The organism is Agrobacterium sp. ES01, from assembly GCF_050320885.1.
GTDB lineage: Bacteria > Pseudomonadota > Alphaproteobacteria > Rhizobiales > Rhizobiaceae > Allorhizobium.
Genome location: NZ_JBNQTH010000004.1, coordinates 1 through 57047 on the forward strand (window position 1 = coordinate 1; position 57047 = coordinate 57047).

Here is a 57047-nt window from a genome sequence, read left to right on the forward strand (position 1 = left end):
AAAAAGCGGCCATCTTGCTGTCCAAACATTATTCCGCGGGGTGGAGCAGCCCGGTAGCTCGTCAGGCTCATAACCTGAAGGCCGCAGGTTCAAATCCTGCCCCCGCAACCAAAATCCAAAACACAAATTCAATCATCATATCAAATACAAGATATGAAAATAAATCCCGGCGCTCAAAACGCCCGGGCGATCAATCCGTCTGCAAACGCGGAAGACGCAGTTGCTCTCCAGTTTTCAGGAGAGACTTGTGTTGCCGATCTGGGCGGGAATTGTGATTTCGACACGCAGACCGCCCGATGTCCTGTTCTTGGCTGTTGCCACTCCGCCATGCCATTCGGCCGCCCGGCGCGTAATCGCCAAGCCGAGGCCGTATCCCGCGCCGGTGGAAGCGGTTGAACGTTGAGAGAAGGGTTGAAAGATCGCCTCGAGTTCCGGCTCTGGCACTCCGTTTCCATCGTCTTCAATCGTTAGCAGAAGTGTATGCCCTTCGACCTTTGAGGTGACCAGGACAGTTGTCCCTTCTGCCGTGTGTGTGATGGCGTTGCGGATGACGTTTTCGAGTGCACGATAAATGAGATCGCCGTTGACGCTGGCCACAAAGCTATCGACGCCCAGGTAATCGACCTTCGTGTGACGCGCATGCCCCTCAAAGCCGGCATCTTCGACGATCTCCCGCACCAGATCGATGACATCCAGCGTCTGCCGCTCAAAGCGTGGGGTGCCCCGCTCAGACAGCCTTGCCAGTGTCAATATTTCGCCGACCAATTTGTCGAGACGTTCGACTTCGCGCTCCATCCGCTCGATCATTGCTGTGACCCGCGCGGGGTTTTGCTGCAGGATGCCAATCGCTGCCTGCAGCCTCGACAATGGTGAGCGAAGTTCATGGGAAATGTCGTGGAATAGCTGTTGCTGGCGGATATGAAGCTCCTGAAGCCGTGTCGCGGTGATATCGAGGTCATGCGCAAGAGAGGTTATCTCATCGCGCTTGCTGCCAATCGTATGGGCAATGCGCACATCGAGTTGGCCCTTTGCCAGCGACCTCAGGCCATAGCGAAGCTGCTCCACGGGTGTGATGTAATACCGGGCAAGCCAGTAAGCGGCCGCTGCGGCGGCGATGAGCGCTGCCAACCAGGGAACCGTTCTCGGCCAGGTCCTGGAAATCATGCTCCGGACCGAGCCGTCAATTTGCATGCGGTAGCAATTCCCATCGGACACGGTGCTCCTGGCACGTTCATTGGCATCTGACAGTGCACAATCGATCGCCGGGCCAAGGAGGGTGATGCGGATGGCAATGTCGCGGCCGGTTCGTCGCATGGCGGCGATCATTTCCGTTGCGGCACTTGCGCCATTCGCTTGAAGGAGCTGCACCGCCGTGTCCAGAGCCAGGGCCTGCTCCCGTTGGGCGACCTCTTCTTCAAAGGGCGACTGAAACAATAAGCTGATCGCAAAGAGCAGCGCTATCGACCCAGCCATGGCCAGCCATACGACAATGAAGAACTTCCAGAACAGCCGATGCATACTAGCCTTCCAGCAGCTGATATCCGCGCCCCCGGACGGCCTGTATCCAGGGCTGACCGTCTGCGCGTGCGCCAAGTTTTTGGCGAATACTGCTGATATGAACATCAATTCGCCGGTCGAATGCGGTCAAAGGCTTGCCGAATGCGCGAAGCGAAATCTCCTCCTTGGAGACGAGCTGGCCGGCAGATCGGGCAAGTACCTCCAGAAGACTGAACTCGGTTCCCGTCAGTTCGAGCGGTGTGCTTCGCCACTCAGCCTCACGCCTGGAAGGATAAAGGGATAGCGCGCCGGTCTTGATCTCTTCTACGGTGCCGTCCCGTCCTGTTCGTCCAGAACGGCGTAGTATCGCGCGGATGCGCGCCGCCAACTCGCCTGGCGAGCAGGGTTTGGACACATAGTCGTCCGCACCCAGATTGAGGCCGGATATGCGATCGATATCGTCTCCGCGGGCCGTCAACATGAGTATGGGTATATCCCCGACCTGCCGGATCCTTCGCAGCACTTCAATGCCATTCATCCGTGGCATCATGATATCCAGGACGATCAGGTCGGTGGAAGAGGACATTGTTTCCGCAACACCCACCCTGCCATCGGTTGTGGCTTCGACGGTAAACCCTTCTTCCGTCAGGTATTCTGACAGCAAATTGGTGAGTTCGACGTCGTCATCGATTAAAAGCACCTTGGTCATATCATGCATCCGTCGGGTCGTTGCGCGCAGCTTTACGGCTTGCGGGCGACGAATACAGCGCTTTTACACAACTTAACACGTTCTTGACCGACATTAACATGGGGATCTCTATAGTGCGGCCAACAGTTCCAGGCAGCAGAAAATCATGCGCTCCATCTCTATCAGGCTCCTTCCGCTGATCGCCGCGGCGACCTTTCTTGCCAGTTGCACGAGCCTTGGCCAGTTGAAGCCGTCGACTTCCGCGATTGCCGCCCATTGGCACGCAACTTTGCCGCATGGTGGGCGTTCGACCGACCTTCTGGCATGGTGGGCGAGCTTCCAAGATACATCGCTGGACGCATTGCTGGATTTGGCAGAACGTCAAAATCCGACTGTACAGGAAGCTATCGCCAATATCGATCAGGCCCGCGCCACGCTGGCTTCAACCCGGTCCGGGCTTTTCCCTTCGCTCGACGGCTCGACATCGGCTAAGCGCGCCGGCAATCATGGTGATGATGCCAACGAGACTGCGGCTCAGACTACCAAAAATGGTGCGCTCGATTCCGAATGGGAACTCGACCTGTTCGGCAAGATCAAAATGCAGACGCTGGCTGCTTCGTCGCGAGCTGAGGGCAAGGTCTGGTCGTGGCATGACGCCCGGATTACGATTGCCGGTGAAGTGGGTGATTATTATGTTCAGTATCGCGCCTGCCGTCAGCTTGCACGGCTCTATCGCGACGCGCTTGCCTCACAAAGAGAAACGATCCGTGTCACAGAAAAATCGACACAATCTGGTCTGACGTCGACGGCGGATCTGGCTCTTGCCCGTGCGAGCGCAGCGACCTCGTCATCAAATCTTACTTCCCAGCAGGGCGATTGCGAGATCATCGTCAAATCGCTGGCCCAGTTAACAGGGGGAGACGAACCTGTCGTCAGAAAACTGCTGGCGCAGGGTCGTAGCCGGATACCCCAACCGACTGCTTTGCGTATAACTTCGGTTCCTGCAGCGGTCTTGCGCCAGAGACCGGATGTCAATGCGCTGGAGGCTGAAGTGGCTGCCACAATTGCTGACGTCGGTGCAGCAAAAGCCGATTTGTATCCGAGCCTCAGTCTGAGCGGCTCAATCTCGATCAGTGAAGCGACCTTGACGGGACGATCTGCGCCATGGTCGTTCGGCCCAGCTCTGTCGATTCCCCTGTTTGATGGTGGGGCCAAAAGGGCGGCTGTCAGAAGTGCTGTGGCTGACTACGATGTGGCTGTCGCGAATTACAAGTCCGGCGTCTTATCCGCCATTGCGGAAGTCGAGATGGCTCTTGTCCGTGTCAATACGGCGTTACGGCGGATTTCAGATGCCAAAACGGCAGCTGAAAATTATCAAAGTTATTTTAACTCTGTTGATCAAAACTGGAAGTCCGGCGGTGCGAGCATCCTTGATCGCGAGGAAGCACGTCGGTCGGCTCAGTCCGCCGCGATTACACTCATCGAAATCAGACGCGACGCGGTTCGTTACTGGATCGCCCTTTACAAGTCTCTGGGAGGTGGATGGTCTGCCTCGGCCGGATCTCAAAAGCCTCTAACGGAATAAAATGATGCGAAAACTTGTCCTCATTCCCGTCGCAATGGCCCTCGCCTTGTCGCCCTATTTTGCGCAAAGCATTCCTGCATGGAGCCAAGAGACGCAGGAGACGATGGCGAAAGCCGCGGCTTTGACCGTGAATGTCGCAAAGCCTGAGGTGTTGGTATGGCCGGTAAGGATCCCGGCGAGCGGTCGTCTTGCCGCCTGGCATGAGGCAACACTTGCCGCTGAAGTGAGCGGCATGAAAATCATTGAAGTCAATGCAGAGGTCGGCAGTACCGTCAAAAAAGGTGATCTGCTGGTCAAGTTTGCGGCTGAGAGCGCTCAGGCTGCATTGGAACAGCAACAGGCAGCCGTCGAGAAGGCTGAAGCCGATCTCGATCAGGCCACCGCGGATGCCGATCGTGCCCGTGGGCTAACGGATTCGGGTGCGTTGTCAAAACAGCAAACGACCGAATATCTGATTACTGAGCGCAAGGCCAAAGCGACACTGTTTTCGGAGAAGGCGGCGCTTGAAGCGGCACAACTAACCCTCAACCAAACCAAGGTTTACGCCGTTGACGACGGGGTTATTTCCTCGCGTACGGCCTCGCTTGGCGACGTTGTTACTGCCGGTGAAGAGCTTTTCAAATTGATCCGCCAAAACCGGATTGAATGGAAGGCCGAGCTGCCGATCAAGCGGCTGTTTGATGTCAAGGAGGGGACCAGAGCACTCATCCCGACGCCTATTGGCGATGTGCACGGCGAGGTGAGATTGGTCGCGCCGACGGCGTCGACTGACAATGGTCGCGTGATAGTCTATGTGAGCCTGCATCCTGAAGTTGATATGCCTCAGCCGAAAACCGGTATGCTGGTCAGTGGCTATTTTGAACTTGACCAGACGGATGCGCTGACAGTGCCCGCCGCGGCTGTGACCCTCAAGGATGGCTTTTCTTATGTTTTTGTTTTGAACCCGAACGACCAGACGTCTGTGATGCGCAAGCGGGTAGAGATTGGTCGGCGGCAGGATGACCGGGTGGAAATTATGTCCGGTGTAGAGAATAGCGATCAGGTCGTGATGTCAGGCGGTGCATTTCTGGCGGATGGTTCAACCGTCCGTGTGGAAGCACTCGGCGCATCGGCGGAGAAGGAAGAGGCGAAATGAATTTCTCTTCCTGGTCTATCAAGAATCCCGTCCCGCCCATTCTGCTTTTTGCCTTGATGACAGGCTGTGGGCTGTGGGCGTTTAATCGTCTCGATGTTCAAAATTTCCCTGATATGGATCTGCCTACCATCACGATCAGTGCATCGCTGGATGGTGCGGCGGCGTCGCAGCTGGAAACGGAGGTGGCCCGTAAGATCGAAGATGAGCTGACAGGCCTCGATCAGCTGGATTCCGTCACGACGACCATTACCGACGGCTCAGTCAGCATCTCTGTCGCGTTCGAAGTGGGCAAAGATACGCAAACCGCGCTGGACGAAGTGAAGAGTGCTGTCGACGAAGCGGAAGGTGATCTTCCACAGGATATGGATGCGCCGACTGTCAAAAAGGAATCCTTGAACGGCTCGCCATTGATTACGTTTGTGGTGAGTTCGGACAAGCTGGATGACGCCGAACTGTCGTGGTTCATCGATAACGATATGTCAAAAGCACTGATGTCGGTCGAAGGCGTTGGACAGGTCGGTCGTCTGGGTGGCGTTGACCGTGAGATCAGGGTCGAGCTCAATCCCAACCTGCTCGATGGTTTGGGACTGACTGCAAACGATGTCAACAGTCAGTTGGAGGCCGTGCAATCAGACCTGTCAGGCGGTAAAGGGCGTATTGGTGGCGAAAGCCAGTCGGTTCGCACTCTGGCGGCCGCAGACAGCGCCGAGCAGCTTGCCGGCATGCCGATCCCCTTACCCAAGGGAAGTTGGGTTCGGCTGGACGAACTGGGCACTGTGACAGACACTCATAGCGACCTCAGCTCCCTTGCCTATCTCAATGGCAAGCCCGTGATTGCGGCCCAAATCAAGCGTTCCAAAGGGTATTCCGATATCGCAGTCACGGAAGACGTCCGCGCGGCAATGAAGACATTTGCTGCGGATAATCCCAGTGTGAAGATAGAGGAAGCCTACAACACGATCGTTCCGACCGAGCAGAATTATGAATCCTCCATGAGTATGATCTACGAGGGTGCAATCATCGCGATTCTGGTGGTCTGGCTGTTTCTGCGCAATTGGCGCGCAACGCTTCTGGCAGCCGTTGCCCTTCCGCTGTCAATCATACCGACATTCCTGGCCATGTACTATTTTGGCTACACGTTGAACACAGTTACTCTGTTGGCGCTGTCTTTGGTGGTCGGCATCCTCGTCGACGATGCGATTGTGGAAATTGAAAATATCGAACGCCATCTCGAAATGGGGAAAGCCCCTTTCGACGCGGCAATGGAAGCGGCAGACGAAATCGGCTTAGCGGTGATTGCCACGACATTCACCCTGGTTGCCGTGTTCCTGCCAACAGCCTTCATGGGCGGTGTCGTTGGCATCATCTTCAAGCAGTTCGGCATCACGGCGTCCGTGGCTGTTCTGGCCTCGCTGCTGGTCGCACGGCTAGTCACACCGATGATGGCTGCTTATCTTCTGAAACCAAACAAGGCGAAGAAAGACGAGGACGGCCGTATCATGCGGACCTATCTCTGGCTGGTTAAGGGCGCGCTTCGGCGTCGCTGGATACCGGTGCTGGGTACGGCTGCGTTCCTCGGCTTTACATTGGTGCTTCTGAGCCAAATGTCGACAGGGTTTTTCCCGGCATCTGACGACGGACAAACGCAAGTGTCCCTCACCACGCCGCCCGGATCAACGATTGCAACAACGGACACCGTTGCCAAGAAAGCGTCCGAGATCATTGCAAAAGTGGATCACGTTACCTCTGTCTTTCAGGCGACGGGTTCGGCCACGACGGGCGCCGGTCCTAACGGTGGCTCATCGACGTCGAGCACCAACAGCGCCACAATTGTTGTCAATCTGACACCGATCGATGAACGCGATGTCAAACAATCTGAGATCGAAGGTGATTTACGCAAGGCGCTTGAAGTCTTGCCCGGAGCGCGTGTTGAAACAGGCACGGGCGGCAATGGCACGGAGCTCACGCTCACTTTGTCCGGCGATGATTCCAGCCTTCTTGAAAAGGCAGCCGCCAGTCTCGAGGCAGATTTGCGGACGTTGAAGGGCATTGGCAATGTGACATCGTCGGCGGCGGTTCAGTCGCCAGAGATCGTCATTACCCCGGACTTGGCAGAGGCCGCGTCCTTGGGCGTGACATCGAAGGCTATTGCCGAGGCGGTGCGCGTTGCCACGGCAGGGGCCTACGATGCGGCGCTGTCTCAGCTCAATTTGCCTGAGCGCCAGGTCGATATTCGGGTCATGCTTGACACCTCCAGCCGGCAATCCCTTGATGCCATTTCGCTTATTCCGGTTGAAGGGGCCGATGGCAATGTGTCGCTCGGTTCAATCGCCGACATTTCAATGGGGGCCAGCCCAAGTCAAATCGACCGGCTTGATCGATCACGCAATGTGTCGTTGACTGTTGAGCTGAATGGTCGCAGCCTGTCGGAAGTCACGACGGAGGCAGAAGCCTTACCAGCTTACAAGAACCTGCCGCAGGGCGTGAAATTTGTCGAGCAGGGCGAATTGAAGCGGCAATCCGAGCTGTTCAGCAGTTTCGCCACAGCAATGGCGATTGGCATCTTCTGTATTTACGCGGTTCTTGTCATCCTGTTCCATGATTTCCTTCAACCTGTCACGATCCTGATGGCTTTGCCTCTCGCGCTCGGCGGTGCCTTATTGCCGCTCGTCCTGACGGGGACAAGCTTCTCGATGCCTGCCGTAATCGGTCTCCTCCTGTTGATGGGGATCGTTTCCAAAAACTCTATCCTGCTCGTGGAATATGCGATCGAAGCACGCAGAGATGGGATGTCTCGCTATGATGCCCTGGTCGATGCATGCCACAAGCGTGCGCGCCCGATCATCATGACCACCATCGCCATGGCTGGCGGCATGACACCGGCTGCCCTCAGTCTCGTCGAAGGTGACCCGAGCTTCCGTCAGCCGATGGGTATAGTGGTTATCGGTGGCTTGATCACCTCAACCTTCCTCAGCCTGCTGGTGATCCCGGTCGTGTTCACATTTCTGGATGATCTTCTGATCTGGATTAAAGCGCGCATGGGAATGGCAGTAACGGATCGCGCGGTTTGAACGCATTGACCCAGCACCGAGGGCTTGGTTAGCAAACATCTGCGTCCGCCATGCCGTTTCCAGCTTCGACGCACCGCTTCAGCAGCAAGTAGTGCGTCGAAGGCGTTAAAGCGCCAATTCGCTTACGGGGTCGAACACGTGGACAGCCGTTTCGTCGAATGCCAGCCTGTATTCAGATCCCGTTTCAATCTCAGCGTTCGGCGGCAGACATGCGGTGATGGTCTGGTTTCCTGCGAGCGCGGAGGTTACGAGCTCGGGGCCGGTCAATTCGACCAGCTCGACGCGGACCTTCAATGACCCAACAACTTCTTGCTGACCTGCCACCCTGAAACTTTCCGGCCGAATGCCGATCTTGACGGTCTGTCCCTTTTTGACGGTTGCTTGCAGGCGTGAGGGGATGGCAATCGTTTCATCGCAACCGGGAAAAGTGAACCTGTCCCCTTCGACTTTGGCGTCAAGAATATTCATTGGCGGCGAACCGACAAAACCTGCGACGTAGAGCGTTGCGGGGCGATTGTAGATGTCTTGCGGCGTGCCGAGTTGCTCAATCTTGCCGTCGCGCATGACGGCAATTCGGGTCGCCAGGGTCATCGCTTCGATCTGGTCATGCGTCACGTAGACAACGGTTGTCTGAAGTTTCTGATGCAAGCGCTTCAGTTCCACACGCATTTCTGTGCGCAATTTGGCGTCAAGGTTGGAAAGCGGTTCGTCGAACAAGAAGATTTGCGGGTCGCGTACCACCGCGCGACCGATGGCGACCCGCTGGCGCTGGCCACCCGATAGTTCCGACGGCCTCCGATCCAGCAGATTCTCGATCTGCAGGAGACGGGCCGCGTCCAGCACCGCTTTCTCACGTGCCTCTTTCGACACTTTGCGCATTTCGAGCCCGAAGCCGATGTTTCTGGCGACCGACATGTTGGGATAGAGCGCGTAGGACTGGAACACCATGGCGATGTCCCGGTTTTTCGGATGAACGCCCAGTACCGATCGCCCACCAATCAGGATATCGCCGCCGGTGGGTTCCGCCAATCCGGCTATGATGTTGAGCAAAGTGGATTTGCCGCATCCTGATGCGCCCAGAAGGACGAGAAACTCGCCATCATCCAGCGAAATATCGATGGCCTTGAGTGTGTCTACGCTTCCGTAGCTCTTGCGAATGGATTGGATGTCAAGAGCGCTCATCAGATGGCCTCACGTTCGTAAAGGGCCTCAAGCCCGGTATAGCGCCTCGGCGCGGTCGATATTGCATGGGAAGCAACGCGCGATCCAGCACTGAGGCACGCGTCCAGCGGTTGGCCGGCGCAAAGTGCGGCAAGGAATGCAGCGTTGAAGACATCGCCGGCGCCGATGGTATCGACGACTGTGACCTTGGGTGTGGGAGCAGAATAGATCCTTCCGTCTCCTGTGATGGCGATCGCATCGTCCGGGCCGCGTTTAACCACCAGAATGCCATCGGTGCACATATGGGCTTTCAACTTTTGAGCCGCTTCAATGGGATCCGGGCAATCGGCAAGTTCGGTGGCTTCCACTTCATTCAGCAAAGCGCAATGGCATCGCTCAAGCCAACTGGTTGCTGCCCGTCGATTGCTTTCGGTCCAGCCGTCCAGGGGCCAGCCGGTATCGAGTGCAACGTCAATGCCATGCGCATCCGCCCAGTCGAAGAAGGCGTCATATTCGTTGCGCAGTTGGTCGGTCAGGAATGAGCCGCATAGAAGTGCACAACCGCCCTTCAGACTTTCGATGTCCAGCATCGCTTTGACCTGGGAGAAACTGAACAATGGCAGGTGACCGCGCGTGGTGAAGAAGGTTCGCTCGTCATTCGGATGGGTGATCCCGACACTTAAAGTGGTTCCCACCTTTTCCGTTGGCCAAGCTCTGCTGCGCTCGGCAAAAGCATCGCGCAACCACAGACCGAACTGGTCATCGCCGACATTGGCGGCAATCTGGTAATCGATGCCAAGACCAGTCCATGCCAGTGCGGTGTTGCCAGCCGAGCCGCCCACACGCAATTCGTCATGATCGACGATAATCTCCGTCCCGGCTGCAGGCCAAGGAGCGGCAGGGCCGAGAATGAGGTCGATATTGACGTTGCCGATGACTGCAAGAGGACGCATTCCGGTTATTCGCTCCGCGTGATCTTGGTGGAGCGGATCGGCGTTCCCACGTCGGCGACCCTGCCTGCGGCAAAGCTGACCATGAATCGCTGGGCGACCGGCAGAATTGCGAATATTGCCGCCATGCCGCTTGCTGCTGCCAAGGAGATGGTCACGACATTCGGGACTGGCTTTTCGCCCGAGGCATCGAACACGACAACTGGAGATCCCGCCTCCTGTGCTGATGTCGCCATCCCGGCGACAAGTGCGGATGTTTCGTCGTTGGCGCGGAAGAGGACCACGCCGACGTTTTCGCCGAGCATCTCCATCGGACCATGGCGTAATTGACCGCCTTCGAGTGAGAAGCAAGGCAGGCGCGAGAGTTCTGTTAGACCAAGTGCAATTGCTTCAGCGACGCCCTGAAGGCGGCGGCCAGATGTGACGATTGTTGCGACCTTTGCCATTGCCTGTAGCGCAATTTCAATGTTGGGGTCCTGGGGTTGCTTGAGGACCGCCAGTGCTGGCGCGGCATCCATTCCCAAAGCGGACAGCACCGCGAGATGCAAGGCAAATGTAACCGTCAGGCTGCGGGTTGCGGCAAAGGCATGTTCAGTGCCACCGGCACCGATCAGGCTGGGGGCGAGGCGCGCAAGCGAAGAGCCGCCTTCCAGCGTCAGACCAAAAACATCCGTCTGAGCGCTTGCCTCACCGAACCAGCGCAAGACTTCGGCACTTTCGCCGGATTGAGAGGTCATCAACACCGTACGGTCTGACACCGTTAGTGGCTGACCAAGCTGTTCGGACAGCGGCAGGGCAAGCGCATCGATACCGAGGTTGCGATAAAGAGGTTCGACTGCGCGACTGACGGCGTGGGACCCACCCATTCCCAGAAGAAGCAGCCTGCCTGTGCGCTTAAGCGAGGTGGCAATATCGTGCGCGAGGGGCGTTGCTCTCTCAAATGAGGCGAGGGCGTCCGCATGCTGGCGGGCCATCTCGGCTTCAATCGCAATCAGCCCGGACGGACGCGTTGTTGTAGAAGTCATTGTCATCCTTTGACGCCACCATTTGTCAGCCCGGATATCAGGGCACGCTGCATCACGAGACCAATCACCATCGGTGGGAGTGCTGCCAGCACACCTGCGGCTGCGATCAAGCCATAATCGGAGACCCTGCCGCCTGCGAGGTCCGCAATGGCGACTGTCAGGGTCTTGGCACGCTGATCGGAGGTGAACAGCAATGCGTAGAAAAATTCATCCCAAGCGAGCAGGAAGGCGAAGAGCGCCGCTGTCGCCATGATCGGGGCTGCGAGTGGCAGAGTGATCATTCTGAGTATCTGATCCAGCCGCGCGCCTTCCATCATGGCGGCATTCTCGATTTCACGCGGAATGGAATCGAAGCCTGATTTCATCAGCCAGGTGGTGAAGGGGGCCAGAATGGTCAGATAGACCAGTGTCAGGCCGGAGATCGAGTTGAGCATGCCAAGCGCTGCCAGTCCCATATAGAGCGGAACGGCAAGGGCCACGGGCGGTAGCATGTAAGTTGCTATCACCGCATAGAGCGACCAGGTGATCGATGGGGTACGCGAGACGGCCCATGCGGCGGGAATTGCCATGGCGAGTGCTGCCAGAGTTGCCATCGATGCGACCTTGATACTGTTGAACAGCGATGCGACGAAGGCTTCACCCGCACTGTTTTCTACTCTCGACAACAGCAATTGATAACGTGACAGGTCGATCGTATCCGGCCACCAGATGAGCGGCTTGGATGTGAGGTTGGCCGCCGGCGAGATGCTCATGATAAAGAGCCAGAGTATCGGCGCCAGAATGAGCGCAGCCAGGAGAATGGCGCAGCCATAGATAAAGACGGTGAAAAACGGGCTCCTGCGTTCCATCTCAGGTCATCTCCGAGCTTTTACGGATCAACACCGCGTAAACGACTGCCAGTACGGTCACCAGCAGCGTGACAATCAGGGCAAGAGAGGCTCCTGAGCCGGCGCGCTGGAAAGAAAATGCTTCCTGATAGACGAGGATAGAGAGTGTCCGTGTGCTGTTGGCAGGACCGCCGCGGGTCATGACCCAGATGATGTCGAACACCTTGAAGGCCTCAATGGTTCGCAGCACGAGTGCGACCATCAAGGGGCCGACGAGATAAGGCAGAATGACGAAGCGGAAGCGGGAAAATGCACCGGCACCATCCACCATGGATGCCGAGGTGATATCGCGTGGCACGGCCTGAAGGGCGGCCAAGGCGATCAGCGCAACAAGCGGGAAGTTCTTCCAGCAATCGGCGATGATTAACGCCGTCAAAGCCGTTGCCGGCTCGCCCAGCCAGGAACGATAGGCATCCATCAGGCCAATCTGGGTCAGTGCGGCGTTCAGCGCACCATATTCAGGATTGTAGATCAGTCGCCACAGCGAGGCGTTGACCACGGTCGGCAAGGCCCAGGGCAGGATCATCATGGCGCGCAAAACCGTGCGGCCACGAAATTGCTGGTTCAGCAACAAAGCGGCCAATACACCGAGAACCATTTCCGCGGCCACCGATATGACCGCAAACATTGTGGTGGTTGTCAGAGTTTTCTGAAAACTCGAACTTCCGAGCAGTTTGGCGTAGTTGGCAAGACCAACGAAGTTGCCTTGAGTTCCGACCAGCTTGGTGTCGGTGAAGGAGAGCCGGATCGTATCGGCCATGGGCCAACCGATGACGGCGACCATCACGGCCAGCAACGGCAACATCAGCAGCCACGCTCGTGTTTTTAACCATGTGCCGGACATGTGGGTGTACCTGATCGATATAAGAACGGGATGGATAGAGTGGCCGCAATCTCTGCGGCATGGCAAGGCGGGCGGTCCCGGGTCTGGAACCACCCGCCTTGTTCGGGAGGATCAGAGGCCGCTGTTTTCGGCCGCTGTGTTCAGGGCATCTTCTGGTGTTTCCTGTCCAAGCAGCGATTCCTGGATCGCCTGCTGGAGGGCAACGGAGAGCTCCTGATACTTCGGCGTTGTCGGGCGCGGATACATGGCTGCGAGACCAACCTTTGCCGCCGAGATCAGCTCTTCCTGACCTTCGGTGACTGCCGGGTCGTCATAGGACGAGGCCCAGATTGGCAGGCTGAGTTTGGCGTAAGCGTTCTGCGTTTCCTGCGAGGTCATGGAAACGATGTATTTCCAGGCCTCGTCGGGATGCTTGCTTGTGCTGGTGATGCCGAGACCCATTGAGCCGTTGACGGCCGAGACGGTGCTTTTGCCTTCGACGCCCGGTGCGGGAACGATACCGACTTTGCCGGCAACCTTGCTTTCCTTCGGATCATTGGCGAGGCCGTACATGTAGGTCCAGTTCAGCGCGAAGGCTGCTTCGCCATTCTGGAAGACGCGGCGGACGTCTTCTTCCAGGAATTCCTTGGAATTGGTGTTGGTCAGTCCGGAATTATAGCTGTTGACCATGTATTTCAAAGCATCAAGGCCGCCGCCTGTCTGGAAGTCGGGCTTGCCATCTTTCAGGAAGTCGCCGCCGTAGGCGCTCACCAGCGTGGTGTAATCGCAGATCGCAGCTTCGGCCTGCGCCCAGCTCCATACGATCGGAGCGTCGACAAGGCCCTTGTCCTTGATCAGCTTGGCCTGTTCGGAAAGTTCTGCCCAGGTTTTGGGAGGCGTGGCAATGCCTGCCTTTTCGAGAATTTCCTTGTTGTAGAACAGGTATTTGGTGTCGAGGATCCACGGCATGCCGTATTTCTTGCCGTCATAATCGACCGTCGTCCATGCACCTGGAAGAACGCCGTCGTTCATTTCCGGGGTAATGCGGTCGGATACATCGAGCAGAACATTGTTGGCGGCATATTCGGCCGGCCAGATCACATCAAACAGAACGACGTCGTAACCCCCGCCGGATCCCTGGGCCAGAACCGTCTTGTCGTGCAGGCCTTCATAGGGAACGAATTCCAGATTGACCTTCACATCCGGATTTTCCTTCTGGAACTGGTCCGTCATCGCCCGAACGTCTGCTTCGCTATAGGCTGCCTGAGCCATAAACAGAGCGTTGAGCGTGGTTTCTGCGTAGGCATGCGTGGCGAGCGACGATCCGATGATCGTTGCGCCGAGAAGGATGTTGCGCGTTGTCTTTAGCATTCTTGCCTCCAGTAATTGGCTTTGCGCCGTTCAACGGTGCCGCCCGAAAGCGGAGCCGATTTTCACCTAGCCTGCAGCGTCTAGCCGCGGGCGCCTCTTGTTGATCGGAGCATTCACACGGTGGCTCTTTGAAGATTCCGCCGTGTTGTTCCCCAGGACTCTTGTGGCCCTTTAATTAAGTCAATTGATTTGACTTAATGTTTGTTCGATAATTGAAAGATGTCAATAGGGCAGTTTGAAATGAATGACGTTCGTCCGATTCGCGCCCAAAGTGGCACCAACCAGGAAGGCGCAAGCGCCCATAACCGAAGGGTCATCATGGATGCGCTTCGGCGCAATGGCGCCTTGTCTCGTGCGGAACTGGCGCGTGCAACGCAACTGACGAAGCAGACCATTTCCAACATTATCGAAGAGCTTGAGCACGACGGTCTGGTGAGTTCCCAGGCAGTCGTCCGCAAGGGGCGCGGCCAACCTTCGACGCCTTATGTCCTTGTTCCAGAAGGTGCGTTTGCCATTGGCGTGCAGATTGACCGGCATGTAGTACGCGCAATTGCGGTCGATCTTGTTGGCACCGTTCTGGTGCGTGTGGAAGCCAACCTTCCGCCAGACGGCCCGGCAAAAGGTGTCGCTGTCGTTCTCGACCTCATCGAGAAAGCACGCGGGGATCTGCTGTCGATACATCCACAATCCCACCGCAGACTTGTAGGCCTCGGTGTTGCCATGCCCGGCCCCTTCGGTCTGGAATCAGATGTGGATGATCCCTGGATGATGGCGGCATGGCAGGCATTTCCATTGCTGGAAACGCTGGCTGCGGGAACGGGCCTTGATGTGGGTTTGCAAAATGATGCGGCGGCGACTGCAACAGCTGAGAGAATGGTCGGTGCTGCTCATGACATCGATCACGCCATTTGCATCCTGCTTGGTTATGGTTTGGGGGCCGGTCTTATTCTGCATGGCGAGCTCTATAGTGGTGCCAACGGCAATGCCGGTGAAATCGGGATGATGCTGACAAGACCATCGGGTGATGAGAACGAGGCAGGCTTGCCGCTCGAACATCATGCGTCGCTTGCCTCTCTTTGTCGGGCGCTTGATCTCGATCCCGGAGATCCGGACCTTTATGCGCATATCGAGCGTGCGACGGTCGAATTCGCACCAGCCATGGCAAAATGGATGCGTCGAGCCGCAGATGAATTGCGCTGGAATGTGCAGCTTCTGGAGTCTGTTTTCGACCCGCAGACTGTAATTCTTTGTGGTGGCGCGCCAGAGATTTTCATGCGCCGGTTGATCGAGGCCATCCTGCCGCTCCTGCCATCGCTGGCGGTGCGCAAAACCAGGACGTTGCCTCGGCTGCAATTGGGTATGTGCGACCCGTGGTCTGTGGCAATTGGCGCTGCGGCGGAACCGATCGGCCGTGCGTTCGATCCGCGGTTCTCGGCGATACTGAAAATGCCCGGTGCAGGAATGCCTGCTGCTTAACCGTCCAGCTTTCATCGACCTCCAAATACTCGGTTCGTCGGCCAAGCAAGTTCCCTTGCATTGATAATAGCGAAGCAGGGGAGCGGAAAAGATTGCTTTATCCTAAGCAGGCGTTTCTCTTACTAATCGCGAGTGCGATAGAGGAGGCCTTGATGTCGGATTTGATCTCGTGGGGCGAGCCCAGGCCACGGCCTAGCCGTTACGACGTATTGTTCGAGCCGGTGAAAATCGGTCCTGTCACGGCGCGCAACCGCTTCTATCAGGTGCCGCATTGTAATGGCATGGGCTATCGCGATCCCACGGCTCTTGCCCATATGCGCGGCGTCAAGGCGGAAGGTGGCTGGGCGGTGGTCTGCACCGAGCAGGTCGAGTTTCATCACACGTCCGAGATTACCCCCTTCATCGAGCTACGCTTATGGGACGACCGGGATATTCCGGCCCTTACGCGAATGGTCGATAAAATCCACGAGGGTGGCGCCCTGGCCGGGATCGAGCTTGCCTATAATGGCATGAACGGGCCAAACCTCTATTCCCGGGAAGTGCCGATGGGGCCGGCGCATTTGCCTGTCGCAACCTTTTCCTATGATCCGGTGCAGGCACGGCGGATGGATCTGCAAGATATCCGCAATGTGCGCAAATGGCACTTGGAGGCGGTGAAGCGAGCCAAGCGTTGCGGCTTCGACCTGATCTATGTCTATGCCGCACACGCGCTCGGCTTTCTGCATCATTTCCTGTCGCGTCGCTACAATACCCGTACCGACGAATACGGTGGCTCGATCGAAAACCGCGTTAGGCTGTTGCGGGAGATTACGGAGGAAACCAAGGCTGCCGTTGGCGACACCTGCGCCGTTCCTATCCGTATCTCGACCGATGAATTGCTGGGAGAGGGTGGCCTCTACAAGGAAGAGGTCGAGGACATGATCGGCATCATGGCTGATCTTCCGGATCTCTGGGATGTGACTTTGGCGGGGTGGGAAAACGATAGCCGCACCTCCCGCTTTGCCGAGGAGGGCGCGCAGGAACCCTTCATCATGGGTGTGAAGCGGCTGACCAACAAACCGGTTGTTGGCGTTGGCAGGTATACCTCCGTCGATCGCATGGTGAGCTTGGTCAACAAGGGCATTCTCGACATGATCGGCGCGGCGCGGCCATCAATCGCGGATCCGTTCTTGCCGAAGAAAATCGAAGAAGGTCGCTTCGACGACATCCGCGAATGCATAGGCTGCAACATCTGCGTTTCGGGTGACTTCACCCAATCGCCCATCCGCTGCACACAAAATCCGACCATGGCCGAGGAATGGCGCAAGGGTTGGCATCCCGAAAAGGTGCGCAAGGCTCAAAGTCAAAAACCGGTGCTGATTATCGGTGGCGGTCCTGCGGGACTGGAGGCGGCACAGACATTGGGCAAGCGCGGCTATGCGGTCACACTTGCCGAGGCGAGCAAGGAACTGGGTGGCCGGGTTCTTCAGGAAGCCAGACTGCCGGGTCTTTCAGCCTGGGTTCGTGTCGCCGATTATCGCAAGCTGCAGCTCAATCAGTTACCCAATGTCGAGACCTATTTCGACAGTCGACTGACTGCAGATGATGTGCTGGATTTCGGCATTCCCCGCATTGCCATTGCAACCGGGGCGACCTGGCGGCGGGACGGTGTCGGGCATCATCACACATTGCCGATTGGCATTTCGCCAGATGCTGATGTGCTCTGTCCGAGCGACGTGATGACGGGCCGTATGCCAACAGGTCAGCGGGTGATCGTATGGGATGACGACCACTATTATATGGGTGGCGTGATGGCTGAACTGATGGCCGAAAAAGGCTACCAGACGACCTATATCACGCCCGCGTCGGAGGCATCCACATGGACCCGCAACACGATGGAGCAGCATTTCATTCAGAAACGTCTTCTGGAAAAGGGCGTGACTGTCAGAAGCTTTACAGCGCTTGACGAGATCAATGCGGGCGAAGTTGTGCTTTCGTGCACATTCACGGGACGACAGGAACGGATGGGCGCTGATGCTGTCATTCTGGTGACGGCCAGACTGCCGAATGAGCAACTTTTCCTCGATCTCAAGGCGAGGGAGAGTGAGTGGGTCGATCGCGGTATCGAGAGCGTGGTCGCGATCGGGGATGCCCTGGCTCCGGCGACCATTGCCCATGCGACGTATGCCGGCCGTCGATACGCCGAAGAACTGGATGGCGTGCCGCTTGAAGACGGGGCCTTGCCGTTCAAACGGGAGATCACCGAGCTCTTGCCTCTCGACTGAGGGCTGCGGCTATGATCGCGCGGCCTGCCGCATTGAAGAGAGACTTTTGAAACCATGACAGACGCCTATTCGATCCTCGACCGTCTTGTCGCATTCCCTTCGGTCAGCCGCGACGGCAATATTGAGCTGATCCGATATGTGCAAGGTTTGCTGGCCAGCGCCGGCATCAAGGCCCGGCTCTATCCGGCGGCATCCGGCGATCGGGCATCGCTGTTTGCAACTGTTGGTCCGGAAGGGCCGGGCGGTGTCGTCCTGTCGGGGCATACGGATGTCGTGCCGGTGGATGGTCAAGCCTGGTCGAGCGATCCGTTTTGCATGATCGAGCGAGACGGCAGGCTCTACGGACGCGGCACCACCGACATGAAGGGCTTTGTCGCCTGCGCCATCGAAGCCATGCTTCAGGTAAAGTCCAAGCCACTTCAGAGACCGCTCCATCTCGCGCTGTCCTATGATGAGGAGATTGGCTGCATCGGTGTGCGTCCCATGCTTGCCGATCTGGCCAAGGTTGGATTGGAGCCCGACTGGGTGTTGATTGGCGAGCCGACCTCGATGCAGGTGGCCTCAGGCCACAAGGGCAAGCTTGCTGCGCGTGCATCCTGTTGCGGGGTTGCCGCCCATTCGGCACTCGCACCCACGGGGTTCAATGCCATTCACCTGGCGGCTGATTTTCTCGGGGAACTTCGAAGCCTGCAGGCGGAGCTTTCGGGGCAGGGCGCACGAGACAATGATTACGATATTCCCTACACCACCGTTCATGCCGGAGTAATACAGGGTGGTACTGCGCTCAATATCGTGCCGGAACGCTGCGATCTCGACTTCGAAATTCGCAACATCGCATCGGATGATCCAAAGCTGTTTCTGGATCGGCTGTTTGAAAAGGCCGACCGACTTTCCAATACCGCGCGGACGCGCTTTGCGACTGCCGGGATATCCATTCACGTGTTGAATGAATATCCAGGTCTGGCGACCTCTTCGACGGACCAAACAATGTCTCGCGTGCTCAATCTCGCCGGCAGCAATCACTGCATCAAGGTCGCCTTCGGCACAGAGGGAGGGCTGTTTTCGTCTGCCCTTTCCGTTCCCGCATTTGTCTGCGGTCCGGGGAGCATGGAGCAGGGACATAAGGCAGATGAATTTGTCGAGACAAGTCAGATTGAAGCCTGCCGCTCCATGCTGGGGCATGTCGGCGACAGCCTCTCGTCATAGCTGTTTTGAATCGGAAAAGCTGAGGCAAAATTTCTGAAAGAAATAATTTCCTAAAGCCGCTGATGCTGCCAACAATCGGTCAAGAGCAGATCGCCAAAGAAGACTTTCGTTTCCGGCCACGGGATCGGACGTCGTTGGCGATGCAGTCAAGGTGCTGTTGGCGGTGTTGCCGCCCCATCATCCATGCCGGCTCAGCTCGGTCTTACGGCATTTCCCCAATGTCGAAACGTCAGAAGAGGAACCCGAAATGTCGGTTGAGAAAGTCGAGGTTGTCATTGTTGGCGCGGGTCAGGCCGGGCTGGCAATGAGTGCTCATCTTGTAAAGGTCGGTATTCCTCACCTCGTGCTGGAGCGGCAACGCATCGCCGAGCGCTGGCGGTCGGAACGGTGGGATTCTCTGGTCGCCAACGGTCCGGCATGGCATGACCGTTTTCCGGATCTGGAGTTTGAAGGCTTCGGCCCCGACAGCTTTGTGCCCAAGGAAGATATCGCCAACTATTTCGTGGCCTATGCCGAAAAGATCCGTGCTCCCGTGCGCTGCGGCGTAGAGGTTAAACGGGTTCAGCGCAAAGCCGACGGTCCCGGTTTCAGAGTGGAAACCGCCACCGGGACGATCGAAGCAAATTACGTCGTTGCGGCAACCGGCCCTTTTCAACGCCCCCTCATGCCGTCGATCATTCCGGATGAGGCCGGGTTTAAGCAGATACATTCCTCTTCCTATCGCAATCCGAAGCAGTTGGCGGATGGTGCGGTTCTGGTCGTCGGAGCCGGATCGTCAGGTGTACAGATCGCTGATGAATTGCGCGCGTCCGGGCGGCAGGTCTATCTCTCTGTCGGTCCGCACGATCGTCCACCGAGGAGCTATCGGGGCCGGGATTTTGTCTGGTGGCTCGGTGTTCTCAACAAGTGGGATGCGGAGGCAATGCCTGGTTCAGAGCACACGACAATTGCAGTCAGTGGTGCGAATGGCGGCGAGACCATCGATTTTCGTCGGTTGGCGGCTGGCGGCATTACGCTTCTGGGGCGAACCGAAGCTTACAAGGATGGAATACTCACCTTCGCAACCGATCTCGCCGGCAATCTTGAGCGCGGTGATGCCAATTACCTGTCGCTACTCGACGAAGCCGATGCCTATGTAGAGCGCAACGGACTTGATCTGCCGGAGGAACCTGAGGCGCGTAAAGTCGAGCCCGTTCCGGCCTGCGTCAGCGATCCGGTTCTCGAACTTGACATGGCCAAGGCCGGCATCACCACGATCATTTGGGCCACCGGGTTTGCTCTTGATTTCAGCTGGCTGCAGATCGATGCTTTCGATGAGAACGGCCGACCGAAGCATAACCGTGGCGTGTCTGTAGAGCCGGGTGTCTATTTCCTCGGTTTGCCGTGGCAGACCCGTCGCGGCTCCTCCTTTATCTGGGGTGTCTGGTATGATGCCAAATATCTGGCGGATCATATCTCCAAACAACGCAGCTATCTGGCCTATGAACCCAGCCCGCAACGAACCACCGAAGACGCCTGAACGACATCGACTGATGTTGTTCATTCACTCGGCAAACAAGATCAAACGCACGGAGAGCCCTATGGCGCACAAGCGCATCCGCCAGTTCAATACCAAGGATACCTATCCGGATCAGCAACTGGACAATGATCTGTGCCAGGTCGTGGTCGCGCGGGGCACGATGGTCTTCGTGCGCGGCCAGATCGGTCAGAATCTCGATACTGCGGAAAATGTCGGTATTGGCGATGTGACGGCTCAGGCCGAGCAGGCAATGGCGAATATCAAGATGCTGCTCGAAGAGGCGGGCTCCGAGCTCGCGCATATTACGAAGATCGTGATCTACATCGTCGACCCGCGGTATCGCGAACAGGTTTATCGCGTTGTTGGCAAATGGCTGAAGGGCGTGTTTCCTGTGTCGACCGGTATCGTGGTCTCCGCGCTCGCCCGTCCAGAATGGCTGGTCGAGATCGACGTGACAGCCGTTATTCCGGACTAAGTCTGCGACAGGAGCCTTAACTTGACCTTCTCGATATCCGCGCGCTGCCCCGAGACCGGGATGATGGGGATTGCCATATCCTCGTCTTCTCCGGCTGTTGCTGCGCGTTGTTCCCATGCGCGTGCCGGTGCCGGTGTCGTGGCCACCCAGAACATCACAGATCCATCGCTCGGCCCGAAAGGCCTCGATTTGATGGCCGGTGGTCTGAGTGCCGATAAGGCGCTTGGCAAGCTTTTGGCCAACTATCCGACCGCTCCGTGGCGGCAGGTCGTGTTGCTCGACATGCAGGGAATGAGTGCCGTTCATTCCGGCGAACACACGCTTGGCACCCATGCGACTGCCAGGGGCAAGGATTGTGCCGCTGCGGGAAATCTGCTGGCCAATGCCGATGTTCCGGCCAGCCTCGTTGCGGCCTTTGAAGCGTCGAAAGGCCATCTCGGCGACCGCCTCATCGCTGCCATGGGTGCTGGAATGGCCGCCGGCGGAGAGGCCGGGCCGGTGCATTCGGCGGGTCTTTACCTGGTGCGCGATGTTTCCTGGCCGATCGCCGACCTTCGCGTCGACTGGGCTGAACATGATCCCATCGGCGAACTGGCCGCACTTTGGTCACTCTACAAGCCGCAGCTCGAAGACTATGTAATGCGGGCAATCGATCCGACTGCAGCGCCAAGCTACGGCGTGCCAGGCGACCTTTGAAGACGTTCGAGGAAGAGTGATATTACGGAACTGGCGAGATGTGACTGTGTCTAAGACGCCGAGCGATGCGTGTTCGTCTGGTCGTCCAATCTGTCGCGGGCGGGTACGGTTTTTGTGAACACGGTTGATGCACTTGCGCCGATGACGCCGTTTGGCGGTTTCAAGCAATCCGGGATCGGTCTCGATCTTTCCTTGCACGCCTTTGATAAATTCAGTGGACTCACGACCACCTGGGTTAAATATTGACGGGGCCGTCAACAGGATCCAGTGCATGCGCTTCACGCTGAGACAGCTCGAATATTTCATTGCTGCGGGGGAAACCGGCAGCATTACCCAGGCATCTGAGCGGGTGAATATCTCGCAGCCGTCGATCTCGGCTGCAATTTCGCAGTTGGAACAAGAGCTTGATGTTCAACTTTTCATTCGCCACCACGCGCAAGGGCTTTCGCTGACATCTGCCGGCCGTTCCATGCTTTTGGAGGCCAAGCGGCTGATCGAGCAGGCCGAGTCGCTCTACGGGGTGGCGTCGGAAGCGCGAGACGAGGTGCGCGGTCAGTTGAGTGTGGGGTGCTTGACGACTTTAGCGCCAATGATCCTTCCTGAACTGGCGCTTTCGTTCAAAACAGCTTTCCCCAAAGCCAGTATCAGGCCCCAATCCGATCATCAGGAATTGTTGCTGAACGGTCTTAGGCGCGCGACGATCGATGTCGCTGTCACCTACGATCTGCAGATCCCTGATGATGTCGACTTTACCCCGCTTGTCGATCTGCCTGTCCATGCTCTGGTGGGCGAAACGCATCCTTTGGCGCAGCATTCGTCGGTCACGCTTGAGGAGCTGGCCGAATTGCCCATGGTCTTTCTCGATCTACCGTATTCCAACGACTACTTTCTCGCTCTCTTCATGAAAGAAGGCCTGCAGCCGAATATCGTCTATCGCCTTCCGCATCCGGATATCATTCGCACGATGGTTGCCAATGGTTATGGCTATACGCTTGCCAATGTCACGCCACGCTCGGATACGGCGCTAGATGGACGCAAAGTGGTGCGTATTCGTCTGGCAGGTGATAATCGGCCGATGACGATAGGCTTTGCCACACTTCGCGCATTGCGCAAGTCACGTCTGCTGGAGGCTTTTGAAAGCCACGCCAAGTCTTTCATATCCGATGCTTACATTCCTGGAATGATTGCCCCGAACATGGCACATCGCAAACGGTAGTCTCCAGTCTTTCTAAAGCTTGAACAATCTGCTTTGTTATTGCAGTGCGGCATGTCTTTATGTATATACAAGATGGCGGCTTGCTTAGGTTTTCCTGAAGCGAATTCGCTAAAAAAGATTGTTTTTCCGACGCAAGGGGCGTGCTTAGCTCATCAACTTGAGAGCTTGCCCCGGGCAGGTAAAACCGGATGACAACTCGGTTGCTGCGATGCGGAAACCGAGCGCAAACAAAAAACGAAAGCCTCGAAGAGCTTACACGGCAACGAACAAGGGAACAGTTCGCATGAAAACCAAGAATGTGTTGAAAGCTACGATCGCCGGTGTGGCAATGCTCGCTGCCACTGGCAATGCATTTGCCGGAACCATGAAACTCGGCATGACAACCTGGGTGGGTTATGGCCCGCTCTTCCTCGCGCGCGACCTTGGCTATTTCAAGGAAAAGGGTCTCGAAGTCGATCTGCAGATCGTCGAAGACCATGCGCTTGCCATGGCTGCTGAAGCTGCCGGCGAACTTGATGGTGACGCGGGCACGATCGATGAAACCCTGCAGTACCGCAGCCCGGATTTCTGCTTCAAGACCGTATATGCGCTTGATGATTCCCACGGCGGTGACGGCATCCTCGCACCTGCCGATGTCAATTCGATTGCTGACCTCAAGGGTATGGAAGTCGGCATGAACGAAGGTTCCGTCTCGCAGTTCTGGTTCGATATCCTGCTCAAGCGCGCCGGCATGACCGAAGCTGACGTAAAGGTCGTCAATATGACGGCTGATGATGCGGCTGCCGCCTTCATGGCGGACCGTATTCCCGTGGCCGTCACCTGGGAGCCGAATCTGACTTTCGCTAAAAATGCGAACAAGGGTAAGGTTCTGGTCGATTCTTCTGAAACACCCGGCCTGATCGTGGACGTTCTCTCCTTGCGCTGCGACTATATCGAGGCGCATCCGGAAGACGTTCAGGCCTTGGTGGATGGGCTCTATAAAGCCAATGAGTACATCAAGACCAACCAGGACGAGGCCTATGCAATCATGGCCAAGGGCGTTGGTGGCTGGCTCGAAGATCCGAAGGACTTCGCAGCATCTGCAGCGGGCGTGAATTTTTACGGCAAGGACCTCAACGCCAAGTTCTTCAAGGGTGGGGATGATGGTGAAGCCGGCGAGCTGATCAAGCTTGGTCTGGAAATCTGGGGCGGTGCCGGCAAGGTCAAGATTGAAAAAGCGACCTATGACGATGTCGTCGAGGACAAGTTCCTCGGTCTCGAATAAGTCGGTCTGACGTTTCAGGCAATCGCGGTTGGGTCTGCATCCGCGATTGCCTAGGTTTTACTTGTCCTGCGTCCCGTGCGACCGGTCGACGGGAAACGGAGTTATTCACGTGTCATCCGCTTCGTCCTTTTTCAAAGAAATAACCACGCCATTTCGTCAGGTCCCCCGTTGGCTTGCGGTCGCCCTGAGTATTCTCGTCTGGGTCGTCGTGATTGGGGTCTGGCTGGTCTTCTCTCACGCCGGCATCGTCGGCGAGATGTTCCTCCCCAAGCCCGAAGAGGTGCTTCAGACTGCAGTGACTTATGCGCTGGACGGACGCCTTTGGGAGCATACCTCGGCCAGTGTGCAGGTGGTGCTGATCGGTTTTGTTATTTCGGCGTTATTCGCTATTCCGTTAGGTCTCTTCATGGGCACCTACAAGATTGTGCAATCCTTCTTCGATCCCTTCGTCAATTTCATGCGCTACCTTCCGGTGACGTCATTCGTTCCACTTTTCATCCTGTGGATCGGTATCGGCATCGAGCAACGCGTGACCGTGATCATCTTCGGTATCTTCTTCCAGCAGTTGGTGATGTTTGCTGACGCTGCCCGCTCGGTGCCGCGTGATCTGGTCAATGCCGCCTACACACTTGGAACCAGCCGCTCCCACACGGTTTTCCATATTGTTCTGCCGGCCACCATGCCGCAAATATTCGATGTCCTGCGCGTTACCATGGGTTGGGCCTGGACATATCTGGTCGTCGCTGAGCTTGTCGCTGCCCGCTCCGGCCTTGGCTATATCTCGCTGAAGGCGATGCGCGGTTTCCAGGTGGATGTGATCTTCATGGCAATCGCCACCATCGGTATCCTCGGTCTCCTGACGGATCAGTTGTTCCGGGTCCTTCGGCGCTTTGCCACACCGTGGTCAGCCGTATGATGGGCGGGGCGACGAAAATGCAGCGCGAAGCGGTTCCCGCGTCTGCGCGTGTCGAGGAATTCGGAAAGATGGATGCTATGGCAAATACCAAACCGGCACATGCGACGAGCGCCGATATCGTCATCGAAGACGTGGCGCTTCGCTACGGCAAGGGATCGTCGGCGGTTCTGGCACTGGACGGCATCTCGTTCGACGTCAAGCGCAACGAATTCTGCGTCATCGTTGGCCCATCCGGCTGCGGCAAGTCCAGCCTGCTGTATCTGATAGCAGGCCTGGAAGCGCGCACCAGCGGATCGATCAGGGTCAACGGCAAGACGGTGTCTGAACCGGGCCCCGATCGCGGAATGGTCTTTCAGGCCTATACGCTTTTCCCGTGGCTGACCGTGGCAAAGAATGTGGAATACGGGCCCAAGCGCAAAGGTTTTCCTGCTGCTGAGCGCAAGGAAATCGTCGAGCACTATCTGAACGAGGTCGGACTTTCCAAATTCGCCGATCACTACCCGTCGCAGCTTTCGGGCGGTATGAAGCAGCGCGTGGCGATTGCCCGTGCTCTGGCGAATGACCCAGAAGTTCTGTTGATGGACGAGCCCTTTGGCGCGCTCGACTCACAGACACGTCACAGCATGCAGAAACTGCTGCTGCGGGTTTGGGATCATACCAAGAAAACGGTTCTGTTCGTTACCCACGATATCGATGAAGCCATCCTTTTGGCCGATCGTGTGCTTGTGATGTCCGGCCGACCGGGCCAGATTAAGAAAGAGATCAAGGTGGATATTCCTCGGCCACGCAATATGGATCTCGTGATGGAACACGACTTCATCATGCTGAAACGTGAAATTCTCGAGTTGTTGAAGAACGACGACGATGAGGATCACTGAGTAACGCGATTTGGGCGACTGCCCCGCAGGGGGGCACTACCGTCTTGTTTGACAAACACATGACGCGTGACACCTCGCCGCCTTGCGGCGGGGGTCGCCTCCTATTGGCTAGATTCGAGTGGACCGAGCAGATGGAAAAACTGGAATTTGACTATATCATCATAGGCGCAGGGTCGGCCGGCTGCGTTCTTGCCAACCGTTTGAGTGCCGACCCGAAGATGCGTGTCTGTCTGATCGAGGCGGGTGGTAGCGACAACAGCATGCGTGTGCGCGTTCCGGCAGGCATTCTCTCGCTCTACGGCAATCCAACCTACGACTATGGGTATGTTGGCGTTCCACAACCCGCGCTTAACAATCGGCGTTTGCCGGTCAATCGCGGCAAGGCGCTTGGCGGGTCTAGCGCGATCAACTCGATGATCTACATTCGCGGCGCGTCGCAGGACTATGACGACTGGGCCGAACTCGGCTGCAACGGCTGGTCCTACAACGACGTGCTTCCGGTTTTCAAGGATCTCGAAAAGAACCTCCTGTCCCAAGACCCGGCCTATCATGGTTTCAAGGGTGAATTGCTGGTCGATCAGCCGCAGGATCCGAACCTGGTCTCAAAGACGTGGGTCCAGGCTGGCGAAGCCATCGGTTTGCCTGAGAACACTGATTTCAATGCAGAAAGTCAGTTCGGACTTGGCATCTACAACGTTACCCAGAACAAGGGTGAGCGCTTCTCCGCCTATAGCGCCTTTGTGCGTCCTGTGTTGAACCGGCAAAATCTCTCCGTGATCAGCGGCGCAGAGGTGCAGCAGATCGTTGTTGTCGATGGTCGCGTGACCGGTGTTCAGCTCGTCGCGGATGGTGCTGCAAAGATGATTTCCTGCCGTGGTGAACTTGTGCTGAGTGCTGGCGCCATCGGAACACCGAAGCTCCTGTTATTATCAGGCATCGGTCCGGCCGATGAACTCAAGGCCATCGGTATCGAGCCCATTGCCGATGTGGCCGGCGTAGGCAAGAACCTGCGCGACCATATCGATGGCATGATCACGGTTCGCTCCGACAGCAATTCGACATTGGGGCTGTCGCTTGCCAACCTGCCGGCCATGCTGGCAGCCCCTTTCCAGTATTTCGCTCGGCGCAAGGGTATGCTGACGACCAATTATGTCGAAGCAGGCGGGTTCGCGCGGACGAAATATGCCGACGATCTTCCTGATATTCAGTTTCACTTCGTACCCGGCTATCGCAGTCATCGCGGGCGATTGGTTGAATATGGGCATGGCTACGCCGTTCATACTTGCGTGCTTAGACCGAAGAGCGTGGGTGAATTGCGCCTGTCGGGCAGTGGTCATGAGAAGAAGCTGGAGATTGATCACCGCTTCTTCAGCGATAAAAGGGATGCGCTCACCTTGATCGAAGGGATCAAGATTGCCCGTTCCATCCTCGCGTCACCGGCTTTTGCCGACATCCGCGGACCGGAAATTCTTCCGGGTCCTGACGTCAACAGCGATGATGAAATTCTCGCTTATCTTCGTGCCGAGGCGCTGACTGTCTATCACCCTGTGGGCACGGCAAAGATGGGGACGGATGATATGGCGGTGGTCGATCCGTTCAGCTTGAAGGTTCGCGGTTTCGATAATCTTCGCGTGGCGGATGCTTCGATCATGCCAACATTGCTGGGCGGCAATACCAATGCTCCCACGATGATGATCGGCGAGAAATGCGCGCGGATGATCCTGGCAGAAACGCGCGCGGACAAGGCTGCCTGAAGGCGTTTTCGATCCGGTTGTAGCAGGCTGCTGCACGCCCAATAAAATGTATAGACATTATAATTTGCCGGTGGTTCTATAGCGCCCGAAAGTCAATGGAGGTCAACCATGGTCCCGTCATTCAGCCTTGAAGGTCGTGTCGCTGTCGTGACCGGCGCCGGTCGTGGACTGGGCCAAGCGATCGCCATCGCATTGGCAGAGGCCGGGGCCAGCCTATGCTTAACAGGTCGCAGCGAGGTGGGACTACAGGAGACAGCCGGAAAGATCGAGGAACTCGGTAGACACTGCTCTGTGGCTGCACAGGATGTTGTCGACCTCTCCACGATCGATCCGGTTCTTGAGCGCTTCAGAAGCATCCATGGCAAGATTGATATTCTGGTCAACAATGCCGGTATGGAGAAAGTTTCCCCCTCGTTCGATGTGGACGAGGCGTTGTGGGACCAGATCGTTTCGACCAATTTGAAAGGTGCCTTCTTCTGGTCGCGCGCTGTGGGCAAGGTGATGGCCGAGCAGGGGGCGGGCGGCAGTATCCTCAACATGTGCTCGCTTACCTCCTATGTCGGCGTGCCGACCGCCGTTCCTTATGGCTCTTCCAAGTCTGGCCTGCTGGGGATGACAAAGGCATTGGCCAGCGAATGGGCGCCACATGGAATCAGGGTCAATGCTTTGGCACCCGGCTATTTTAGAACGGCGATGACCGAAGTTTTCTATGAGGATGAGAGCTGGCAGGACAAGATGCTGGACAAGATCCCGCAGCGCCGTTTCGGCCAGGACAGTGATGTCGGTGGAGCAGCCATCTTCCTTTGCAGCGATGCCGCCGCCTATATCACGGGCCATTGTATTCCGATCGATGGCGGCTATCTCGCATCGATCTGAGCCAAGACTTTGAAATCCCAGTTGGTCTATTCGCGAGCAAAAAATCCATCTGGACGGAATGATTGAAGATTAGGGAACTGACCATGAGCAATGTCTCGTTTCATGAACTGGCCAAAATGACATCCGAAGAAAAGGATGATTTGTTCAAGCGGTCCGAGGGAGATATTTCCAGCTTTATCGAGAAAGTGAAGCCGATCCTTGAAGCTGTTCGCACTGAAGGCGATGCGGCCGTTGCCCGCTTCGGGCGTGATTTTGACAAGGCGGATGTGTCCGAGAAAACCCTGATGGCAACGCCTGAAGAATTCGACGGAGCCTTCAAGCTTGTGGATGAGGAAACGATCGAAGCCATCAAGTTCGGTATTGGCAATATTCGCACCTTTCACGAAGAACAAAAGCCTGAAGCTATGTGGCTGAAGGAGATACGCCCGGGGGCTTTCGCTGGCGACCGTTTCACGCCGATCCAGTCGGTGGCGCTCTATGTCCCGCGCGGCAAGGGTTCTTTCCCGTCAGTCACCATGATGACGGCAGTTCCGGCGGTGGTTGCGGGTGTTCCCAATCTTTCCATTGTCACGCCGCCTGCACCGGATGGCACGGTCGATGCCGCGACCTTGGTTGCTGCACGGCTTGCGGGTGTTGAGACTGTCTATAAGGTTGGCGGTGCTCAAGCTGTGGCGGCTGTCGCCTATGGTACCGAGACCATCCAGCCCGCGCTCAAGATTGTCGGTCCTGGCAGCCCCTGGGTGGTTGCTGCAAAGCGCCTGCTTTCAGGTGTTATCGACACTGGCCTTCCCGCCGGTCCATCCGAGGTGGTGATCTTTGCTGACGATACGATCAATGGCGGACTGGCCGCGCTTGATTTGTTGATTGAGGCGGAGCACGGTCCGGATTCCTCTGCCTATCTCGTCACGCATAGCCGTCGCGTGGCCGAAGAAGCGCTGTCAGCCCTGCCTGGTCATTGGGCGGAGATGACACCGCAGCGTGTCGAGTTTTCCAAAGCGGTGCTGACAGGCCGCACCGGCGGCATTGTGCTCACCTCTTCCGTCGAGGAAAGCTATGCCTTCGTCAACGGCTATGCGCCGGAGCATCTGGAAATCATGTCGGAAGATCCGTTCTCCCATCTGGGCCACATTACCGAAGCAGCAGAAGTTCTGCTGGGAAAGCACACCCCCGTGAGCATTGCCAATTTCGGTCTCGGCCCAAATGCTGTGCTTCCCACAAGCCGCTGGGCGCGCACCTTCGGACCATTGTCCGTGACGGATTTCGTCAAGCGCAGTTCGATCGGCTATGTCACCGCGTCGGCCTATCCGGAATTCGCCGATCAGGCGCACAAGCTTGCCCTTTATGAGGGCTTCTCCTCTCATGCCTTGGCGGTCTCGCCACGGCGGGAACTCTTCCTGAAGAAAGACGACTGATCAGATGAGAGCAGTCCGGCTTTATGCTGCAGGGGATCTGCGCCTCGAGGAGATCCCCGCACCCTCTGATCCACCGGAGGGTTACGTCAATCTCAAGGTGAGAGCAGCCGGTATCTGCGGTTCAGACCTGCATAATTATCGCACTGGCCAGTGGATTTCTCGCAGTCCATCGGTCGCAGGGCATGAGTTCTGCGGTGTTATAGACGCTGCCGGTGCGGGTGTGTCCAGTCTGTTGGTTGGCGATACAGTCGTCGCCGACTCGCGCTTCTGGTGCGGCGAATGCCGGCAGTGCCGGGACGGTTACACCAATGCGTGTGAGGTGCTCGGCTTTGTCGGCGAAATCTGCGACGGTGGCTTTGCCGATCTGGTTCAGTTGCCGGCCCGTCTCGTCCATCGTCATTCTCCAACGGTGCCATCCAAGGTGGCGGCCATGGCTGAGCCGCTGGCTGTGGCTCTCCACGCACTGCGTAAGCTGCGGGTTCCAAGTTGCGAGCCAGTTCTCATTCTCGGCTGCGGCACGATTGGGGGACTGGCTGCGATCCTGCTGTCGCGCCTCCATGACGGAATTGTGCTTCTTGCCGATATCAACCGTGAAAAGGCAGGGTTTGTCGCCGGGCTCATAGATGGCGTTGTGATCGATATGGACAAGGCATCAATCTCAGCAGCAACGAGCGGTCGGCCGCTTCGCTATGCACTTGACGCGACCGGCAGTGTGAAGGCCATTTCCACGCTATTGGAACTGCTGGACGGTGTAGGCGCGCTGGGGCTGGTTGGCATCGGCCACGGGAGCATCGATCTCGATCCAAATACATTGGTCGAACGTGAGATCGCGCTTGTCGGTTGCCATGCCTTCATTGATGAATTGCCTGAAGCCGTCGCTCTTCTGGACGATCTGCAGCCACTTCTCTGCCAAGTCTCCGAGGTCATCACGCTGGAAGATGTGCCGGCCGCCTATGAGCGGCTGATCGATAGCGGCAGTCAGCAGCTCAAGACGATCGTCGCGATCGCGGACTGACCGCAGCAAGGGAATTGAATCATGATTGAAGTTGTTTCCAGCAGGACTGCAGAGATCCGCAGACTGGCCAAGGCCAATGACGGCAGCGCCGAACACATGTTGGCGAACCTCTTGTCGGACCTGTTCCAGCTTGATGTGCAGAACGTGACAATCAATCGCGATCAGTACAGTCTCAATTCTCTCAACGGCTTCTTCGATACCGCGGACGGTGCCTTCTTCTTCAAGTTTCATCAGGAGGAGGGCGAGGAGGCGATGAGCGGGGAATATTATCGTGCCGATATTCTCGCGCGTGCCGGACTTCCCGTCGATCAGCCTGCGTTAATGTCGGTTCTGCCCGGGGAGCAGATCCTGGTCTACAAACGTCGCAGCGATCCTCGTTTTTCCGATGTGCTGCGTGCACTCGATCTGAAACATGATGAGATCAAGGCGGCTGAAGCTGCCGAAGCGGAAGCGCAGCTCTCGCGCACTGTGCTCGATGTCTACCTGAAAACGTTGACCAATATCGAACCGGCGCAATCTGTTGCAGAGCCTGTGCATCGGCTGTTTTGGGAGCGGCTGATCGATCCGGTAACGCGCAGTTACCCGGGCGGGCGCTATGCCAGTTATTATGTCGGTCAGCGTTTTTCGTTTCCGGGCGTAGATCTGAGCTGGGACGCGTTGTCACGTGCGAAGTTCCGCATCAATGGCCTGCTTTATGCCCGAACGATTGGCGAGCTTTTCGATGACGCGTATGAAAAGCTAAATCCTTCAGCGCTGGCCAATGCTGGCGGTGTGACCGCGCATGGCGATGCCCACAATGCCAATGTCTGGTTCGAACAGCAGGCAGCGAGACCGCATCTTTCCTATTTCGATCCGGCCTTCGCCGGCGACTATGTCCCCTCTCTGCTGGCCGAGATAAAGACGACGTTTCACAACAATCTGGCGCATCCGTTCTGGCTCTATGATCCTGACCTTGCCTGCGAGCTTTTTTCAGCGTCTGCTTCCTATGACGACGGCGTATTGGACATTACGACAGACTGGTCGATGACTCCCGTCAGAGTTCAATTGCTTGATGTCAAAGCGCGCGAACTCTGGAGGCCGCTGCTTCAAGCGTTGAAATCAAAGGGTCTGTTGCCTTCAGACTGGCGCACCACCATAAGGCTTGGGCTTTTCCTCTGCCCGACGCTGGTCATGAATCTGCGGGCCGGAGCCATGACACATAATCCGGTATCTTCGGCCATAGGATTGGCTGTTGCGGTGATGGCTGGGAGCCCTCCGGAGAACGGTACGGATATGATCACGGAGTTTCTGGACAAGATTGAGCCGGCTTAATGGCCTGAGCTGGCAGCTTGGTCTTCTTCGGCATCGCACGTGTCATCGGCCCGACCAGAATTGGTCGTGTCGCTTGTGCGGATTGCTTCTATTGTTTTCGAAGATAGAGTCGAGATCCGATTGCCAAACTGAATTCTGTATGGCCGATCACAAACACTGCGAAGGTAGTTCCAATGTCCCATCACAAGAAGTTCTTCATCGACGGCGTTTGGGTGGACCCCGATGTGCCGGCTGTTCTGGACGTGATCGACCCGTCAACGGAGGAGGCTTATGCGCAGATTTCGGTTGGCTCGGCCGTGGATGTCGACAAGGCTGTCGCGGCAGCAAAACGGGCATTTGCAAGCTTCTCCCTAACCAGCAAGGAAGAGCGGCTGGAATTGCTCAAGCGAATCCATGCCGTCTATCTGGAGCGTTTTGAAGATATTGCCCAGGCGGTAAGCCAGGAAATGGGCGCGCCAATCGCTTTTGCCCGAGACAGTCAGGCCTGGGCCGGTCGCGGCCATCTGGAAGCAACGATTGCTGCATTCGAGGCTTATGAATTTTCTGAAAAGCGCGGCACGGCGATGATTGTCAAGGAGCCGATCGGTGTCTGTGCACTGATCACGCCATGGAACTGGCCACTGAACCAGATCGTCTGCAAGGTCGCTCCAGCCATTGCGGCCGGTTGCACCGTGGTGCTCAAGCCATCCGAGGTCGCTCCAATTTCCGGGATCATTTTCTCGGAAGTGATGGAAGCCGCAGGTGTGCCCAAAGGCGTCTATAACATGATCAACGGCACCGGTCCCGATGTCGGGCAGATTATGGCGGGGCACAGCGATGTTGATATGGTGTCTTTCACCGGTTCGACCCGCGCCGGCATTATCGTCGCCAAGACGGCAGCCGACACTGTCAAACGCGTTGCCCAGGAACTCGGCGGTAAATCCCCCAATATCATTTTGGCCGATGCGGATCTGGAGAATGCTGTTCGCCAGGGTGTGCAGGGGTGTTTCGGCAATACAGGTCAATCCTGCGATGCGCCTACCCGTATGCTGGTTCCGGTGGATCGACACGATGACGCGCTTGCCTTTGCCAAATCAGAGGCCGAGACATTTGTGACCGGCGATCCGCGATCGGAAGAGACCGGGCTTGGACCCGTGGTAAGCCAGATCCAGTTCGACAAGATCCAGGGTTTGATCGAAGCCGGCATCAAGGAAGGCGCAACACTGGTGACAGGTGGCCTTGGTCGGCCGGAAGGGCTCAATCGCGGTTATTATGTTCGCCCGACGATCTTCGGCCATGTGACCAACGACATGACGATTGCACGCGAGGAGATCTTTGGTCCGGTTCTGTCAATTATGCCCTACAAGGATGAGGAGGAGGCGGTCGAGATTGCCAATGATACGGTCTACGGCCTTGCTGCCTATGTGCAGTCCGGCGATATCGGTCATGCACGCAAGGTCGCGGCTCGCCTGCGTGCGGGCTCCGTATATCTCAATTATCCTGAGTGGGACACAATGGCACCTTTCGGCGGCTACAAGCAGTCCGGCAATGGTCGCGAATATGCAGATTGGGCCATCCATGATTTCCTCGAGATCAAGGGCATCGTCGGCTGGGGCGAGTGATTGCCTGAACGCTGTGCTCCGCCGGCATCGCGGGATGGGGGCGGAGTAATCACTCGCAATGCTGGCTATACACGATTGCCATGGTTTACCCCAGTAGCAAAACTTGCAGGTCGGCGACATTGGTGCCCGTGGCGCCGGTCATTACCAGAGCGTCAGCCAGTTGGAGGGCGTGGTAGGCATCGTTGTTCGCCAGATAGTCTCCAACTGACAGGCTTTTGGCCATTAGCGTCCGTATGGTCTCAGGCGTGGTCAGGCCACCTGCTGCGTCTGTTGGGCCATCCCGCCCGTCCGTGCCGCCTGATAGGAATGCCCATGCCGTGGCAAGCGGTCTTTCCTTACAAAGAGCAGCAAATCTCAGAGCCATTTCCTGATTTCGACCACCCTTTCCGGATCCGGTCACGTGAACGCTGGTTTCTCCGCCTGCCAAGATGGCAATTTTTCCTGTCCAATTCACGTTCGATGCCCTCTCGTGAAAGGCCTTCGCGGCAACCTCCACGTCGCCTTCCAGCCATTCGGCCAGAATAATGACTTCGTAGCCTAGTTCGCGTGCTGCTACTTCGGTGGCCTGCAAGCTGATACGGTTGGAGCCGATCAACTGGTTTCGGGTCGTCGGCTCGAAGGGTGGTGGCTGTTCTTCTCCGCGCGCCTTCAGGTGGGACATGACGCTTGCTGGAAGCCGCTCGGAGATCCCCAGTGCGGTAACTATGGCCAATGCCTGATCCAGCGGTGCTGGATCGGGGACCGTCGGGCCGGATGCAATCGTTGCAAGATCGTCGCCGGGCACATCGGACAGGATCAGAGCAAGGCCGTTTGCTGGAGCAATAGCGCGGGCAAGGCCGCCTCCCTTCAGGCGCGAAAGCGCTTTGCGCACAGTGTTCATGGCTACGATATCGGCGCCTGACTTCAACAGAAGATCATTGGTCTTTATCTTTTCGTCCAGAGATACGCCTGCGACAGGGGCTGGCAGAAGAGCCGAGGCCCCTCCGGAAATCAGACAAAGGACAAGGTCGCCGTGCTCGGCATCGTTTGCGATCTGTTCAACCGCGCGGGCAGCGTTTGCACCATTTTCGTCTGGCAGGGGGTGTGACGCACCGATGACCTTGGTGCCGGCAACCTCAACGAGATTTTCGTAATTGGTGACAGCCAGCGTCTGGCCGATCTTGTCGCCTGCCAGACTATCAAGTGCTGCGCGCATCATGGGTACAGCTGCCTTGCCCGCTGCAATGATGTGCACGCGCCGTGCATTGGCATATGCCGACTCATGCTCCCTTAAAGCATGAATAACTGCATCATGCGGATCGGCCGCTGCTACTCCGGCTTTGAAAATGTTGAGCGCGTCAGCCTTTAGTCTTTCGAAATCAGTCATGGCGCCTTTGGGGAGTATGATTGCTGGAACAGTGTTCGAGCATAGACGCCGGGCCGCTTGATAGGCAATCCTACTGTCGCAACCGGCTTGCATTCTCCGTCAATCCGACCAGGGTGCCCATTCGGGATGGGGCGCGTCTGGCTCAGTTCTTGCATGGTGTTCGGCATGAATATTCAAAAGAGCATAGCTCCAAAGGCCCATCCCGATATCGTGTGGACGCGCATGTTCAGCGAGCTCGATCGAGATGGTCAGGGTCTGAATGTCCAGATCCGGCGGACGATCGTCTATGCCATTCAGGCTGGCGTTCTCACCGGCGGGACGCGCCTGCCGTCAAGCCGACATCTGGCGGGGCTGCTTGCGGTCGCCCGCAATACGGTCACTGCTGCCTATCAGTTGCTGATCGACGAGGGGTTTCTGGTCTCACGTGAGCGCAGCGGTATATTCGTGGCGGCGCAACAGCGTTATGTTCCAACAAGCCTTAACACTTGCGATGATGACGTGGCGCAGTGGTCGGGCCGGTTTGCCGTTCGGCCATCCGCCCAGCGGCAGATCAACAAGCCGCGGGACTGGCTTGAACATCCATATCCCTTCCTGTTCGGCCAGTTCGATCCGGCAATTTTTCCGACCAACAATTGGCGGGAAGCCGTGCGTGCCACCTCCAGCGTGAAGGAAATTTACGGTTGGGCCGGCGATCAGATCGACGATGACGATCCTGATTTGCTGGAGCAGTTGCGAGTACAGGTTCTGCCAAAACGCGGTATTTTCGCCGGTCCCGGCGAGATTATCGTCACCATAGGCTCCCAGCAGGCGCTTTCCATGCTGGTACAGCTTTTCGTGGGGGCAAAGACCGCCGTGGGAATAGAGGATCCCGGCTATCCCGATGTTCGAAATATGGTCGGTCTGGTCACGGAGGATGTGCGCCACTTGAGCGCCGATGCCCAGGGCGTGCTTGCCGACGATGTCCTGTCAGGCTGCGACGTCGCTTTTCTGACTGTCGGCCATCAGTGCCCGACCACAGCTGTGATGCCAATTGCACGGCGCAAGGCCTTGCTTGAGGCGGCCTATCGGAACCATGTGATCATTGTCGAGGACGATTACGAGGCCGATCTCGCGCTCGATGGAGAAGCGGAGTTGCCCTGCCTGAAGAGTCTCGATCATCATGGGCAGGTGATCTATGTCGGCAGCTTCTCCAAGGCGCTCGCGCCCGGCTTGCGCATCGGCTATATCGTCGCACCAAAGCCGGTGATCGACGAGTTGCGTGTGCTCAGACGAATGCTGCTTCGACATCCGCCGACCAACAACCAGCGCATCTTGGCGACCTTCATTGCGCTGGGCCATTATCATCAGCATTTGCGCAAAACCGGAACCGTGCTGGCGCAGCGTGCCGCAATTCTCAATAATTGTTTGCCGAAGCTCTTGCCGCAATGCAGCTGGCGGCGTGACGCGGGGGCCAAGAGCTTCTGGGTTGAGGGGCCGGAGGCATTCGACAGCCGAGAACTTGTGCGCGCTGCCCGCGAAAGAGGCGTTCTGATCGAGGCAGGTGATATCTTCTTCGATGATCCAGACGCCGGGCGACGTTTTTTCCGGCTTGGCTTCACCTCTATTTCCGAGAACAAGATTGCGGCTGGCCTCAAGATTCTAGGGGAATTGATCGAGGGGTAAAGGCAACTTGCCATCTGGACCAGTTTCTCTTTTCAGTGGAGCCAGTCGCAGCAAAATTGCGCCATTCGCAATACCATGTGCTATGTCCAGAAGATAATTGCGCGCCAAGGAGAGCATTATCATGGGCATCGCCGCGAACATCAACGACATCGGGCATGTGGTCGAAGCCGATAAAGAACATGTCTGGCATCACCTGACCCAGCACAAGACGTTCGAGACAATCGATCCGCGTATCTTCGTCGAGGGTAAGGGGATGCGGGTGTGGGATTCCACTGGTCGAGAATTTCTCGATGGTGTTTCCGGCGGTGTCTGGACGGTCAACGTAGGCTATGGCCGGGAGAGCATTGCCGATGCCGTGCGCGAGCAACTGGTCAAACTCAATTATTTTGCCAATTCCGCAGGCTCTATTCCGGGTGCGCTGTTTGCCAAGCAACTGATCGAGAAAATGCCCGGTCTCACGCGCATCTACTATTCAAATTCCGGTTCGGAGGCGAATGAGAAGGTGTTCAAGATGGTGCGGCAGATGTCGTATCGTCATCACGGTGGCCGCAAGAGCAAGATCCTTTATCGCGATCGGGACTATCATGGCACGACGCTTGGCTGTCTCGCGGCTGGTGGACAGGGGCAGCGCAAGGATCAATACGGGCCGTTGCCCGAGGGCTTCATCGAGGTGCCGCATTGCCTTGAATATCGTAGCCAGTATGGCGAAATCGACAATTATGGCGAACGCTCAGCCGATGCGATCGAAGAGGTCATTCTGCGCGAAGGGCCGGATACGATCGGCCTTCTGTGCCTTGAGCCGGTGACGGCTGGCGGTGGTGTGATCACGCCTCCGGCAGGCTACTGGGAACGCGTCCAGGAGATTTGCCGGCGCTACGACATCCTTCTGCATATCGATGAGGTCGTCTGCGGTGTCGGTCGTACCGGCAAGTGGTTCGGCTATCAGCATTTCGGCATCGAACCCGATTTTGTGACGATGGCAAAGGGTGTTGCATCCGGTTATGCGGCGATCTCGTGCACGGCAACGTCTGAACGAGTGTTCGAGATGTTCAAGGACGATCCGACGGATCCGATGTCTTATTTCCGCGACATTTCCACCTTTGGCGGCTGTATGGCCGGTCCGGCCGCTGCGCTCGAAAACATGCGCATTATCGAGGATGAGGGGCTGCTCGACAATACGACAGCCATGGGCGAGCGCTTGATGGGCAATCTTCGCGGTCTTCAGGAAAAGCACAAGGTGATCGGCGACGTGCGTGGCCTCGGCCTTTTCTGTGGCGCTGAACTCGTCTCTGATCGGAAGACCAAGGACCCGGCAGAAGAGAAAATGGTTCAGGCCGTGGTCGCCGATTGCATGGCGCAGAACGTCATCATTGGTGCCACAAACCGATCCATCGCCGGTTTCAACAACACGCTTTGCCTGTCTCCAGCGCTGATTGCCACCGCAAGCGATATCGATACGCTGACGGGTGCTATCGACAATGCGCTGACAAAGGTGTTCGGCTGAGCGGAGCCATGCAGATCGCCGGCCCCGCGCCGGCGATCACTTGCGGGAGATCTGGAATGGGGCCCAGGACTGGCTGACCGGCATGATCTCGATGGCGTTGATATTGATATGAGCCGGAAGCGAAGCGACCCAGCATATGCTTTCGGCGATATCTTCCGGCTGAAGCGGGTCTGCTCCACCGTAGAGTTTGTCATAGGCGGCCTTGTCGCCGCCGGTGCGAACGAGCGTAAATTCACTTTCTGACAGACCCGGCTCTATTGAGGTCACGCGAACGCCAGTGCCTGCAAGATCGGAGCGCAGGCCCAGCGAAAACTGCTGGACGAAAGCTTTGGTGCCTCCATAGACATTGCCGCCGGGATAGGGCCAGTTGGCGGCGATCGAGGCGAGATTGACGATCAGCGCCTTGCGTTCGATCAACCTGTCGATCAGCAACCGGGTGATCGTGACCAGACCGGTGATATTGGTGTCGATCATCGTTTTCCAGTCATTGATGTCGCAATTCTGGATCGGGCCGGTGCCGAGCGCCAGGCCGGCATTGTTGACGAGGACATCGATCTGACTGAAGGCTGCTGGCAGCGTGACCATCGCGGCTTCGGTGGCCGCTTCGTCGCGAATGTCGAAGGTCAGCGCGTGGGCGCGGTCTGGCCCGCCCAGTTCAACAACCAGTTCCTCAAGTCTCTCCTTGCGACGGCCGGTTATAATGACGTTCCAGCCTTCCTTGACGAAGCGTCGGGCAATGGCCTTGCCGAAACCGGCTGTGGCACCGGTGATCAGTGCTGTCTTGGGCATGTTTTCATCCTTTCGGGTATTAAAACTGAACGAGTGTGCGAAATGTCTGGATTGCGCCGGCGATGGCAATCAACAACAGGCCGCCGGCGGAAACGCGGCGCCAAGCTGTCGGTCCGAGTTTCGGTCCAATCCGGTGGCCGATGGCATAGCCGGCCAGTGTGATGGGCAGGTAGATCATGACGAGGTGAGGCAGTCCTTCTCCGATCTGGCCCAGCAAGGCACGACTGATGATGCTGAAGAGGTCGACGGCACCGAAAAAAACGGCAAGGGTTCCGCGTGTTGTCTCGCGTCTGGTTCCTCCAGCAAGCAGCCATGCAGCGACAAGTGGGCCGCCGACCGCAAAGGCTGCGAGAAGGCCACCGACGATGAAACCGCAGCCGATGCCCAGCCAACGATGAGAAAGCCATCGCGGAGGTTCGTGGATCATGGCGACCAGGGCTGCGATGAAGACGATGCCTGAAATCATCAGCTTGGTGGTGCTTTCATCAATGTAACCGACAAGATAGCCTCCACAAAATGCGCCCGCGCAACCGGCGACCAGAAGCGTGCGGGCAACCGGCCAGTCCACTGCACCCTGCTTGCGGTCAATTAGAATGATGACGGTCAGAACCAGATCGTTGATCAGGATCAGGGGCACCATAACCTGTGGGGCCAGGCCACCTGTCAGTCCGATTGCCGCGATCAACGCATAGCCAAAGCCGGTGAGACCACGAAATGCCGCCGCCCCGACTGTTACTGCTCCGTTGAAGATCAAATCCATACGCGCTGCCTTGCCGATGACTGAATCCCTGCCAGCGCGAACACGACTTCATCCGTATGCTGGTTGGTGACCAGTCTTAAGGATTGAAGATCAACTGTGACAGATCCAGAACGGGCAAGCGGTGGGGCCACACGCCAGACTGGCACCATAAAAAGGCTCGCTTGGCTCTATCATTGCAGTGCAGCATGCCCTTTACTCAAGCCGTGTGGGACAGGCGGATATGCGGCGGTCGCCGCGTGTCGCGTCACCTGCTGCCAAATCTACAAGGCTCAAAAGAGCCGTAAAGGGGAACGCAAATGACCAATAACCTTCTCAAAGGATCGATTAGTCGTCGCAAGATGCTCAAGGGCAGCGCTCTGGCTGCGACAGCACTCGCAGCACCTGCGGTGATCAGCTCCAAGGCTCTCGCATCCTCCGGTGAAATCAACATTCTGATGTGGTCCGACTATTTGCCGGAGACATTTCTGAAGACGTTTCAGGATGGTACCGGCATTACGGTGAACTATACCGGCATTGGTTCGAACGAAGAGATCATCAACAAGCTGAAGGCTACCAAGGGCCGCGGCTTCGACATCGTGTCGCCGACCAACAACCGCTCCTTGCAGTGGAAGCCGCTGGAAATCCTGCAGCCGTTCGACATGTCTAAGGTGGCCATCGACAAGGTCAATCCGGCCATGGCGAAGATCGGCACAACCGACTGGGCCTTCACCGAAGGCGAGGCTTACTGGGTTCCACATATCTGGGGCACCGAAGGCATTGCCTGGCGCACCGACAAGTTCAAGCCTGACGGTCCGTTGCCTAGCTATGGCGACGTGTGGAAGGATGAAAATGCCGGCAAGACCATGGGGCGCGGGCACTCCATGCTGCTGGGTGCCGGTCTTTACATGGAGACCATCGGTGAACTTGAGCCCGGTTCTGTCTGGAAGGCCTATGAATCACCGGAAGCCATGCAGCCGATCTGGACCAAGATCGTTGACTGGGCAACTGCGCGTAAGAAGAACATCAAGCTGATCTGGAACGACGCCGATACGCAGAAGAACGGCCTACTCAATGAAGGCGTGATCGTTGGCCAGAGTTGGGACGGTCCTCCGCTGGCGCTGAAGACCTCTGGCGAGCCGGTCATGTATGCCGCTCCTGTCGAAGGGGCTATGGCCTGGGTCGACGGTATGGCGCTGCCAGCTGGCGCGGAGAACGTCGATCAGGTCTATGAGTTCCTGAAATACGCCTATAACCCTGAATATGCAGGCGAAGCCATAGATCATCATGGCTACAACTCGCCTGTGCTGGGTGCCGATAAATTTGCCGGCGAGGCCTATGCAAAGAACTTTGCCGACGCTTATCCGGGCGAGGCTCTGGCCAATCTCAATCCATGGCCCGCTGAACCTCAGTGGTATGCCGATGCGCGCACCGAGTTTACCAACAAGTTCCTCAGCGCCTGATGAAGCCCATATCCTCGGCTGTACCTGCGGCCGGGGATTTTTCGATGGCACCGCTGTGGGGTCTTTTCGCGCAGCACTGGCGTTGTGCCTCTTCCGGTTTCTCTGGAGTATTGGATGACCAAAGACATCACGCTCGATCATGTCTCGGTGACGTTCGGGGACTACACCGCCGTCGATGACGCGCATCTGACAATCAATGGCGGAGAGTTCTTTTCCTTTCTAGGGCCGTCAGGCTGCGGAAAAACTACCTTGCTGCGCTGCATATCGGGCTTTCAAGATACCAGTTGGGGCGAAATCCGCATCGGTGGCCAGAATATGCGGGGCATCGGTCCCAACAAGCGGCCGACGGCGCTGATCTTCCAGAACCTGGCACTATTCCCATTGATGACGGTGGCAGACAATATCGCCTTCCCGCTCGAGGTTCGTGGCGTCGACAAGAAGACGCGGCGTAAGCGAGCGGATGAACTGCTGGAATTGATTGCCTTGCCGGGGCAGGGCGACAAGAAAGTGAGTGCTCTTTCGGGTGGGCAGAGGCAACGTGTGGCCATCGCCCGTGCGCTTGCCGTTGAGCCGGATATTCTGCTGCTTGATGAACCGCTCTCCGCACTGGATCTGAAACTTCGCCAGCATATGCGGCGTGAGTTGCGAGCAATCCAGCAGCAGGTTGGTCTCACCTTCATCTATATCACCCACGATCAGGGCGAAGCGCTGACGATGTCGGACCGCGTTGCGGTCATGAGCAAGGGACGGATCGAGCAAGTTGCGGATTCGCGTACAGTCTATGACCAGCCAGCCACCAGCTTTGTCGCCAGTTTTGTCGGAGAGAATAATGGCCTTTCCGGCAACGTTCTCGCCCATGATGGCGACCGCCTGACTGTCGATGTCGGGCTCGGGGCGCCAGCAACTGTCAATGCCACCGGACGCGGGCACAAATTGAAGGTGGGTGAGGCATGTCATGTCTTTGTGCGGCCTGAGAGCATTACGCTCAATGGTGCTGCAACCATGAATGTTTACGATGCATCCGTGCTGCGCGAAGAGTTCGAAGGGCAGGTGCGACATCTGATCGTGAAGAGTGCCGATCGCGAAATGCGCGTCACGCAGGTCGGGTCCCATCAGCCGGGAACCGCTCCGGGTGCTCCTGTCACGATGTCATTTGCGCCCGAGATGGCGACCGCATTGCCGGTCGGCCATCTGGCCAGCGCGTAAGGGTCTCGGCATGGCAGGGATCAAGGACTTCTTCTCAGGTTTTGCGCAACGCAATGGTTTGCCGGTGGCAATCTACCTCATGGTCGCAGTGTCGATCTGGATCTTCGTGCTGGTGTTGCTGCCGCAACTGACAATGTTCGACTACTCGTTCCGCCACAATCTGCCGCCGCCGAAGATCGGCGGGCCGGAAGACGTCTACACACTTGAGCAATATCGCTATTTCATGCTTGGCAACGAGATGAGCGGTAGCAGTTTCAATTCGCTGGATATTGCTGTTCTGTTCAAGACGCTTGGCGCTGCGGTGTTCGTGACACTTATCGATCTGGCGATCTGCTATCCGGTGGCTTTCCTGCTGGCGCAGAGTGTCCAGGGCGGCTCCAAGCGGCTGCTGGTTCTGGCTTTGATCGTTCCCTTCTGGATCAACGAGATCCTCAGGGCGTTTGCTTTCCGTATTCTGTTTGGCGCAACCGGTGTCGTTAACGGGTTCGGCATGTCGCTGGGCTTCTGGGACACCCCGATCGACTTCATAGGCGAAAATATCGCGCTCTATGCTGGTCTGTCCTATGCCTACATCCTGCTGATGATCTTTCCGCTTTACAATGCGATGGAGAGCCTTGATCGCAATCAGATCGAGGCGGCGCGGGATATGGGGGCCAGCTGGCTTCAGGTTCATCGCCGTGTGGTCATTCCCTATGCAAAGCCCGGCATCGCCTCCGGCTCGACCATGGTGTTCATGCTGACGGCCGGAGCACTTGCCGCGCCACAGATCCTCGGTGGTCCGTCCAGTCTTTGGTTCACACAGATTGTCTACCAATGGTTCAACAGCGGCGGTAACTGGCCACGTGGATCGGCCTATGCGGTGATCTTGCTGTTCATCTGCATCCTGTTCGTACTGATGGTCATGCGTGTGTTCAAGGTCTCCATCGGGGAGATCGGACGATGAATGCAACTCGCTCATTCGGGACATCCGGTGCTCTCTACCTGATCCTGTTCTTTCTCTATCTGTTCGGGCCATTGTTGGTGATGGTGATCACCGCCTTCAACTCGTCCGGCTTTCCGCGGATTTCCCCTTGGGACTGTCTGACCGCTGACTGGTTTCACAAGCTGATTGTTGACGAAAAACTTTTGGTCGGACTCGGCAATTCCGTCATCATCGGTGTCGGCGTGGTGCTGATTGCCGTTCCGATCGGGCTTGCGGCTGCCATGGTGCTGAGCCAGGTCGGCCCCAATCTACGTTCGGCCATGTATGCCGTCTTTATCGCGCCGATCCTGATGCCTGGTGTGGTGATAGGTCTATCGACACTGATCTTTTGGGATCGTCTGGGCACGGCCTTCGGTGCTGCCTATGACACGCTGTTCTATGACGGCATGTTCCTGACTGTCGTTGGACAGGTCACCTTCATTTCGGCCTATTCGATGCTGGTGTTCCTGTCGCGTCTCCAGCGGTTTGACGCGACACTTACCGAAGCAGCACTGGATATGGGGGCAAGCCAGACGCAGGCTTTCGTCAAGGTGTTGCTGCCCTTCATGATGCCGGCGATTTTGTCTGCGTCCGTGCTGGCATTCCTTGCATCGATGGAAAATTACAACACCACCGTCTTTACCATCGTCGCGGATAGTACCTTCACCACGGTGCTGGCGCAGAAGGTGCGCTACGGCCTGGACCCCTCTATTTCGGCGGTGGCTGTTATCATTGTCGGCTTCACGCTTGTTGGCGCGATCATCTTTGAAAATGCCAAGCGCTATCAGTCGATGAAGGACGTGAAGATGCCGGTTTCACCGCTGGAACGTCCGGTTGTTCGCCTTGCCACTCATCCCTTGAGTGTCATTGCAATCGTTCTGGCCCTTTGTGCCGGTGCAGTCAGTTGGGTCACGTCATATGATTCCAGTGCTTGCCAGGCCAATATCGACAAGATCAAACGGGCCTATCAAGAAGAGCAGGAGCAGCGGCAACGCAGCGTGCCAGGCGATGTGCAGCCAGGCACTGAACCTGCTGCGCCGGGTGCTGCAAAACCAAATGGCGGTATATTCTCTCCCGGTAATCTGGCGCCCGCCGACAATGCTCCGACCGTGGAGGAAAAGCCGGCTTCCCCGTTCGGCGGCGTTTTCGCGCCGGGCAATCTGACGGGCAACAACTAGGACTGCTTTCTATCTCAACCTTTCGTATGGCCGCTTGAGTGCAGCGATGCGCGCGACGGAACGTTAATTTTGCCTTGTCCTTAGTCTCGCCGTCCTAGACGTTATTCATGTTGAGCTCTGCAATTCTCTCATTAATCCGCACCGACAGGAGGTGGCGGTTGCGGTTGAAGCATGCCATATGCTGCGCCCGGTTGATGATGACAGAAATTTGTTCAGGAGCGATGATGGCTGACGAGGTTACGATCAGGGTAGCGGGGCCGGGCGACGCAGAGTTGATCCACAAGGCACTCGTTTCGCTGGCGCGTTCCAGAGGCACTGAAGAAAAAATGGTGGCAAGCGTTCCGGATGTGCTGAGCCACGGTTTTGGCAAGGATCCGGCATTCGAGACGCTGATTGCCGAGGTCGACAGGGTCTTTGCCGGGCTCTGTCTGAGTTTTGCCAGTTTTTCCACATGGCGCGGCGAACGGGGTGTCTATGTGCAGGACCTATTTGTGGAAGAGGCGTTTCGGGGCCGACGCGTCGGAGAGCGATTGTTGTGCGAAGCAGCACGCCGAGGACGGCGTAAGGGCGCGCGCTACCTGCGCCTGTCCGTCGACGTCGAAAATACCAAGGCTCAGAGCTTTTACGAACGGCTCGGTATTTCGCATTCCCGCGATGAGCAGATCCATATGATCAAGGGAGAGGAATTCGAGGCATTCGCTGAAGCCGAGCAAAACTGAGCATGTCCGCAATCGCAAAATCACTCGCCTTGGCTTTGGTGACGTATCGTGGCCGCTCGGCTTGCGGCACTTCCTTCGCGCGGGTGTGCTGCCCGACACAGGTGAGGTGATCGGAGCTGACTATGGTGTGGTTATCGGCAGACGGCACATCGCCTCTGCGCAAGCCATAGGGAACCGACCATGTTCAAGAAATCCATTGCCTCTGTTGCCACCGCTGCCATCATCGTGACGTCCGCGCTGGTCGCTACTGCGCCGGCGGCCTTTGCGGGACATTTCAAGTTTCACAGCAATGTCGGCTTTCACGGTAGCGCCTGCACACCGTTCAAGGCTGTCAGGATTGCGCGCTTCTTTGGAGTCCGCAATGCGCATGTGGTTCGTTTCAATGACCACAAGGTTGTCGTCAAAGGCTTCCGTCATAACCATGTTGTCAGAGTGGTCTTCGCCAATGAACACGGTTGCCCGATCATTCGTCTCTAACGCATTCGCGCAATGAGATGCCTATAGGCCGCCTTCCAGTTTCGCTGGAGGGCGGCTTTGTTCTTGTGGGTTTGCTTTATCAATGGGGAGAGATTTCATCCGCCGCGATTTGCAGCCTGGGCTGCAGTCCAAAGGGCCACGTCGAGGTCTTTCTGTCGACCGCGTATCGCCACGGTCTCAGTGCGCGGGGGCGTTCTGGAGACCATGCGCGTTTGCTGTGCAGCAGCGAAAAGGTCGTCCGACAGGACAATTGAAGCCTGATGCGACTTGCCGACGTCCTGCAGACGACTGGCCACATTGACGCAATCGCCAGTGGCGGCAATCTGTTGCTGGTTTTCATGACCCAGCCTCGACAAGACAACAGTGCCGAAATGGCCGCCAACCCTGACATTGCTGACATCTTGCGACAGGCCCGATTGGGCGATCCAGTCGGACACGGCGTTGGCAAGGTCGAAGGCCGCATTGACGGCATTTCCAGCATCTTTGTTTGTTGCGTCCGGAATTCCGAAGGCGATCATCGCGCCGTCGCCCATGAAGTCCATCACGAGACCGGAATGCTTGCTCGTTTCATTGACGACGATGGTGTGGAACGCCTTCAGCATGTCACGGGTCTTCACCGGTCCAAGGCGTTCGCTGAGGCCCGTGTAGCCGGCCAGGTCAATGAACAGGATGGCTGCTTGCTGCTCGGTCGGAGTTCGCAGAAAAGACGGATCTTCGGCAATGCGCCTGGCAACGGCCGGTGATTGGAAGCGGCTCAGTGCTGCCTTGGCTCGCTCGAGTTGCAGCATCGCATAGCGCACGAATATCTGGCGAATGATGGCCAGAGCAATGACCGGCGGTATGCTGGCGGCAAGAGGCAAAGCACCACTCAGCCAATAATTGCTGGCAAATGCAAAGGAGGTCGCGATAAGCCAACCTGAAATGATCAGGATAAAAAAAATTGAGGCGGTGGCGAGCGGTAGCAGAGAGACTGTCAGCATGCCGATGAGGGTGATCGCAATCGCTGCAATCATGTCGATTGTGCGAATGGAGGTGTCCCGGATGAGTGCCGATCCATCCAGCAGGTTGGAGGCGCCGGTTGCCAGCACCTCGACCCCGGGGAGGATCTGATCGAATGGCGTTCCAAAGCGGTCGCCAACGCCTGTTGCTGTCACGCCCACAAGGACAAGCTTTCCCGCGATTTCTGGATTAAAACCCGATCCGTCAAACAGTGACTGCGCACTGACCGTTTGGATTGTTCCTGCCGGGCCGTAATAGTTGAGCGGCAGGTGCCAGCCCAGATCCAGTGGCTGTTCATGGGTCGCAAAACGTAACCCCTCCGATGCCAGTGTGGGTGCTGTGTCCAGGTAGAGATCGACGGCACGCAAGGCGAGTGAGGGCTCAGGGCCAACAGCCGTCTTGAAGATCATCGGTATCTGTCTTGGCGTACCGCCGGAATCCGTCGCGACGTTGACGAGGCCAATGGCGGCTGACTTCGCCAAGGCGGGCAGGGGCCGCAATACGCTATCCGGCGCAGGTACGTAGCCACTGTACCGGTTGTCGGTCTTGAACTGCGCTGCACCTGCGATCACGGTTGGTAGCGAGGCCAGCGCTTTTGCCAGAGCCGTATCGGACTTCTGATCGGACGCGCCGAGAAGAAGCACATCTATGCCCATAGCTTTGGCCCCGGCTTCTCGCACCTTGTCCAGCAGGCGGGCGAGATCGGCCCGGTCTATCGGGTAGCTGTTGGAATGCGCGAGCGTCTCATCGTCAATTGCGACAATCACGACGTCGTCCGGAGGTTCCCGTCCGCCCTTGATCTGAATTCTGAGATCCAGCAGGACGGTTTCGGCTCGATCGAGAATGCTCGCCGTGCCGTCGAGGTGACGTGTTCCGAGCCATGTCGCCCAGAGCCCGCCCGCCAACAACAGGGCGATCAGAAGCCAGACCGGAAGACGTGATCTCATCGGCCAAAGCGGGCCATCAGGCTTGCTACTCTGGCCTGAGGCCATGTCGTAACGACAAGGGGTTGGCCATCGGAAACGTTAACGCCTTGTCCGGGGCCGAGTAAAACGGTGTCAGAGCCATCCGGTCTTGAGACAGACACCCCGCCTCTTACGACGAAAACCGACGTCATGTCGTCATGGACGTCGACAGCGTAAATCGTCCCGCGCACGGCCGCGATCGCATGCGGAGTCAATATCTGGAACGGACCATTGCCTGGCTTGACCTCAATCAATGCAGCGTCGCTGTCCAGCCGCATTTCACCGGGTCTGTTCTGGTCCTGCTGCCCTTCGATCTGCAGGGCAGCAGCAGCCTCCGCCTCGACAACCAGACCGCTTTCACACCGATAAACAATACGCGGTGGATCGCCGAGTTGGGTTTGCGTGCAGGCACCTTTCCCTTGCGCGAATGACACTGATGGCAACAAAATGAGGAAACAAATCGGGGCCAGGAATTTTCTGACAGTTCCTGTTCGCATGACTCTCTCTCTTGGTTTAACAAAGAAGGCTTGCTGCCTTAAAAGTTGCGACAACATTATTGCAGTTATTTCCATGTCCGCCATCGATACGGTGACGGGCAACACACACAAAAACGCGGACCTGTTTAATGAGCGACGATCAGAGTTTGAACAAGGAAGAACTTCTCGGCCGCAGCTTTATCTTCAGGGCATTGGACGAGCAGAGCAAGCGTGAACTCGCATCCTTTGCTCATGTGAAACGCTATCGGGCAGGTGAGGTAATTTTCACAATGGGCGCTGCCGGTCAAAGCATGATGGCCATTGCCGAAGGCAGCGTGCGCGTCGATATCGTCACGCCCGGTGGACGGGACATGACCCTGTCGGAACTTCGCGCCGGCGAGGTTTTTGGCGAAATCGCCTTGCTGGATGGCGGCGAGCGGTCGGCCAATGTCCGTGCGTTGACCAATTGTGCACTGGTGGTGGTGGAGCGCCGCAGCCTGCTGGATATCCTTCAGCGCAATCCCAAGCTCTCGATCAAGCTGATTGAACTGTTGTGCGAGCGTGTCAGGCGTTCGGACGAGCGAATGATCGAGATTGCGTTTCTAGATCTTCCCTCTCGTCTTGCGCGACTCTTGTTGCGTTTGACGGTCGCCGCACCCGCCAGTGCAGACAAGCCCTTGAGCCGACTGTCGCTCTCCCAGTCCGAAATAGCCAAGATGATTGGCAACACACGCGAGAATGTGAACCGCTGCCTGAAGAAGTGGCAGAGTGCGGGCCTTGTGGAGCTCAAGGATGGCTGGTTGATATTGCGTGATCGGGAGAAACTGGGAGATCTTGCAGAAGGAGAGTGAGGACGCGAAAGGTTTTTTTGCAGGCCCCGTTCGGCTGTGTCGAACATCACAGGTGGGGCCGGTCGGTTTCCCTTAGGTTTTGGTCATCGGCGGACGGAAACGACGCCACAGGAAAACCAAAGGAGATCTGCAATGTTCAAGAAAACCATTCTTTCCATCATGACTGTCGCTGCAATCGCAACTGCCGCTTCCGCAGTTACCGCGACCACGGCGTCGGCTGGCGGCTTTGGCTTCCATATTCGTGGTCACCATCACCACCACCATAATCATTACAACAACAGGATTATTGTCCGCTCGAAATACGGGTCCCAGCACGTCACTTGGTGTTACAGCAATTACCGCAGCTATCGGGACTACGACAACACATTCCAGCCGTTCAACGGTCCACGCAAGCTCTGCATTTCGCCCTTCTTCCGGGGCTGAGCTGTCGATTTCACAGCTTTGAAAATAGGGCGCAACAGGCCCCGGCAACTCGCCGGGGCTTTTTCAGTTGCAATGGTGCGGGCTTTCAATGGGTGGCAGGTGGAGCCCTTGCGGTTAGCCGAGCTGCGTCACCGCATATGCAGGCATTGGCCGACGTAAGGGAAAGAGCTTGAGGTTCTGCCGTTCAGCGATCGTCAGCTTTCCTGCTGCGAGGTAGAGCAGGAAAGAGCCTATCTGATAGGAGAAAATGATGTCGATCTCCACGAAGGAACGGACCAGCAGAAGTGCCGAGATGGCGAAGAACAGCAATGCGCTTTCGCTGCGTTCCAACATCAGGAAACGGCGCAGATGGCCGAGCAGCGAGGTCAGCAATACGAGTGCGAGCGTAAACGTGCCAAGCGCGCCGGTCTCAACCATGGTTTCGATCCAGGTATTATGGAAATGAAAGCCGCTGCGGGACGCGATGTAGAAATCGTTCCAGAGACGTTCAGCCTCTGCAAAGCCCTGCACCCAATAGCCCTGATAGCCGACGCCGAACCATGGTGTGTCGCTTGCGGCCAAAATACCCTGCTGCCATAGATAGGTTCGGCCCGTGAGGGTCGAATCCTTTCCGAAAGCGCCCAAAACGGCGTCCATGACACCAAATTGCAGCGATGCCGTCACCAGCGCGCCGCCAAAAACAATTGCCACAGCAAACAGCACGCGCCGCTGGCGGGGAGCCAGATAAAGGCTCATCTGCATGACAAGGCTCAAGCCGGTCACCGCAAGTGTGGTCAAGACTGATGTCGCTGATTTCGATGCCATGAGAGCATAACAGGAGAGCAGGCCGGCCATTAATGTGCCGATGAACCACAGGCCCCGCTCGCGGAAAATCATCACTGCACCATAGGAGAACAGGATTCCGAGAGAGGCGAAGAAACCGAGCTGATTTTTCGATGAAAACGCGCCCACGAAAGAATAGCTGCCGTCCAGCACGTCATAGAGATAACGGCCAAACAGCAGGGAGTAGAGAAGCACCGCTGCGCATCCCACAACACCGCCCAGTGCCAGCGTTCGCGGTGCCAGTACGCGCATGGCAATCAGTGCACAGATGACATGGGTCAAATACTGTATGGATGCGCGCAACGAGACCGATGGCGCCATCGACCAGAAGGACGACAGGAAGCAAAAAATGGCAAAAGCGAACAGCCATACATAGCGAAGGTAATTTCCGAGTGCCCGGCGGTAATCCACCAGCACGAGCGGAAACCAGACTGCATAATAGGCGAGAATGGAAATCTGGCCAAACCGCGTGGAATAGGCGAAGATGAAAAACGAGAGCGCGACGGCGGCAATGCCGTAGAACTGGTTTCTTTCGGGGTCCACGAGATGACTTTTGGCGATCCTCATGAAAGCCTCACTGCATCAAGACTTCCGACGCCACCTTGACCACGTCGCCGGGTTGCAGCTGAACGGTTTCGTCGACCGCGATCTCTTTGGGGCCTTCGCCTTCGTCCCTGACAATTGTATATTTGACCTGGCTTGCCTTGCCCATGGCATCGTATTTCATCGACTCGGCAGATTGTTCGAGCGCCTCAGACATCAGTTGCCGGTTCGTCGAAAGCTTCAGGGCGAGTTTTTCCAGTTCGGCTTCCGTGTCCTGTAGCTCCTTTGCACGCTGTGCTTCCCAGTCATTGCGAAGGTTTATCTCGTCCTGCTTGGCCTTGCTGATATCCTGCTTGGCTCGCAATGTTGCGGTATCGATATCGAGCAGGGTCCCTTCCACGTCGGCTGCGCGGCCCACAATTGACAGCTGGCGGTTGCTGGTCGTGAGGCCCTGTTCTTTCAATCGACCGATCCGCTCGCGGTCCTTGTTGATCAGGTCAAGCTGTTCTTTTTGAGTTATTCCCTTTTGGGAAAGCGATTCAATTTCGTTTTGAAGGAGGGATTGGAGATCAGCCAGCGCCGTCAGTTGCAATTCATAGCGCTGGCGCCGTGACTTCATCAGCGCGGTCTCGCTGTCGATCAGGCGCTGGGCACCGTCCACTTTTTCCAGTTCCGCCGGCATCTTGATTTCGTCGGATCCGTTGATCTCTGCCATCAGTCGGGCCTGGCGGGCCAGAAGCCTGTCGCGCTCGGAATCCTGAACGGCGGCGTCACCACTGGCGCTGATGAAATCACGTGCGAAACGCTGGCCTTTATCAGCACGACGTAGTCCACCTGCAAGGCTCACGGCTTTTAGAACAGTGAGGTTCGGCGCATATTTATATTCGCCCGGAGTCTGTACGTCGCCGGCCAGAAAGATTGGACCAAATTCCACAATTTCGACCGAGGCCGAGGGCATCGTTCTGAGAGCCAGCTCATTCTGAAGGCGCTCGCCTATCTCGCTGGAGACTTCGGTGGCTGTACGCCCGGCCGCTTTGACTTCACCGACGAAGGGTAATGATATGAAGCCCGTCGGGCCAATCCGGTAATCGCCGCCCACGCCTTCCCAGTCGCGGATCAATCCTTCGGCTGGCTGCCATTGGGCGACACGGATCTTCAACTGATCCATGACACCGAGGTGGTATTCTCCATCTTGGGCAAAAGCGGAGCCTGCCACGACAAATGCGGCTCCTGCCATGCACAATACAGTAAAACGCCGGCGCAGGGTCGACTTCAAGTTCTTCATTTTATGTCTCGCTTTTCGCGTGATCCGCCCGGCCGGAGGCGACAGCCTGCGGCCTTCAATCCATCTGTCGATTGTGAGGATTTCTGCGATCAGTAGCTGCCGCGTGACTGGCACACGGCAGGAATTGTCTTGGCGATGATAACGATGTCCCGGACGAAGGACCAGTTCTCGACATAATGCGTATCGAAGGCGATGCGGGTTTCATAGGAAACGTCATTGCGACCGCTGATTTGCCACAAGCCAGTCAATCCCGGTCGGGTCTGGAGATAGAAAATCGCGGCGGTTTCGTAGAGTCCCAATTCGTCGTCCACGACGGGACGCGGACCGACAACACTCATATCTCCTCGAATGATATTGATCAGTTGGGGAAGTTCGTCGAGGCTCAACTTGCGCAGAACGCTTCCAACGGTGGTCACGCGCGGATCGTCCTTGAGCTTTCGTGTGGCGCGCCATTCTTCTGCAGCCTTGGGATCGGACTGTATATGTTGGCGTAAAACCTCATCTCCATTCGGCACCATCGTGCGGAACTTGAGGCATTTGAAGGAGCGTCCATTGTGGCCGACGCGGCGGTGGCCGTAAAACATGGATCCGCCATCTGAAAATTTCACCAGTGCCATGATGAGCAGAAAGATGGGGCTGAAGATGATCAACGCCGAAAGAGCGGCGGTGATGTCAAAGGTGCGCTTGGCGAAGCCTCCGGTCGGGTTGGGGATGGAAGCCTGCTCGGATCTGAGGAACGGCGATCCGGCCGAACGTGTCGCTGACTTCATAGAGTTAACTCCACTTATGTTGCGATGGGTCGGTGCCTGTATGGCGCGTCATGCGGAGTAATGTGACCCTAAGTCTGTGACCGGAATTGGGTGCTCGCAAGCCTTTTTATAGGCCGCAATCTTTCCTCGGTTAATTCTCTGCCAGCGCATCCAGTGGCGTGAAGTGGGGAGACAAGCATAATAAGCGTGCTCAGGAATATAGCGTGAAATTATTCAATTATTGCCGCGCAAGGAGGTTGCTCTATAGAGTAACGTACAAGTCGTAGGTGTAGCGAAACCTTGTTACGGCAATCCTGAGCTGTTTGATCGGTTGCAGAAATGACTGCATTGCATTCTTCACTCTACCGTGACATGACGCAAAATTGTGCACTGCGATACCTTGTCGCAATGCAACCTGAAAATTCAGTGCTGACCATTTTTGGTAACAAAATTTGATTAAAATTCTGTGTGAAGGCTCTATCGCACTGCTTGGCGCGGGCAGTTGAGCTCGAATCGTGGCTTAAATGCGGCCCGATTTGGGCACAGTCGCCATTCCTCCCGGATTTTAGTACCGAAGCTTACCAAAGTTTCATGATCTTCGTGCGATAGACGGCCTAGAAGACCTTGAACCATCGTATCCGGCCCAATATGCTTTAGCAGCTTGAAGAGGAGCCGAGAGACCAAAGAAAACTGTGCTTTTGTTCCGGGAGGACAGGCCATGTATGCACCTCGCGTATTTCTAAGCATGATCGTTGTCCTGGTCGTATTTGCAGGGGCAACCTTCGTGTTGACCGGATCTTTGGCCACGGCAGTGCTTCAGACAGTGCTCAGTGCCATTATCCTGCAGGTGGGGTATTTCGTCGGTGTTCTCTATCTCGTGCGCCGGGAAAAAAAGCTCCGCAAGGGTGAGGATTCTGGCGGTGAACTTCACGGTGATGCACCGGCCAAACTCAAGGTTACAGACCGTTAGTACACGGTCAAAAAATCGATAATTCCATATCTCGGTCATTTTCTTGCGCAGTATGTGTCTGATTGCATCCACGAAAGGATCAGCGACATGACTGCCGAAGCTTCCGTTTGCGTGATCATTGCCGCCAAAAATGCTGCTGGCACAATTGATGTTGCTATTCGCTCGGCCCTTCAGGAAAAAGAGGTTGGAGAAGTCGTCGTCATCAACGATGCATCAACGGACGAGACAGCGCGTGTCGCTCAACAATCCGACGATGGATCCGGTCGTTTGCGCGTGATTTCCTTGCCGGAAAATGTCGGCCCTGCTGCTGCGCGCAATCATGCGATCAAGGTGTCCGAGGCGCCTTTGCTGGCAATCCTCGACGCGGATGACTATTTCTTTCCCGGTCGTTTCGCTCCGATGATGTTGGAGAGCAACTGGGATTTCATCGCCGACAATATCGCCTTCACCATGGAATCGGGCGGTACGGCAACACCCTCTATGTTCCAGTCGAGGGCAAGGGCGATATCCACGCTCGATTTCATTGAGGGCAATATATCCAGGCCCGGTGTGCAGCGCGGTGAGATCGGTTTCCTGAAACCCGTCATGCGCCGGAGTTTTCTCGACAGGAACGGTTTGCGCTACAACGAGGCACTGCGGCTTGGTGAGGATTATGACCTGTATCTCAGGGCCCTGATCAAGGGGGCACGCTATACCGTCATTGAACACTGCGGCTATGGCGCTGTTGTGCGTGCGAATTCGCTGAGCGGCCAACACCGCACGGATGACCTTCGACGACTCTTTGAAGCGGACAATGCCATTCTCTCTCAGACAGATTTGCCGATGGACGTAGAGCATGCATTGCGCAGCCATGAGCGGCATATCCGCGATCGCTATGAATTGAGAGCTTTTCTCGATGCGAAGCGGGAACGCGGCCTGGCGATCGCATTCAGTCAATTGCTGACGCGGCCGGGTGCCTGGACCGCAGTCGTTGGCGGAATTGTCAGGGACAAGACGGCAGGGCTTCGTCGAACCGATGACGGGGAGGCGGCCCCCCCGGTTGGATTGCGTTATCTGCTGGATGGTGTTCCAGCAGTTCAGAAATAGTCTTTCCGGATTCCTTCCAGGACTTCGCGGAACCGGTATTTCTGATTTTCCAGAATACCCTCAGGGCTCAATTGCGGTTCTGCTCGGCTCGCCTGCCACAGCGCCAAAATCGATGGTGTGGCCAGCATTTGTTTGGCAAGGCCGCGAATGCCTGTTTGCGATGGCTGCGACCTGGTGATGACCGTTTGGTCCGTTGCCATCCCATCTGGCGTTCCCTCGACCTTGGTGCTGTCGAAGTTCATCCCCCAGAAACGCGATCCCTTGGCGATTGCCTCGGCGCGCGTTGATACCGGAATTTGATGCGGCCGATAGGTTACTCCTACGCTTTCGGCCCAGTCGGTCCATTTGAAATCGTTGATCGACCGCGATGTTGTAACGGCAATCCACGGCACCCGGAAGGCATCGGCAAGGATTGCGCCATGCATCGATTCCGCCACGATCATTTCCGACTGCGCAATGTGCGATATGACTTCCTTTGCCTCGCCACGCGGGTCCAGATAGGTGAGACCTGCTGGTTCGCACACAGATTGCCACATGCCGAATTCCGCTGATTCCCAGTGGGGTATGAAGGTCTTCTTGTAGCGCTTGGGCAAGTTCTGGAATTCAGGCATGTCAGCTATCATGACGGCCGGATCGACAATGCCTCGGTCCTGGGACAGGCCCAGACGAGCCGCAGTCCTGGGGCCACGCACACAGCGGACATCCCATTCGCGGATGTTACCTATATCGGGTGGCGTGCCGTAGCCGTAGCCGCTGCCGATGACCAGTTTATGGATGCCGGGCGGTAGAAGAACAGGATTAAGGACCGTGCCGACGCCGACCAGCAGGGTCTCATCATGGACCTCGCGAAAGCCCGGCAACAGGATATCCCACAGCCAGAGATTAAGGTCGTCGCCGAAATTGCCGTGATGCGATTCCCAGTGATATGGCTTCATGTCGCGCTCCTCGGGATGTGTCTGTTCAGATGTTTGCAATCAGCTTGCACGTGCGAGCTTTCCGGTACCAAGTTCGACCATGGTGCGCAGTATTGCCGGATCTCTCCAGGCCCAGCGCATCAACAGGCCAAGATCTGGGGCCTTCCTTGCGCGCACACGCCCCGCTTGGCTCCAGAGTGCCTGTCGTCGCGCGGTGTTCTTGTAAGAGGTAATCGAGGCTATGTCGGTGGGTCGCCGCGCAAATCGTCCTTCGAGAGTATCCAGGGCTACCCAGGTATTGAATTGCTGGCGCAGAAACTGGGGGGACTGGTTGTCGATGCTGTGGAAGATGTTGAGCCCGGTGCCGCGCATGGCACCTGCTTCGTCGCACAGCAAAGCGCGTTTCGATGCCAGGATACAGTCGCAGAAAAAGAGGACATCTTCGGCGGCCAGACGCAGGGAAGGGTCAAACCGCACTGTCTCGAAAATATTGCGGCCGATGACCATGCAGGAGAGGTGAAGAAAGCTCCAGTTCTTCAGCATGGCACTGGCAAGATCGGCAACTTCTATGACCAGAGGCGTCTGGCTGTGGGTGATGACCGTTTCGGTCTCCAACAGTTTCGCCACGCCAAAATGATAATAAAATTCGTCGCTGGCCTGCATGGAGGCCCAATAGCAGTCTCCGCCAAATCGGTTCAGGCTTGCCTCGGCATTCTTCAAATGATTCTGCGTCCATATGTCGTCGGAATCGAGGAAGGCGACATAACTGGTTGAAGGTGACACGTGGTCGAGGCCGGTATTGCGTGCACCGCCCGGGCCTGCATTGGGTTG

49 protein-coding genes, 1 tRNA gene and 1 pseudogene (1 of these 51 running past the window's edge) are annotated in these 57047 nt (G+C 56.8%); 33 read left to right on the top strand and 18 right to left on the bottom strand.

Going from position 1 to position 57047, the window contains the following annotated elements; all coding sequences use genetic code 11:
- Positions 1-34 precede the first annotated feature (34 nt).
- Positions 35-111 (top strand) — tRNA-Met (locus ACQQ2Q_RS12955).
- 123 nt (positions 112-234) lie between these two features.
- Here ACQQ2Q_RS12955 and ACQQ2Q_RS12960 read toward each other — a convergent pair.
- Positions 235-1518: a HAMP domain-containing sensor histidine kinase gene (locus tag ACQQ2Q_RS12960; protein ID WP_428187517.1), complete on the bottom strand. Its 1284-nt coding sequence runs from the start codon at positions 1516-1518 to the stop codon at positions 235-237.
- Position 1519: 1 nt separating this feature from the next.
- Entirely contained in the window at positions 1520-2206 is a 687-nt protein-coding gene (locus ACQQ2Q_RS12965; RefSeq protein WP_428187518.1) for a response regulator, read from the bottom strand.
- Between the two features lie 145 nt (positions 2207-2351).
- Between ACQQ2Q_RS12965 and ACQQ2Q_RS12970 the strand changes: the two genes are divergently transcribed.
- From ACQQ2Q_RS12970 to ACQQ2Q_RS12980, 3 genes are read left to right on the top strand one after another with little or no spacing between them, the layout of a single operon-like run.
- Positions 2352-3770, top strand: a complete 1419-nt coding sequence (locus tag ACQQ2Q_RS12970; RefSeq protein ID WP_428187519.1) for an efflux transporter outer membrane subunit — start codon at positions 2352-2354, stop codon at positions 3768-3770.
- A gap of 4 nt (positions 3771-3774) precedes the next feature.
- The gene (locus ACQQ2Q_RS12975) at positions 3775-4905 is read left to right on the top strand and encodes an efflux RND transporter periplasmic adaptor subunit (RefSeq protein WP_428187520.1); all 1131 of its coding nucleotides are present in this window, start codon (positions 3775-3777) and stop codon (positions 4903-4905) included.
- Positions 4902-7976, top strand: coding sequence for an efflux RND transporter permease subunit (locus tag ACQQ2Q_RS12980; protein WP_428187521.1), 3075 nt, complete (start codon positions 4902-4904; stop codon positions 7974-7976). The genes ACQQ2Q_RS12975 and ACQQ2Q_RS12980 overlap by 4 nt, the downstream gene beginning before the upstream one ends.
- Positions 7977-8081: 105 nt before the next feature.
- On the opposite strand, the gene ACQQ2Q_RS12985 is transcribed toward ACQQ2Q_RS12980, so the two are convergent.
- The 6 genes from ACQQ2Q_RS12985 to ACQQ2Q_RS13010 all read right to left on the bottom strand — a co-directional run bounded on the left by ACQQ2Q_RS12985 (position 8082) and on the right by ACQQ2Q_RS13010 (position 14193).
- Entirely contained in the window at positions 8082-9158 is a 1077-nt protein-coding gene (locus ACQQ2Q_RS12985; RefSeq protein WP_428187522.1) for an ABC transporter ATP-binding protein, read from the bottom strand.
- On the bottom strand, positions 9158-10090 hold the full coding sequence (locus tag ACQQ2Q_RS12990; protein WP_428187523.1) for a carbohydrate kinase family protein: 933 nt from the start codon (positions 10088-10090) through the stop codon (positions 9158-9160). The genes ACQQ2Q_RS12985 and ACQQ2Q_RS12990 overlap by 1 nt, the downstream gene beginning before the upstream one ends.
- Positions 10091-10095: 5 nt before the next feature.
- Positions 10096-11118 carry an SIS domain-containing protein gene (locus tag ACQQ2Q_RS12995; protein WP_428187524.1) on the bottom strand — a complete coding sequence of 341 codons (1023 nt, stop codon included), beginning with the start codon at positions 11116-11118 and terminating at the stop codon, positions 10096-10098.
- Entirely contained in the window at positions 11115-11960 is an 846-nt protein-coding gene (locus tag ACQQ2Q_RS13000; protein WP_428187525.1) for a carbohydrate ABC transporter permease, read from the bottom strand. Before ACQQ2Q_RS13000 ends, ACQQ2Q_RS12995 begins: the two co-directional genes overlap by 4 nt.
- A 1-nt stretch (position 11961) precedes the next feature.
- On the bottom strand, positions 11962-12843 hold the full coding sequence (locus ACQQ2Q_RS13005) for a carbohydrate ABC transporter permease (protein ID WP_428187526.1): 882 nt from the start codon (positions 12841-12843) through the stop codon (positions 11962-11964).
- A gap of 111 nt (positions 12844-12954) precedes the next feature.
- Positions 12955-14193 carry an extracellular solute-binding protein gene (locus tag ACQQ2Q_RS13010; RefSeq protein ID WP_428187527.1) on the bottom strand — a complete coding sequence of 413 codons (1239 nt, stop codon included), beginning with the start codon at positions 14191-14193 and terminating at the stop codon, positions 12955-12957.
- 240 nt (positions 14194-14433) lie between these two features.
- On the opposite strand from ACQQ2Q_RS13010, the gene ACQQ2Q_RS13015 reads away from it, so the two are divergent.
- From ACQQ2Q_RS13015 to ACQQ2Q_RS13095, 17 genes are all read left to right on the top strand, one after another.
- Positions 14434-15669: an ROK family transcriptional regulator gene (locus ACQQ2Q_RS13015; protein ID WP_428187528.1), complete on the top strand. Its 1236-nt coding sequence runs from the start codon at positions 14434-14436 to the stop codon at positions 15667-15669.
- Positions 15670-15821: 152 nt separating this feature from the next.
- Positions 15822-17933 (top strand): FAD-dependent oxidoreductase, encoded by a 2112-nt coding sequence (locus ACQQ2Q_RS13020; RefSeq protein WP_428187529.1) that lies wholly within the window; start codon positions 15822-15824, stop codon positions 17931-17933.
- A 54-nt stretch (positions 17934-17987) separates the two neighbouring features.
- Positions 17988-19139 carry an acetylornithine deacetylase gene (argE, locus tag ACQQ2Q_RS13025; protein WP_428187530.1) on the top strand — a complete coding sequence of 384 codons (1152 nt, stop codon included), beginning with the start codon at positions 17988-17990 and terminating at the stop codon, positions 19137-19139.
- Between the two features lie 247 nt (positions 19140-19386).
- Positions 19387-20658, top strand: coding sequence for a flavin-containing monooxygenase (locus ACQQ2Q_RS13030; protein ID WP_428187531.1), 1272 nt, complete (start codon positions 19387-19389; stop codon positions 20656-20658).
- Positions 20659-20719: 61 nt separating this feature from the next.
- Entirely contained in the window at positions 20720-21133 is a 414-nt protein-coding gene (locus ACQQ2Q_RS13035; RefSeq protein WP_428187532.1) for a RidA family protein, read from the top strand.
- A gap of 21 nt (positions 21134-21154) precedes the next feature.
- On the top strand, positions 21155-21829 hold the full coding sequence (locus ACQQ2Q_RS13040) for a DUF1028 domain-containing protein (RefSeq protein ID WP_428187533.1): 675 nt from the start codon (positions 21155-21157) through the stop codon (positions 21827-21829).
- A gap of 69 nt (positions 21830-21898) precedes the next feature.
- A complete protein-coding gene (locus ACQQ2Q_RS13045) occupies positions 21899-22075 on the top strand; it encodes an aldehyde dehydrogenase family protein (RefSeq protein ID WP_428187534.1) in 177 nt (58 codons plus the stop codon).
- A gap of 25 nt (positions 22076-22100) precedes the next feature.
- Entirely contained in the window at positions 22101-23045 is a 945-nt protein-coding gene (locus tag ACQQ2Q_RS13050) for a LysR substrate-binding domain-containing protein (RefSeq protein ID WP_428187535.1), read from the top strand.
- Between the two features lie 283 nt (positions 23046-23328).
- Positions 23329-24309: an ABC transporter substrate-binding protein gene (locus tag ACQQ2Q_RS13055; RefSeq protein WP_428187536.1), complete on the top strand. Its 981-nt coding sequence runs from the start codon at positions 23329-23331 to the stop codon at positions 24307-24309.
- A 109-nt stretch (positions 24310-24418) separates the two neighbouring features.
- On the top strand, positions 24419-25225 hold the full coding sequence (locus ACQQ2Q_RS13060; protein WP_428187537.1) for an ABC transporter permease: 807 nt from the start codon (positions 24419-24421) through the stop codon (positions 25223-25225).
- Between the two features lie 68 nt (positions 25226-25293).
- A complete protein-coding gene (locus tag ACQQ2Q_RS13065; protein ID WP_428187977.1) occupies positions 25294-26103 on the top strand; it encodes an ABC transporter ATP-binding protein in 810 nt (269 codons plus the stop codon).
- A gap of 131 nt (positions 26104-26234) precedes the next feature.
- Complete coding sequence (locus ACQQ2Q_RS13070) at positions 26235-27857, top strand: GMC family oxidoreductase (protein ID WP_428187538.1); 1623 nt, start codon at positions 26235-26237, stop codon at positions 27855-27857.
- Between the two features lie 108 nt (positions 27858-27965).
- Positions 27966-28733, top strand: coding sequence for an SDR family NAD(P)-dependent oxidoreductase (locus ACQQ2Q_RS13075; protein WP_428187539.1), 768 nt, complete (start codon positions 27966-27968; stop codon positions 28731-28733).
- 83 nt (positions 28734-28816) lie between these two features.
- On the top strand, positions 28817-30145 hold the full coding sequence (gene hisD / locus ACQQ2Q_RS13080; RefSeq protein ID WP_428187540.1) for a histidinol dehydrogenase: 1329 nt from the start codon (positions 28817-28819) through the stop codon (positions 30143-30145).
- Positions 30146-30149: 4 nt separating this feature from the next.
- Positions 30150-31160, top strand: coding sequence for a zinc-dependent alcohol dehydrogenase (locus ACQQ2Q_RS13085; protein ID WP_428187541.1), 1011 nt, complete (start codon positions 30150-30152; stop codon positions 31158-31160).
- A 96-nt stretch (positions 31161-31256) separates the two neighbouring features.
- Positions 31257-32471, top strand: coding sequence for a hypothetical protein (locus tag ACQQ2Q_RS13090; RefSeq protein ID WP_428187978.1), 1215 nt, complete (start codon positions 31257-31259; stop codon positions 32469-32471).
- Between the two features lie 173 nt (positions 32472-32644).
- The gene (locus ACQQ2Q_RS13095) at positions 32645-34072 is read left to right on the top strand and encodes an aldehyde dehydrogenase family protein (RefSeq protein WP_428187542.1); all 1428 of its coding nucleotides are present in this window, start codon (positions 32645-32647) and stop codon (positions 34070-34072) included.
- A gap of 85 nt (positions 34073-34157) precedes the next feature.
- Here ACQQ2Q_RS13095 and ACQQ2Q_RS13100 read toward each other — a convergent pair whose 3' ends face one another.
- On the bottom strand, positions 34158-35438 hold the full coding sequence (locus ACQQ2Q_RS13100; RefSeq protein ID WP_428187543.1) for a glycerate kinase type-2 family protein: 1281 nt from the start codon (positions 35436-35438) through the stop codon (positions 34158-34160).
- A gap of 165 nt (positions 35439-35603) precedes the next feature.
- Between ACQQ2Q_RS13100 and ACQQ2Q_RS13105 the strand changes: the two genes are divergently transcribed.
- Both ACQQ2Q_RS13105 and ACQQ2Q_RS13110 read left to right on the top strand, forming a co-directional pair.
- The gene (locus tag ACQQ2Q_RS13105; RefSeq protein ID WP_428187544.1) at positions 35604-37100 is read left to right on the top strand and encodes a PLP-dependent aminotransferase family protein; all 1497 of its coding nucleotides are present in this window, start codon (positions 35604-35606) and stop codon (positions 37098-37100) included.
- Between the two features lie 121 nt (positions 37101-37221).
- On the top strand, positions 37222-38604 hold the full coding sequence (locus ACQQ2Q_RS13110; protein ID WP_428187545.1) for an aspartate aminotransferase family protein: 1383 nt from the start codon (positions 37222-37224) through the stop codon (positions 38602-38604).
- Between the two features lie 36 nt (positions 38605-38640).
- Here ACQQ2Q_RS13110 and ACQQ2Q_RS13115 read toward each other — a convergent pair whose 3' ends face one another.
- Both ACQQ2Q_RS13115 and ACQQ2Q_RS13120 read right to left on the bottom strand, forming a co-directional pair.
- Complete coding sequence (locus ACQQ2Q_RS13115; RefSeq protein WP_428187546.1) at positions 38641-39393, bottom strand: SDR family NAD(P)-dependent oxidoreductase; 753 nt, start codon at positions 39391-39393, stop codon at positions 38641-38643.
- Between the two features lie 19 nt (positions 39394-39412).
- Entirely contained in the window at positions 39413-40153 is a 741-nt protein-coding gene (locus ACQQ2Q_RS13120; RefSeq protein WP_428187547.1) for a sulfite exporter TauE/SafE family protein, read from the bottom strand.
- A gap of 296 nt (positions 40154-40449) precedes the next feature.
- Between ACQQ2Q_RS13120 and ACQQ2Q_RS13125 the strand changes: the two genes are divergently transcribed.
- The 6 genes from ACQQ2Q_RS13125 to ACQQ2Q_RS13150 all read left to right on the top strand — a co-directional run bounded on the left by ACQQ2Q_RS13125 (position 40450) and on the right by ACQQ2Q_RS13150 (position 46133).
- A complete protein-coding gene (locus ACQQ2Q_RS13125; protein WP_428187548.1) occupies positions 40450-41592 on the top strand; it encodes an extracellular solute-binding protein in 1143 nt (380 codons plus the stop codon).
- Between the two features lie 114 nt (positions 41593-41706).
- Positions 41707-42798: an ABC transporter ATP-binding protein gene (locus tag ACQQ2Q_RS13130; protein WP_428187549.1), complete on the top strand. Its 1092-nt coding sequence runs from the start codon at positions 41707-41709 to the stop codon at positions 42796-42798.
- 10 nt (positions 42799-42808) lie between these two features.
- Complete coding sequence (locus tag ACQQ2Q_RS13135; RefSeq protein WP_428187550.1) at positions 42809-43741, top strand: ABC transporter permease; 933 nt, start codon at positions 42809-42811, stop codon at positions 43739-43741.
- Positions 43738-44937, top strand: a complete 1200-nt coding sequence (locus ACQQ2Q_RS13140) for an ABC transporter permease (protein WP_428187551.1) — start codon at positions 43738-43740, stop codon at positions 44935-44937. Before ACQQ2Q_RS13135 ends, ACQQ2Q_RS13140 begins: the two co-directional genes overlap by 4 nt.
- Positions 44938-45161: 224 nt before the next feature.
- Positions 45162-45656 carry an N-acetyltransferase family protein gene (locus tag ACQQ2Q_RS13145; RefSeq protein WP_428187552.1) on the top strand — a complete coding sequence of 165 codons (495 nt, stop codon included), beginning with the start codon at positions 45162-45164 and terminating at the stop codon, positions 45654-45656.
- 180 nt (positions 45657-45836) lie between these two features.
- Positions 45837-46133, top strand: coding sequence for a hypothetical protein (locus ACQQ2Q_RS13150; RefSeq protein WP_428187553.1), 297 nt, complete (start codon positions 45837-45839; stop codon positions 46131-46133).
- A 95-nt stretch (positions 46134-46228) separates the two neighbouring features.
- Here ACQQ2Q_RS13150 and ACQQ2Q_RS13155 read toward each other — a convergent pair whose 3' ends face one another.
- Positions 46229-48079 carry a CHASE2 domain-containing protein gene (locus ACQQ2Q_RS13155; protein WP_428187554.1) on the bottom strand — a complete coding sequence of 617 codons (1851 nt, stop codon included), beginning with the start codon at positions 48077-48079 and terminating at the stop codon, positions 46229-46231.
- Complete coding sequence (locus ACQQ2Q_RS13160; protein ID WP_428187555.1) at positions 48076-48669, bottom strand: FecR domain-containing protein; 594 nt, start codon at positions 48667-48669, stop codon at positions 48076-48078. The genes ACQQ2Q_RS13155 and ACQQ2Q_RS13160 overlap by 4 nt, the downstream gene beginning before the upstream one ends.
- A gap of 53 nt (positions 48670-48722) precedes the next feature.
- On the opposite strand from ACQQ2Q_RS13160, the gene ACQQ2Q_RS13165 reads away from it, so the two are divergent.
- Both ACQQ2Q_RS13165 and ACQQ2Q_RS13170 read left to right on the top strand, forming a co-directional pair.
- Complete coding sequence (locus tag ACQQ2Q_RS13165) at positions 48723-49424, top strand: Crp/Fnr family transcriptional regulator (protein WP_428187556.1); 702 nt, start codon at positions 48723-48725, stop codon at positions 49422-49424.
- A 297-nt stretch (positions 49425-49721) separates the two neighbouring features.
- Positions 49722-49847: pseudogene (locus ACQQ2Q_RS13170) on the top strand (BA14K family protein); the annotation flags it as partial.
- A 114-nt stretch (positions 49848-49961) separates the two neighbouring features.
- Here ACQQ2Q_RS13170 and ACQQ2Q_RS13175 read toward each other — a convergent pair.
- The 3 genes from ACQQ2Q_RS13175 to ACQQ2Q_RS13185 all read right to left on the bottom strand — a co-directional run bounded on the left by ACQQ2Q_RS13175 (position 49962) and on the right by ACQQ2Q_RS13185 (position 53267).
- Positions 49962-51236, bottom strand: coding sequence for an O-antigen ligase family protein (locus ACQQ2Q_RS13175; protein WP_428187557.1), 1275 nt, complete (start codon positions 51234-51236; stop codon positions 49962-49964).
- Between the two features lie 7 nt (positions 51237-51243).
- Positions 51244-52497, bottom strand: a complete 1254-nt coding sequence (locus ACQQ2Q_RS13180; RefSeq protein WP_428187558.1) for a polysaccharide biosynthesis/export family protein — start codon at positions 52495-52497, stop codon at positions 51244-51246.
- An 89-nt stretch (positions 52498-52586) separates the two neighbouring features.
- Complete coding sequence (locus tag ACQQ2Q_RS13185; protein WP_428187559.1) at positions 52587-53267, bottom strand: sugar transferase; 681 nt, start codon at positions 53265-53267, stop codon at positions 52587-52589.
- Positions 53268-53964: 697 nt separating this feature from the next.
- Between ACQQ2Q_RS13185 and ACQQ2Q_RS13190 the strand changes: the two genes are divergently transcribed.
- The gene (locus tag ACQQ2Q_RS13190) at positions 53965-54216 is read left to right on the top strand and encodes an exopolysaccharide production repressor protein (protein ID WP_428187560.1); all 252 of its coding nucleotides are present in this window, start codon (positions 53965-53967) and stop codon (positions 54214-54216) included.
- A gap of 87 nt (positions 54217-54303) precedes the next feature.
- Positions 54304-55302, top strand: coding sequence for a glycosyltransferase family 2 protein (locus ACQQ2Q_RS13195; RefSeq protein WP_428187561.1), 999 nt, complete (start codon positions 54304-54306; stop codon positions 55300-55302).
- Here ACQQ2Q_RS13195 and ACQQ2Q_RS13200 read toward each other — a convergent pair.
- On the bottom strand, positions 55293-56237 hold the full coding sequence (locus tag ACQQ2Q_RS13200; RefSeq protein WP_428187562.1) for a polysaccharide pyruvyl transferase family protein: 945 nt from the start codon (positions 56235-56237) through the stop codon (positions 55293-55295). The two genes, ACQQ2Q_RS13195 and ACQQ2Q_RS13200, sit on opposite strands and share 10 nt — an antisense overlap.
- A 39-nt stretch (positions 56238-56276) precedes the next feature.
- Positions 56277-57047 carry the 3' portion of a glycosyltransferase family 2 protein gene (locus ACQQ2Q_RS13205; RefSeq protein ID WP_428187563.1) on the bottom strand. The gene runs 195 nt beyond the window's last position, so 771 of the gene's 966 nt are visible here — the last part of the coding sequence; the start codon falls outside the window, past its right edge; its stop codon occupies positions 56277-56279.

Bases quoted from the DNA above. Each gene is read 5' to 3' on its own strand.
- ACQQ2Q_RS13095 (WP_428187542.1), top strand. From the start codon at position 32,645: ATGTCCCATCACAAGAAGTTCTTCATCGACGGCGTTTGGGTGGACCCC.
- ACQQ2Q_RS13180 (WP_428187558.1), bottom strand. From the start codon at position 52,497: ATGAAGAACTTGAAGTCGACCCTGCGCCGGCGTTTTACTGTATTGTGC.
- ACQQ2Q_RS13155 (WP_428187554.1), bottom strand. From the start codon at position 48,079: ATGAGATCACGTCTTCCGGTCTGGCTTCTGATCGCCCTGTTGTTGGCG.
- ACQQ2Q_RS13070 (WP_428187538.1), top strand. From the start codon at position 26,235: ATGGAAAAACTGGAATTTGACTATATCATCATAGGCGCAGGGTCGGCC.
- ACQQ2Q_RS13150 (WP_428187553.1), top strand. From the start codon at position 45,837: ATGTTCAAGAAATCCATTGCCTCTGTTGCCACCGCTGCCATCATCGTG.
- ACQQ2Q_RS13030 (WP_428187531.1), top strand. From the start codon at position 19,387: ATGTCGGTTGAGAAAGTCGAGGTTGTCATTGTTGGCGCGGGTCAGGCC.
- ACQQ2Q_RS12995 (WP_428187524.1), bottom strand. From the start codon at position 11,118: ATGACAATGACTTCTACAACAACGCGTCCGTCCGGGCTGATTGCGATT.
- ACQQ2Q_RS13125 (WP_428187548.1), top strand. From the start codon at position 40,450: ATGACCAATAACCTTCTCAAAGGATCGATTAGTCGTCGCAAGATGCTC.
- ACQQ2Q_RS13075 (WP_428187539.1), top strand. From the start codon at position 27,966: ATGGTCCCGTCATTCAGCCTTGAAGGTCGTGTCGCTGTCGTGACCGGC.
- ACQQ2Q_RS13200 (WP_428187562.1), bottom strand. From the start codon at position 56,237: ATGAAGCCATATCACTGGGAATCGCATCACGGCAATTTCGGCGACGAC.
- ACQQ2Q_RS12960 (WP_428187517.1), bottom strand. From the start codon at position 1,518: ATGCATCGGCTGTTCTGGAAGTTCTTCATTGTCGTATGGCTGGCCATG.
- ACQQ2Q_RS13065 (WP_428187977.1), top strand. From the start codon at position 25,294: ATGGATGCTATGGCAAATACCAAACCGGCACATGCGACGAGCGCCGAT.
- ACQQ2Q_RS12965 (WP_428187518.1), bottom strand. From the start codon at position 2,206: ATGACCAAGGTGCTTTTAATCGATGACGACGTCGAACTCACCAATTTG.
- ACQQ2Q_RS13090 (WP_428187978.1), top strand. From the start codon at position 31,257: ATGTTGGCGAACCTCTTGTCGGACCTGTTCCAGCTTGATGTGCAGAAC.
- ACQQ2Q_RS13165 (WP_428187556.1), top strand. From the start codon at position 48,723: ATGAGCGACGATCAGAGTTTGAACAAGGAAGAACTTCTCGGCCGCAGC.
- ACQQ2Q_RS13185 (WP_428187559.1), bottom strand. From the start codon at position 53,267: ATGAAGTCAGCGACACGTTCGGCCGGATCGCCGTTCCTCAGATCCGAG.
- ACQQ2Q_RS12975 (WP_428187520.1), top strand. From the start codon at position 3,775: ATGCGAAAACTTGTCCTCATTCCCGTCGCAATGGCCCTCGCCTTGTCG.
- ACQQ2Q_RS13005 (WP_428187526.1), bottom strand. From the start codon at position 12,843: ATGTCCGGCACATGGTTAAAAACACGAGCGTGGCTGCTGATGTTGCCG.
- ACQQ2Q_RS13160 (WP_428187555.1), bottom strand. From the start codon at position 48,669: ATGGAAATAACTGCAATAATGTTGTCGCAACTTTTAAGGCAGCAAGCC.
- hisD (WP_428187540.1), top strand. From the start codon at position 28,817: ATGAGCAATGTCTCGTTTCATGAACTGGCCAAAATGACATCCGAAGAA.
- ACQQ2Q_RS13110 (WP_428187545.1), top strand. From the start codon at position 37,222: ATGGGCATCGCCGCGAACATCAACGACATCGGGCATGTGGTCGAAGCC.
- ACQQ2Q_RS13085 (WP_428187541.1), top strand. From the start codon at position 30,150: ATGAGAGCAGTCCGGCTTTATGCTGCAGGGGATCTGCGCCTCGAGGAG.
- ACQQ2Q_RS13000 (WP_428187525.1), bottom strand. From the start codon at position 11,960: ATGGAACGCAGGAGCCCGTTTTTCACCGTCTTTATCTATGGCTGCGCC.
- ACQQ2Q_RS12990 (WP_428187523.1), bottom strand. From the start codon at position 10,090: ATGCGTCCTCTTGCAGTCATCGGCAACGTCAATATCGACCTCATTCTC.
- ACQQ2Q_RS13130 (WP_428187549.1), top strand. From the start codon at position 41,707: ATGACCAAAGACATCACGCTCGATCATGTCTCGGTGACGTTCGGGGAC.
- ACQQ2Q_RS13010 (WP_428187527.1), bottom strand. From the start codon at position 14,193: ATGCTAAAGACAACGCGCAACATCCTTCTCGGCGCAACGATCATCGGA.
- ACQQ2Q_RS12980 (WP_428187521.1), top strand. From the start codon at position 4,902: ATGAATTTCTCTTCCTGGTCTATCAAGAATCCCGTCCCGCCCATTCTG.
- ACQQ2Q_RS13015 (WP_428187528.1), top strand. From the start codon at position 14,434: ATGAATGACGTTCGTCCGATTCGCGCCCAAAGTGGCACCAACCAGGAA.
- ACQQ2Q_RS12985 (WP_428187522.1), bottom strand. From the start codon at position 9,158: ATGAGCGCTCTTGACATCCAATCCATTCGCAAGAGCTACGGAAGCGTA.
- ACQQ2Q_RS13140 (WP_428187551.1), top strand. From the start codon at position 43,738: ATGAATGCAACTCGCTCATTCGGGACATCCGGTGCTCTCTACCTGATC.
- argE (WP_428187530.1), top strand. From the start codon at position 17,988: ATGACAGACGCCTATTCGATCCTCGACCGTCTTGTCGCATTCCCTTCG.
- ACQQ2Q_RS13100 (WP_428187543.1), bottom strand. From the start codon at position 35,438: ATGACTGATTTCGAAAGACTAAAGGCTGACGCGCTCAACATTTTCAAA.
- ACQQ2Q_RS13145 (WP_428187552.1), top strand. From the start codon at position 45,162: ATGGCTGACGAGGTTACGATCAGGGTAGCGGGGCCGGGCGACGCAGAG.
- ACQQ2Q_RS13020 (WP_428187529.1), top strand. From the start codon at position 15,822: ATGTCGGATTTGATCTCGTGGGGCGAGCCCAGGCCACGGCCTAGCCGT.
- ACQQ2Q_RS13115 (WP_428187546.1), bottom strand. From the start codon at position 39,393: ATGCCCAAGACAGCACTGATCACCGGTGCCACAGCCGGTTTCGGCAAG.
- ACQQ2Q_RS13190 (WP_428187560.1), top strand. From the start codon at position 53,965: ATGTATGCACCTCGCGTATTTCTAAGCATGATCGTTGTCCTGGTCGTA.
- ACQQ2Q_RS13055 (WP_428187536.1), top strand. From the start codon at position 23,329: ATGAAAACCAAGAATGTGTTGAAAGCTACGATCGCCGGTGTGGCAATG.
- ACQQ2Q_RS13035 (WP_428187532.1), top strand. From the start codon at position 20,720: ATGGCGCACAAGCGCATCCGCCAGTTCAATACCAAGGATACCTATCCG.
- ACQQ2Q_RS12970 (WP_428187519.1), top strand. From the start codon at position 2,352: ATGCGCTCCATCTCTATCAGGCTCCTTCCGCTGATCGCCGCGGCGACC.
- ACQQ2Q_RS13135 (WP_428187550.1), top strand. From the start codon at position 42,809: ATGGCAGGGATCAAGGACTTCTTCTCAGGTTTTGCGCAACGCAATGGT.
- ACQQ2Q_RS13105 (WP_428187544.1), top strand. From the start codon at position 35,604: ATGAATATTCAAAAGAGCATAGCTCCAAAGGCCCATCCCGATATCGTG.
- ACQQ2Q_RS13175 (WP_428187557.1), bottom strand. From the start codon at position 51,236: ATGAGGATCGCCAAAAGTCATCTCGTGGACCCCGAAAGAAACCAGTTC.
- ACQQ2Q_RS13195 (WP_428187561.1), top strand. From the start codon at position 54,304: ATGACTGCCGAAGCTTCCGTTTGCGTGATCATTGCCGCCAAAAATGCT.
- ACQQ2Q_RS13120 (WP_428187547.1), bottom strand. From the start codon at position 40,153: ATGGATTTGATCTTCAACGGAGCAGTAACAGTCGGGGCGGCGGCATTT.
- ACQQ2Q_RS13050 (WP_428187535.1), top strand. From the start codon at position 22,101: ATGCGCTTCACGCTGAGACAGCTCGAATATTTCATTGCTGCGGGGGAA.